General features: G+C 67.7%; 56 protein-coding genes, 1 tRNA gene and 1 pseudogene (1 of these 58 only partly in view). 33 read left to right on the forward strand and 25 right to left on the reverse strand.

Annotated features, from left to right (window positions below; translation table 11 throughout):
- The 4 genes and pseudogenes from ACFXI3_RS25720 to ACFXI3_RS25735 all read left to right on the forward strand — a co-directional run.
- Positions 1–804 (forward strand): annotated as a pseudogene (locus ACFXI3_RS25720) (hypothetical protein); the annotation flags it as partial.
- Positions 805–1,201: 397 nt separating this feature from the next.
- Entirely contained in the window at positions 1,202–1,540 is a 339-nt protein-coding gene (locus tag ACFXI3_RS25725) for a WhiB family transcriptional regulator (protein ID WP_378402752.1), read from the forward strand.
- A gap of 51 nt (positions 1,541–1,591) precedes the next feature.
- Entirely contained in the window at positions 1,592–1,780 is a 189-nt protein-coding gene (locus ACFXI3_RS25730) for a helix-turn-helix transcriptional regulator (protein ID WP_378402754.1), read from the forward strand.
- The gene (locus tag ACFXI3_RS25735; RefSeq protein ID WP_378402756.1) at positions 1,777–3,219 is read left to right on the forward strand and encodes a tyrosine-type recombinase/integrase; all 1,443 of its coding nucleotides are present in this window, start codon (positions 1,777–1,779) and stop codon (positions 3,217–3,219) included. The genes ACFXI3_RS25730 and ACFXI3_RS25735 overlap by 4 nt, the downstream gene beginning before the upstream one ends.
- 103 nt (positions 3,220–3,322) lie before the next feature.
- On the opposite strand, the gene ACFXI3_RS25740 is transcribed toward ACFXI3_RS25735, so the two are convergent.
- Positions 3,323–3,395: transfer RNA gene (locus ACFXI3_RS25740), tRNA-Arg, on the reverse strand.
- Positions 3,396–3,411: 16 nt separating this feature from the next.
- Positions 3,412–4,041: a TetR/AcrR family transcriptional regulator gene (locus tag ACFXI3_RS25745; RefSeq protein WP_378402757.1), complete on the reverse strand. Its 630-nt coding sequence runs from the start codon at positions 4,039–4,041 to the stop codon at positions 3,412–3,414.
- Between the two features lie 68 nt (positions 4,042–4,109).
- Between ACFXI3_RS25745 and ACFXI3_RS25750 the strand changes: the two genes are divergently transcribed.
- Complete coding sequence (locus ACFXI3_RS25750) at positions 4,110–4,856, forward strand: ABC transporter ATP-binding protein (RefSeq protein ID WP_378402759.1); 747 nt, start codon at positions 4,110–4,112, stop codon at positions 4,854–4,856.
- A 30-nt stretch (positions 4,857–4,886) separates the two neighbouring features.
- On the opposite strand, the gene ACFXI3_RS25755 is transcribed toward ACFXI3_RS25750, so the two are convergent.
- Positions 4,887–5,741 carry an SDR family oxidoreductase gene (locus tag ACFXI3_RS25755; protein ID WP_378402761.1) on the reverse strand — a complete coding sequence of 285 codons (855 nt, stop codon included), beginning with the start codon at positions 5,739–5,741 and terminating at the stop codon, positions 4,887–4,889.
- A gap of 61 nt (positions 5,742–5,802) precedes the next feature.
- The gene (locus tag ACFXI3_RS25760; protein WP_378402763.1) at positions 5,803–6,318 is read right to left on the reverse strand and encodes a pyridoxamine 5'-phosphate oxidase family protein; all 516 of its coding nucleotides are present in this window, start codon (positions 6,316–6,318) and stop codon (positions 5,803–5,805) included.
- Between the two features lie 420 nt (positions 6,319–6,738).
- On the opposite strand from ACFXI3_RS25760, the gene ACFXI3_RS25765 reads away from it, so the two are divergent.
- From ACFXI3_RS25765 to ACFXI3_RS25785, 5 genes are all read left to right on the forward strand, one after another.
- A complete protein-coding gene (locus ACFXI3_RS25765) occupies positions 6,739–8,361 on the forward strand; it encodes an NRAMP family divalent metal transporter (protein WP_378402765.1) in 1,623 nt (540 codons plus the stop codon).
- Between the two features lie 85 nt (positions 8,362–8,446).
- On the forward strand, positions 8,447–9,688 hold the full coding sequence (locus ACFXI3_RS25770) for an LCP family protein (protein ID WP_378402767.1): 1,242 nt from the start codon (positions 8,447–8,449) through the stop codon (positions 9,686–9,688).
- 138 nt (positions 9,689–9,826) lie between these two features.
- Complete coding sequence (gene ftsW / locus ACFXI3_RS25775; RefSeq protein ID WP_344280940.1) at positions 9,827–11,095, forward strand: putative lipid II flippase FtsW; 1,269 nt, start codon at positions 9,827–9,829, stop codon at positions 11,093–11,095.
- Positions 11,096–11,111: 16 nt separating this feature from the next.
- Positions 11,112–11,894 carry a helix-turn-helix domain-containing protein gene (locus ACFXI3_RS25780; RefSeq protein ID WP_378402769.1) on the forward strand — a complete coding sequence of 261 codons (783 nt, stop codon included), beginning with the start codon at positions 11,112–11,114 and terminating at the stop codon, positions 11,892–11,894.
- 46 nt (positions 11,895–11,940) lie between these two features.
- Complete coding sequence (locus ACFXI3_RS25785) at positions 11,941–12,750, forward strand: SDR family NAD(P)-dependent oxidoreductase (protein WP_378402771.1); 810 nt, start codon at positions 11,941–11,943, stop codon at positions 12,748–12,750.
- Between the two features lie 46 nt (positions 12,751–12,796).
- Here ACFXI3_RS25785 and ACFXI3_RS25790 read toward each other — a convergent pair whose 3' ends face one another.
- Positions 12,797–13,951, reverse strand: coding sequence for an AAA family ATPase (locus tag ACFXI3_RS25790; protein WP_378402773.1), 1,155 nt, complete (start codon positions 13,949–13,951; stop codon positions 12,797–12,799).
- Complete coding sequence (locus ACFXI3_RS25795; protein WP_378402775.1) at positions 13,945–14,913, reverse strand: RNA polymerase subunit sigma-70; 969 nt, start codon at positions 14,911–14,913, stop codon at positions 13,945–13,947. Before ACFXI3_RS25795 ends, ACFXI3_RS25790 begins: the two co-directional genes overlap by 7 nt.
- A 66-nt stretch (positions 14,914–14,979) precedes the next feature.
- On the opposite strand from ACFXI3_RS25795, the gene ACFXI3_RS25800 reads away from it, so the two are divergent.
- A complete protein-coding gene (locus tag ACFXI3_RS25800) occupies positions 14,980–15,540 on the forward strand; it encodes a TIGR03086 family metal-binding protein (RefSeq protein WP_378402777.1) in 561 nt (186 codons plus the stop codon).
- Here ACFXI3_RS25800 and ACFXI3_RS25805 read toward each other — a convergent pair.
- Together ACFXI3_RS25805 and ACFXI3_RS25810 are read right to left on the reverse strand one after the other, a co-directional pair.
- Entirely contained in the window at positions 15,537–16,472 is a 936-nt protein-coding gene (locus ACFXI3_RS25805) for a methyltransferase (RefSeq protein ID WP_378402872.1), read from the reverse strand. The two genes, ACFXI3_RS25800 and ACFXI3_RS25805, sit on opposite strands and share 4 nt — an antisense overlap.
- 140 nt (positions 16,473–16,612) lie before the next feature.
- On the reverse strand, positions 16,613–17,071 hold the full coding sequence (locus ACFXI3_RS25810) for a cupin domain-containing protein (RefSeq protein ID WP_344280955.1): 459 nt from the start codon (positions 17,069–17,071) through the stop codon (positions 16,613–16,615).
- A 126-nt stretch (positions 17,072–17,197) separates the two neighbouring features.
- Here ACFXI3_RS25810 and ACFXI3_RS25815 point away from each other — a divergent pair, with 126 nt between their 5' ends.
- Both ACFXI3_RS25815 and ACFXI3_RS25820 read left to right on the forward strand, forming a co-directional pair.
- Complete coding sequence (locus ACFXI3_RS25815; protein ID WP_378402779.1) at positions 17,198–17,836, forward strand: TetR/AcrR family transcriptional regulator; 639 nt, start codon at positions 17,198–17,200, stop codon at positions 17,834–17,836.
- Between the two features lie 55 nt (positions 17,837–17,891).
- On the forward strand, positions 17,892–18,566 hold the full coding sequence (locus ACFXI3_RS25820) for a TetR/AcrR family transcriptional regulator (protein WP_378402781.1): 675 nt from the start codon (positions 17,892–17,894) through the stop codon (positions 18,564–18,566).
- On the opposite strand, the gene ACFXI3_RS25825 is transcribed toward ACFXI3_RS25820, so the two are convergent.
- Together ACFXI3_RS25825 and ACFXI3_RS25830 are read right to left on the reverse strand one after the other, a co-directional pair.
- The gene (locus tag ACFXI3_RS25825; RefSeq protein ID WP_378402783.1) at positions 18,567–19,880 is read right to left on the reverse strand and encodes an MFS transporter; all 1,314 of its coding nucleotides are present in this window, start codon (positions 19,878–19,880) and stop codon (positions 18,567–18,569) included.
- 32 nt (positions 19,881–19,912) lie between these two features.
- A complete protein-coding gene (locus ACFXI3_RS25830; RefSeq protein ID WP_378402874.1) occupies positions 19,913–20,932 on the reverse strand; it encodes a hypothetical protein in 1,020 nt (339 codons plus the stop codon).
- Between the two features lie 98 nt (positions 20,933–21,030).
- Between ACFXI3_RS25830 and ACFXI3_RS25835 the strand changes: the two genes are divergently transcribed.
- Entirely contained in the window at positions 21,031–21,627 is a 597-nt protein-coding gene (locus tag ACFXI3_RS25835) for a TetR/AcrR family transcriptional regulator (protein WP_378402785.1), read from the forward strand.
- 4 nt (positions 21,628–21,631) lie between these two features.
- Here the strand turns inward: ACFXI3_RS25835 and ACFXI3_RS25840 are convergent, their stop codons facing one another.
- Positions 21,632–21,982, reverse strand: coding sequence for an antibiotic biosynthesis monooxygenase family protein (locus tag ACFXI3_RS25840; protein WP_378402787.1), 351 nt, complete (start codon positions 21,980–21,982; stop codon positions 21,632–21,634).
- Between the two features lie 207 nt (positions 21,983–22,189).
- Between ACFXI3_RS25840 and ACFXI3_RS25845 the strand changes: the two genes are divergently transcribed.
- Together ACFXI3_RS25845 and ACFXI3_RS25850 are read left to right on the forward strand one after the other, a co-directional pair.
- Positions 22,190–23,368, forward strand: a complete 1,179-nt coding sequence (locus tag ACFXI3_RS25845; RefSeq protein ID WP_378402789.1) for a cytochrome P450 — start codon at positions 22,190–22,192, stop codon at positions 23,366–23,368.
- 102 nt (positions 23,369–23,470) lie between these two features.
- Entirely contained in the window at positions 23,471–23,854 is a 384-nt protein-coding gene (locus tag ACFXI3_RS25850) for a hypothetical protein (protein ID WP_378402875.1), read from the forward strand.
- 4 nt (positions 23,855–23,858) lie between these two features.
- Here the strand turns inward: ACFXI3_RS25850 and ACFXI3_RS25855 are convergent, their stop codons facing one another.
- Both ACFXI3_RS25855 and ACFXI3_RS25860 read right to left on the reverse strand, forming a co-directional pair.
- Positions 23,859–24,800, reverse strand: coding sequence for an MBL fold metallo-hydrolase (locus tag ACFXI3_RS25855; RefSeq protein ID WP_378402791.1), 942 nt, complete (start codon positions 24,798–24,800; stop codon positions 23,859–23,861).
- Positions 24,801–24,809: 9 nt separating this feature from the next.
- Positions 24,810–25,799 (reverse strand): fumarylacetoacetate hydrolase family protein, encoded by a 990-nt coding sequence (locus ACFXI3_RS25860; RefSeq protein ID WP_378402793.1) that lies wholly within the window; start codon positions 25,797–25,799, stop codon positions 24,810–24,812.
- Positions 25,800–25,918: 119 nt separating this feature from the next.
- On the opposite strand from ACFXI3_RS25860, the gene ACFXI3_RS25865 reads away from it, so the two are divergent.
- On the forward strand, positions 25,919–26,518 hold the full coding sequence (locus tag ACFXI3_RS25865) for a helix-turn-helix domain-containing protein (RefSeq protein ID WP_344280982.1): 600 nt from the start codon (positions 25,919–25,921) through the stop codon (positions 26,516–26,518).
- An 11-nt stretch (positions 26,519–26,529) separates the two neighbouring features.
- Here the strand turns inward: ACFXI3_RS25865 and ACFXI3_RS25870 are convergent, their stop codons facing one another.
- From ACFXI3_RS25870 to ACFXI3_RS25915, 10 genes are all read right to left on the reverse strand, one after another.
- Positions 26,530–27,048 carry a hypothetical protein gene (locus tag ACFXI3_RS25870; protein WP_378402795.1) on the reverse strand — a complete coding sequence of 173 codons (519 nt, stop codon included), beginning with the start codon at positions 27,046–27,048 and terminating at the stop codon, positions 26,530–26,532.
- Positions 27,048–27,650 (reverse strand): hypothetical protein, encoded by a 603-nt coding sequence (locus tag ACFXI3_RS25875; protein ID WP_378402797.1) that lies wholly within the window; start codon positions 27,648–27,650, stop codon positions 27,048–27,050. Before ACFXI3_RS25875 ends, ACFXI3_RS25870 begins: the two co-directional genes overlap by 1 nt.
- Positions 27,651–27,654: 4 nt before the next feature.
- On the reverse strand, positions 27,655–29,001 hold the full coding sequence (locus ACFXI3_RS25880; RefSeq protein WP_378402799.1) for a putative T7SS-secreted protein: 1,347 nt from the start codon (positions 28,999–29,001) through the stop codon (positions 27,655–27,657).
- The gene (locus ACFXI3_RS25885) at positions 28,998–29,330 is read right to left on the reverse strand and encodes a hypothetical protein (protein WP_378402800.1); all 333 of its coding nucleotides are present in this window, start codon (positions 29,328–29,330) and stop codon (positions 28,998–29,000) included. Before ACFXI3_RS25885 ends, ACFXI3_RS25880 begins: the two co-directional genes overlap by 4 nt.
- Positions 29,331–29,878: 548 nt before the next feature.
- Positions 29,879–30,757: a hypothetical protein gene (locus ACFXI3_RS25890; protein ID WP_378402802.1), complete on the reverse strand. Its 879-nt coding sequence runs from the start codon at positions 30,755–30,757 to the stop codon at positions 29,879–29,881.
- Position 30,758: 1 nt separating this feature from the next.
- Positions 30,759–32,240 (reverse strand): CoA transferase, encoded by a 1,482-nt coding sequence (locus ACFXI3_RS25895; RefSeq protein ID WP_378402804.1) that lies wholly within the window; start codon positions 32,238–32,240, stop codon positions 30,759–30,761.
- Positions 32,237–33,094: a 3-hydroxyacyl-CoA dehydrogenase NAD-binding domain-containing protein gene (locus ACFXI3_RS25900; protein WP_378402806.1), complete on the reverse strand. Its 858-nt coding sequence runs from the start codon at positions 33,092–33,094 to the stop codon at positions 32,237–32,239. Before ACFXI3_RS25900 ends, ACFXI3_RS25895 begins: the two co-directional genes overlap by 4 nt.
- A 14-nt stretch (positions 33,095–33,108) precedes the next feature.
- Positions 33,109–34,272 (reverse strand): acyl-CoA dehydrogenase family protein, encoded by a 1,164-nt coding sequence (locus ACFXI3_RS25905; protein ID WP_378402808.1) that lies wholly within the window; start codon positions 34,270–34,272, stop codon positions 33,109–33,111.
- Between the two features lie 13 nt (positions 34,273–34,285).
- On the reverse strand, positions 34,286–35,458 hold the full coding sequence (locus tag ACFXI3_RS25910) for an acyl-CoA dehydrogenase family protein (RefSeq protein WP_344280995.1): 1,173 nt from the start codon (positions 35,456–35,458) through the stop codon (positions 34,286–34,288).
- A 3-nt stretch (positions 35,459–35,461) separates the two neighbouring features.
- A complete protein-coding gene (locus ACFXI3_RS25915) occupies positions 35,462–36,628 on the reverse strand; it encodes a CaiB/BaiF CoA transferase family protein (protein ID WP_378402810.1) in 1,167 nt (388 codons plus the stop codon).
- A 111-nt stretch (positions 36,629–36,739) separates the two neighbouring features.
- Between ACFXI3_RS25915 and ACFXI3_RS25920 the strand changes: the two genes are divergently transcribed.
- The 13 genes from ACFXI3_RS25920 (at position 36,740) to ACFXI3_RS25980 (ending at position 51,581) form a co-directional block, all read left to right on the forward strand.
- Complete coding sequence (locus ACFXI3_RS25920) at positions 36,740–37,630, forward strand: LysR family transcriptional regulator (RefSeq protein ID WP_344281001.1); 891 nt, start codon at positions 36,740–36,742, stop codon at positions 37,628–37,630.
- 45 nt (positions 37,631–37,675) lie between these two features.
- Entirely contained in the window at positions 37,676–38,911 is a 1,236-nt protein-coding gene (locus tag ACFXI3_RS25925; protein ID WP_378402812.1) for a TIGR02679 family protein, read from the forward strand.
- A gap of 50 nt (positions 38,912–38,961) precedes the next feature.
- Complete coding sequence (locus ACFXI3_RS25930; RefSeq protein WP_378402814.1) at positions 38,962–40,500, forward strand: TIGR02677 family protein; 1,539 nt, start codon at positions 38,962–38,964, stop codon at positions 40,498–40,500.
- Positions 40,497–41,738: a TIGR02678 family protein gene (locus ACFXI3_RS25935; RefSeq protein ID WP_378402816.1), complete on the forward strand. Its 1,242-nt coding sequence runs from the start codon at positions 40,497–40,499 to the stop codon at positions 41,736–41,738. Before ACFXI3_RS25930 ends, ACFXI3_RS25935 begins: the two co-directional genes overlap by 4 nt.
- Entirely contained in the window at positions 41,735–45,787 is a 4,053-nt protein-coding gene (locus ACFXI3_RS25940) for a TIGR02680 family protein (protein WP_378402818.1), read from the forward strand. Before ACFXI3_RS25935 ends, ACFXI3_RS25940 begins: the two co-directional genes overlap by 4 nt.
- Before the next feature lie 416 nt (positions 45,788–46,203).
- Positions 46,204–47,604 carry a fatty acid desaturase gene (locus ACFXI3_RS25945; protein WP_378402820.1) on the forward strand — a complete coding sequence of 467 codons (1,401 nt, stop codon included), beginning with the start codon at positions 46,204–46,206 and terminating at the stop codon, positions 47,602–47,604.
- Complete coding sequence (locus ACFXI3_RS25950) at positions 47,604–47,795, forward strand: ferredoxin (protein ID WP_067576490.1); 192 nt, start codon at positions 47,604–47,606, stop codon at positions 47,793–47,795. The genes ACFXI3_RS25945 and ACFXI3_RS25950 overlap by 1 nt, the downstream gene beginning before the upstream one ends.
- Positions 47,792–48,994 carry an NAD(P)/FAD-dependent oxidoreductase gene (locus ACFXI3_RS25955; RefSeq protein ID WP_378402822.1) on the forward strand — a complete coding sequence of 401 codons (1,203 nt, stop codon included), beginning with the start codon at positions 47,792–47,794 and terminating at the stop codon, positions 48,992–48,994. Before ACFXI3_RS25950 ends, ACFXI3_RS25955 begins: the two co-directional genes overlap by 4 nt.
- A gap of 1 nt (position 48,995) precedes the next feature.
- Entirely contained in the window at positions 48,996–49,619 is a 624-nt protein-coding gene (locus tag ACFXI3_RS25960; RefSeq protein ID WP_378402824.1) for a TetR family transcriptional regulator, read from the forward strand.
- 42 nt (positions 49,620–49,661) lie between these two features.
- Positions 49,662–50,390, forward strand: coding sequence for an SAM-dependent methyltransferase (locus tag ACFXI3_RS25965; RefSeq protein ID WP_378402826.1), 729 nt, complete (start codon positions 49,662–49,664; stop codon positions 50,388–50,390).
- A 59-nt stretch (positions 50,391–50,449) separates the two neighbouring features.
- Positions 50,450–50,845 (forward strand): VOC family protein, encoded by a 396-nt coding sequence (locus ACFXI3_RS25970; RefSeq protein WP_344281028.1) that lies wholly within the window; start codon positions 50,450–50,452, stop codon positions 50,843–50,845.
- Positions 50,846–50,871: 26 nt separating this feature from the next.
- The gene (locus ACFXI3_RS25975; RefSeq protein WP_378402828.1) at positions 50,872–51,309 is read left to right on the forward strand and encodes a nucleotidyltransferase domain-containing protein; all 438 of its coding nucleotides are present in this window, start codon (positions 50,872–50,874) and stop codon (positions 51,307–51,309) included.
- Positions 51,310–51,353: 44 nt separating this feature from the next.
- Positions 51,354–51,581 carry a hypothetical protein gene (locus tag ACFXI3_RS25980; protein ID WP_378402830.1) on the forward strand — a complete coding sequence of 76 codons (228 nt, stop codon included), beginning with the start codon at positions 51,354–51,356 and terminating at the stop codon, positions 51,579–51,581.
- Between the two features lie 386 nt (positions 51,582–51,967).
- Here the strand turns inward: ACFXI3_RS25980 and ACFXI3_RS25985 are convergent, their stop codons facing one another.
- Positions 51,968–52,684, reverse strand: coding sequence for a CDP-alcohol phosphatidyltransferase family protein (locus ACFXI3_RS25985; RefSeq protein WP_378402832.1), 717 nt, complete (start codon positions 52,682–52,684; stop codon positions 51,968–51,970).
- Between the two features lie 33 nt (positions 52,685–52,717).
- On the opposite strand from ACFXI3_RS25985, the gene ACFXI3_RS25990 reads away from it, so the two are divergent.
- Genes ACFXI3_RS25990 through ACFXI3_RS26000 form a run of 3 tightly spaced genes read left to right on the forward strand, consistent with a single transcriptional unit; the run spans position 52,718 to position 54,836 of the window.
- Positions 52,718–53,692, forward strand: coding sequence for a zinc-binding alcohol dehydrogenase (locus ACFXI3_RS25990; RefSeq protein WP_378402834.1), 975 nt, complete (start codon positions 52,718–52,720; stop codon positions 53,690–53,692).
- Positions 53,693–53,703: 11 nt separating this feature from the next.
- Entirely contained in the window at positions 53,704–54,102 is a 399-nt protein-coding gene (locus ACFXI3_RS25995) for a 6-pyruvoyl tetrahydropterin synthase family protein (protein ID WP_378402836.1), read from the forward strand.
- Positions 54,099–54,836 carry a class I SAM-dependent methyltransferase gene (locus ACFXI3_RS26000; RefSeq protein WP_378402838.1) on the forward strand — a complete coding sequence of 246 codons (738 nt, stop codon included), beginning with the start codon at positions 54,099–54,101 and terminating at the stop codon, positions 54,834–54,836. Before ACFXI3_RS25995 ends, ACFXI3_RS26000 begins: the two co-directional genes overlap by 4 nt.
- On the opposite strand, the gene ACFXI3_RS26005 is transcribed toward ACFXI3_RS26000, so the two are convergent.
- Positions 54,819–55,116, reverse strand: partial view of a DNA polymerase domain-containing protein gene (locus ACFXI3_RS26005; protein WP_378402840.1) — the 3' portion only. 668 nt of this gene lie beyond the right edge of the window; only the last 298 of its 966 coding nucleotides appear in the window; its start codon lies beyond the right edge, outside the window — the gene reads right to left on this strand; the stop codon is at positions 54,819–54,821. The two genes, ACFXI3_RS26000 and ACFXI3_RS26005, sit on opposite strands and share 18 nt — an antisense overlap.

Below are 55,116 nucleotides of genomic sequence, written 5' to 3' on the forward strand. Positions count from 1 at the left end.
AAGTCGATCACCACGGTGCTGGGCGACTCGGTCGGAGTCGTGGTGTTCGACAACCTCACCGAAGGCGAAGTGGTCAACAGCGCCGTGCTCGCGCGGCTGGTGACCGAACGCACCTGGACCGACCGGAAACTCGGCTCGAACACCGCGGCCAACTTCCCCAACGACAGGGTATGGCTGGCCACCGGCAACAACCTGCGCACCGGCGGCGACATGGCCTCGCGGACGGTGTGGGTGCGGCTCAATCCCGACTGCCCACGCCCGGAAGCCCGGACCGGGTTCACCATCCCGCACCTGGACAGCTGGATCCTCGACCCGCGCAACCGCGCCGAGGTGCTGCGCCACGTGCTGACGCTGGTGCTGGACTGGACCGCGAACGGAGCGCCGATCGCCACCGACGTCCCGCAGATGCGGCAGTTCACCCGCTGGGCCCAGTACCTCGGCGGGTTCCTCGCCCACCACGGCATCGACGGGTTTCTCGGCAACGCCGACGCCGGCCGCGACCTGGACGACGACCACGCCGAGTGGTACGCGTTCCTGTCCACCTGGCACCACCTCTACGCCGAAGAACCCCAAACCGCGCAACAACTCCGCGCCGGGGCCGAACCCGAGTACGGCGCACCGGACCAGTGGAAGGGAACGTTCCCGGCCACGATCACCGGCAAGCCCCTCTCGGCCAAGGCGCTGGGAAAGAGGCTGGCAGGGCAGGTGGACCGGTGGCGCGGCGACAAAGTGTTACGCAGCGCCACCGACAGCCACAGCAAAATCAACGTCTACCGCGTCGAACACCGGGCCGATTCGAGCTGACCTCGGAAACAAACCCCGCAAACCCCGCAAACCCCGCAGAGTCCCAGAGAAACAGGTTCTGAACTGCGGAAACGACACGGCGGAGTCTGCGGGGTTTGCTCAACCCACTCCCTTCACCAAACCCCGCAAACCCCGCAACTTGCGGGGTTTGCGGGGTTTGCAGTCTGGTCCCTCCACTCCATACCCCGCAGAAAGATCCCCAGCTCCAGACCAATTTTGCGGGGTTTGCGGGGTTGCGGGGTTTGGTTTCGCCCTCCCTCGCTCACCACCCCGCCCCCCTCCTGCCAGCCCACCCGCAACCCAATACGCGCCGTAACCATCGAGCCCTGTCCGTCCCGACGACGAGCGACCCGCCGGACACGCTCGCTCCGCACCTGAACCGGAGGCCGGATACGCCATGCCCTCACGCCGCACCCGACTCTCGGCCGTGCTCGACGCCGCCCGCCTGGCCGATCTGCACGCACGCTTCGGCGACGACACTCCCGCCTGCGCCGGAGAAGACCCGGAACTGTTCTGGCCCGTGTCCCCGAACGACACCGAACGAGCCAGCCATGCCAAACGAATCTGCGCCCGCTGCCCCGTCGCGACAGCCTGCCTCGACTGGGCGATCCGCCACGAAAACGACGGAACCTGGGGCGGGCACACCGCCGCCGAACGCGGCCCCGCCCGCCACCGCCACGCAACCCGCGAACGCCACACCTCGCCATGGCGAAACAACGGCCACCACACCGCATAAACCGCGGCGATCGACGCGGGCCCGACCGCCGTCAAAGCGAAAGGACTTCTGATGAGCACCTCGCGCAAGCACCTCACCATCGCCGACATATGCCTTGATCTTGACATCTCACGCCGGACCTTCCACGAATGGCGCATGAAAGGACGTGCGCCGCGCTGCTTGAAGTTGCCCAATGGCGACATTCGCATCCGCGCCGCCGAATACGCCCGGTGGCTCGACGAACACGAGGAGGCGGCTTGAGCTACTCGGAAACAACGTTCGACGTCCGAATCTGGGGCATCGACATCTACAAGGGCAAGCGCAAGACCACCTACTGGGTGCGATGGAAGGTCGCCAAGCTTCCGCCGTTCAAGGAGCCGTTCACGCACGTCGGCCTTGCAAAAAGTTTCCGGTCCGACCTGCAATCTGCAGCGAGCAAAGGCGAGGCGTTCCGCCTGTCGGACGGCCTACCTGTGTCGATGGTTCGCATTGCGAATTCCGTTTCTTGGTACGAAGCGGTTGTTCAGTACGTCGACATGAAATGGCCCAAAGCCGCGGCAACCTACCGTCAAACGATCGCCGCGTCGCTGACACCGGCCACCGCCGTGATGCTCGACGAGGAATCAGGGAGGCCCCGAGAAGCACTCATCAGGTCGACACTCAATAACTGGGTGCTCAACAGCAATCGTCGCGAACAAGCCGATAAGCCGGAGGATATCGAGGCGACCCTGCGTTGGATCAAACGCAACGCGCCGCCTCTTGCCAATGTCCTAGAACCTGACGTCGCCCGGAAGCTGCACGATGCAGTCGTTTCCAAGCGCGACGGAAAGCCTCTTGCACGCAGCGTGGCTCGACAGCGCCGCATGATCCTCAACAACTTCCTGAACTACTGCGGGGAAAGAGGTTGGCTTTCGCGGAACCCTGTGGCAGCCATCAAGTGGACCGCTCCCAAACCGTCCCGGGCGATCGATCGGCGACGCGTGGCCAACCCGATTCAAGCGCGAACGCTTCTCCGAGAGATCAAAGGCACGAAACGCAGCGGCCCACGACTGTACGCGTGCTATGCCGCAATGTACTTCGCCGCGCTGCGACCGGAGGAGGCAATCAACCTGAACGTCAAGAACCTCAAGCTTCCCGAGCCGTCCTGGGATGACGAGCACGAGAAGTGGGTTCACGATTGGGGGGAGATCTTCGTCGAGGAAGCCACGCCCCACGCCGGGAGCGCCTGGACGGACAGCGGAAAACCGCGGGACCGTCGAGGACTCAAGCATCGCGAGCAAGGAGAAGGGCGTCCAGTCCCCTGCCCTCCCGAGCTGACGGCCATCCTGCGCGAACACGTCAGCAAGTTCGGGACGGGCCCGGCCGGCGAGCTGTTCGTAGGGGTCAGTGGAAAGGAGGTCCCTGCCATCACCTGGCATCGCGTGTGGCGCAGCGCTCGCAAGGCGACGTTCACAGAGTCCGTTGCTGCGAGCCCGTTGGTTGGCCGTCCATACGATCTCCGGCACGCGGCTGTCTCGACATGGCTCAACGCGGGCATCGACCCGACGGACGTCGCCGAGTGGGCAGGGCACTCAGTCGAGGTGCTTATGCAGGTCTACGCGAAGTGCGTCGACGGCCGAGACCGCGTGTCGAGGGCGAAGATTCAACGAGCCCTCGGGCACGGGCGAGGCGAGGACTTCGGCACAGCCTCGGCACAATGAGCCGCGATCTACCGCTCCGAGGCGCTCTCAACCGCCTATTGCAAGCTTGCCCTTGGCCAGACTTTGCGCTGGCCAAGGGCAAGTTTTCGCTGGTCGCAGAATGTGCCCCCGGCAGGATTCGAACCTGCGACACCGGCTTTAGGAGAGCCGTGCTCTATCCCCTGAGCTACGAGGGCAGTCGCGCGCTGCAGCCTACATCCTAGCGGGGCCTGGAGACGGGGCTGCGGCTGGTGAAGTCAGGTACGCCAGTGCCATTTCCGCCGCCTCTGCTGCCCACGTCTCCCAGGAGCGGTCGTCCGGCCAGAATCTGCTGGTCGCGGCGCGGTGGACGCAGGCGCCGATGATCGTTCGGGCCGCCATTCTCGCCTCGCTGGACTCGGTCAATGAAGACACGGCTTCCAGCAGGGCGTCCTGGATCGCGGACAGGGCGGCGAGGCCGCGGTCCCGGCCGTCGGAGCGTTGGGCGTCCAGGAGTTCCGGGAAGATCCGGTCGTGTTCCTGGAACGTACGCGCCAGAGCAGCCACGAAGGCGTCGAAGATCGAGCGAAGGTCGGGTGGCGCTGAGCGGAGGGCGTCTCGGACGGCCACCTCCAGTTGGCTCAGCAGCTGGTCCTTGACGGCGTACAGCAGCTGTTCCTTGCCCTCGAAGCGGCGGTAGATCGCGCCGACCGACATCCCGGCTTGGGTGGCCACCGCGGCGACGGTGAACGACTCCAAGCCCTGCACGGCCAGCACCTTCTCGGCGGCGGCCAGGACTTTCTGCAGCGAAGCTCGGCTGCGCGCTTGTTGCGGCGGGCGGAAGCCCTCGCTGATCTCGCTCACCCGGGGCACCTTACCTGGCCACCGGCCAGATGCGAATGGTAGTTTCCATTCGCATCTGGGGAGGGATCATGGTCAGCATCGAGGTACGCAACGCCTACGTCGACTTTCCGATCTTCGACGCCAAGACTCGGTCGTTGAAGAAGCGCGTGCTCGGGAAAGTCGGTGGGAGGATCGGCACCGAGGCGAAGGTGCCGGTGATCGAGGCGTTGCAGGACGTGTCGTTCCGGCTCGGCGAGGGCGATCGCGTCGGGCTGGTGGGGCACAACGGGGCCGGGAAGTCCACGTTGTTGCGGTTGCTGTCCGGGATTTACGAGCCGACCCGCGGCGTCCGAAAAGTGAGCGGGCGGGTCGCGCCGGTGTTCGATCTGGGGGTCGGGCTGGATCCGGGCGAGTCTGGCCGGGAGAACATCCTGGTCCAGGGGTTGTTTCTGGGGATGAGCCGACGGCAGATGCTGAAGCGGGTCGAGGACATCGCGGAGTTCACCGAGCTTGGCGACTACCTGCAGCTGCCGTTGCGCACGTACTCGGCCGGCATGCGGGTGCGGCTCGCGCTCGGCGTGGTGACCACGATCGACCCGGAGATTCTGCTGCTCGACGAGGGGCTGGGCGCGGTCGACGCGGCGTTTCTCGCCAAGGCGCGCGATCGGCTCCGGGACCTGGTGAAGCGGTCGGGGATTCTGGTGTTCGCGAATCACTCCGAGGAGATGCTCGCGGAGTTCTGCGACACCGCACTGTGGATGGACGAGGGACAGGTGAGGCAGCACGGTTCGTTGCCCGAGGTTCTCAACGCTTACAGCGGGAAGGCCGCCGTTTAGCAGAGTCCACAATGGACAACCGCCCGGTGCTTACTCGAAGCACTGCCGATGCGCCGTCACGAACTCGCGGAGACTCCGCGGCCTCCGACCGGTGACCTTCTCGACCGTCGACGTTACGGTCTCCGCGCCGCCGTCCAGATACGTATTGCACACCTCGACCAGAGCCTTGGCATGAAACGACGACATCCCAGACTCAGCCAACGCCGAAAGCGCTTGCTCGTTCGACATTCCGCGGTACGCGATCGGACGGCCCAGCACTTCCGACAGCACAGCCGCGGCCTCGTCGTACGTCAGTGCCTCGGGGCCGCTGAGGGCGTACGCCTTGCCTGCGTGACCATCCTCGGTCAGGGCGCGAAAAGCAACGCGGGCGATGTCTTCGGCGTCCACGAATGCGATCGGGCCGCGAATAAGGGGGCTGGCGAAGAAGTTTCCGGACCGGATGGTTCCGGACCAGTTTCCCGAGAATGCTTGCAGGTAGAAGTTCGCCCGGAGAAAGGTCCACGACAGCGGAGACGTCTCCAGCATCCGTTCGACCGGACGGTGCAAGCGGGCGATCGGCGTGAGTTCCTCATCGGCCCGCCACAACGATTGTTTCACCACGTGCGTGACCCCGGCGGACACCGCGGCTTCGACCACATTGGACTCATTGCCGGTCTGTCCTGGGCTCATCGCGCCGAGCAGGAACACCTTCGACACTCCGGCCAGCGCTGGTTGCACGGTGGCCGGATCGGACATTTCGACGGTGATCGCGTCGATTCCGGCGGCGGCGGCTTTCCTTGCCTTTTCCGGGGAATGATAGGCGGCGCGGAACGGCACCTCGGCCGCGCGCAGTTGCGCGACCAGCGCTGATCCCACATTGCCGCTCGCACCCGTCACCAGGATCATGCGCTCCGCCTTCGCGCGTGGAGGGAATCACGTTCGCGTGTAGGCGATTCAGTGTAGTGGATCAGCCGGTGACGGCGGGGCTTTCCGAGTCGGCAGCCCGGCGTCGCACCAACTCCTCGACCGCGGACGGCAGCGTGGTCTCGAAGTCGATGAGCTTCGCCCAGGTCGGGGTGACGACGATGCGGACCATGCCCTCCGCGTACAGGGAGCGGATCTCGGCTTCCCATTCGACGCGCTGCTCGGGCGTGATCTCGTAGGAACCGTTCATTTCCAGGAACTCGTCCGGGATCCCGTCGGTGTAGTCCAGTTCGGCGCGGCCCCGCAGGAGCAGGATCTTCGGCGGGTGCACTTCGGTGTCGATGGTCAGCGCGACCATCGGGTTCGCCCGCAGCGCGTGCAGTTTCGCGGAGTTTTTGGTGGTGCACAGGACAATCTCGGTACCGTTCCAGCTGAACGAGATCGGGATGCTGCGCGGCGTGCCGTCCTTCGCGACGTAGGCCAGCCGGGTCAGGTCGCGGGCGAGCAGTTCGCGGCTGAGCGGGCGGTTCAGGACCTCGGCGACTTCCTGCGGTTCCATGGCGGTCTCCTTCTCGTCGGGCAGCCGCGTCGTGCGGCCAGGTGCTGCGGGGACGGAGCCGCGGCGGGGTTCTCGACATTACCTCGACAGTGACCTGGGTCACATTGATGACTACAACACTTGTACAAGTGCTTGACAGTTATCCGGCGGATGGCGTTGAGTGGTTCCAGGGCGGGATGTCCCTGCCCAGAAAACCGGAAGCCGGACGCGAGCCACGGGGAGGTGAGGGCGATGAGCGATACGAGCCCGGGGCGAAGTACGCCCCCGGACCCCGGATTGTCCCCACCTTCCGGCATCCCCGGCTGATCCCGGTTTCCCCGCCCGTCCGGCCCGCGCCGGACGGGGTCGTCATCGTGCGCGGAAACCGGCGGTCGCGGGTGCCCTGATCGGCCTGGAAGAGGGCCGAAGGGAGTGCTCGTCATGACCACCGACACCACCGTAAGCATCGACCGGCGCACCTCCGCCGTCCTCGACGAGCAGCACGTCGGCGACATCCGCGGCGCGCTCGGCACCATCAAAGCGGGCGATTCCGCGCCCCGGACCGGCCTGTCCGCCAAGCTCAAGACCCTGCTCGCGATCGTCGGGCCGGGGTTGATCGTGCTGGTCGGCGACAACGACGCCGGCGCGTTCGCGACCTACGGCCAGGCCGGGCAGAACTACGGCCCGAAACTGCTCTGGACCCTCCTGCTGCTCGTCCCGGTGCTGTACGTGAACCAGGAAATGGTGCTGCGCCTCGGCGCGGTCACCGGCGTCGGGCACGCCCGGCTGATCCTCGAACGCTTCGGCAAGTTCTGGGGCGCGTTCTCGGTGATCGACCTGTTCCTGCTCAACGCGCTGACGCTGGTCACCGAGTTCATCGGCATCACCATGGCGACGCGCTACCTCGGTCTGCCGACAGTTCCGTCGGTGGTGCTGGCCGCGGTCGTCATCATCGGGGCCGCGTTCACCGGCAGCTTCCGGCGGTTCGAGCGGATCGCGATCTTCTTCTGCCTCGGTTCGCTGACGCTGATCCCGGTGTACGTGTTCGCGCACCCGGCGCCGGCGGAAATGCTCGGCGGGCTGGTGCCCACGATGCCCGCCGGACCTGGCGGGATGGCCGAGCTGATGCTGCTGATCATCGCGATCGTCGGCACCACGGTCGCGCCGTGGCAGCTGTTCTTCCAGCAGTCCTACGTGATCGACAAGCGCATCACGCCGCGGTTCATGCGGTACGAGAAGGCGGACCTGTGGATCGGCCTGGTCGTGGTGATGGTCGGCGCGGCCGCGATCATGGGCATCGCGTCGGCGGCCTTCGCCGGTGCCGGCACGTCCTTCACGGACACGGCTGGCGTCACGGACGGCATCGAGGCTTACGCGGGACGTACAGCAGGCGCGCTGTTCGCAGTCGCGCTGCTGGACGCTTCGATCGTCGGGGCGTTCGCTGTGTCGCTCTCGAGCGCGTACGCGATCGGTGACGTCTTCGGGATGAAGCACTCGCTGCATCGCGGGGCGCGGCACGCGAAGGGCTTCTACGCGGTGTACGCCGGTCTCGTCGCGCTGTCGGCCACCATCGTGCTCATCCCGGGCTCGCCGCTCGGCCTGCTCACCACCGGAGTGCAGACGCTCGCCGGAGTGCTGCTGCCGTCGGCGACGGTGTTCCTGTTGCTGCTCTGCAACGACAAAGCGGTGCTAGGGCCGTGGGTCAACGGACGGCTCACCAACCTGTTCACCTCCGTGGTGGTCGGGGTGCTCGTGGTGCTGTCGGTGATCCTCACCGCGGCGGTGCTGTTCCCGGACATCAGCGCGGACCAGATTTTCCTGATCATGGCGGTCAGTGGCGGGATCGGCGTGCTGACAGCCGGGTACGCGCTGCTTCGCCGCCGCCGGAACGCCGCGCCGATCGATCGCACCGGGCGCGCGGAGTGGCGGATGCCGCCGCTGCAGTACTTGCCGCCGCCGGAGATGTCGACCGGGCGCAAGATCGGGCTGACCGCGCTGCGCACGTATCTGCTCCTGGCGATGGCGCTCGTCATCGTGAAGCTCGTCCAACTGGCTCTGGGTTAACTCTGCGTGAGACTACTTCTCAGCGTGTACACAGCGAGTGTGCACAACAGTGGGTAACCGTGACGCCCCGGCACCGGAAGGCCTGATGACCGACCCCAACGACAGACGCGCCGCCGCATCCCGAGGTGCGGCGGCACGCGGTGTCGCCGCTCGCGCCGCGGCTCGGCGACGGCGGATCACCGGCCGGGTCGCGCTGTCGCTCGCGGCCGCGCTGACGCTTTCGCTGACCGGCTACGGCTGGGCGGCCTACAACGGCATCGTGTCCGGGCTGCAGGTGTCCGACGTGCTCGACGGGCAGTCGACCTCCAGCGGCGGCGACACCAACATCCTCATCATGGGCCTCGATTCACGGCTCGACGAGAACGGCAACCCGCTGCCGAAGAACATCTACGACTCGCTGCACGCCGGCGATCAGCAGGACGGCGGCTACAACGCCAATGTGCTGATGCTGCTGCACGTCCCCGGCAACGGCGGCAAGGCGACGTCGATCTCGATTCCGCGCGACGATTACGTTCCGCTGGCGGGCTGCCCGGACAACGTGTGCAAGGGCAAGATCAAACAGGCCTACGGGCTGGCGTTCGACGAAAAGGCCAAACAGCTCGTCCAGCAGAACGTCACCGACAAATCCCAGCGCGAGCAGCAGGCGCGGGACGCGGGCCGGCGCGCGGAAATCGACACCGTCCGGAAATTCCTCGGCGACGTCCCGATCGACCATTTCGTCGAGGTCACCCTGGTCGCGTTCTTCGAGATCGCCCAGGTCGTGCAGCCGATCACGGTGTGCCTCAACGAGGACACCCAGGACAGCTACTCGGGCGCGAACTTCCACGCCGGCCAGCAGGAAATCAGCGCCGAGCAGGCCGTCGAGTTCGTCCGGCAGCGCCGGGACTACGTGCATCCGTCGCTCAATTTCACCGACCTCGACCGCGAACGCAGGCAGCAGGCGTTCATCTCCTCGCTCGCGTATCAGCTCAAACAGGGCGGGACCTTCACGAATCCGGCGAAACTCCAGGGAATTCTGGACGTCGCGAAGCAGAACACCGCGGTCGACAGTTCACTGGACCTGCTCGCGCTCGCGAAACAGGCGTCCAGCCTGACCGGTGGAAATGTCAGTTTCGTGACCCTTCCGGTGGACCATTTCGGCAAGAGCCCGTCCGGTGAAGACGTCAACTTCGTCAATACCGCGCAAATCCAGTCCCTGGTCGCGCAACTGCTCAGCGGAGCGCCGGTGCCGAGCCCGGCCGCGTACGTCACCCCGCTGGCGCACGGAAACACCACCCCCGCTCCCCCTCCGGCGTTGAGCGGAGGCGGAATCCCGTGCGTGAAATAACTCGTGAAATAGCTTCAGCACCGCGAATGAGACCACGGACACTCCGCGCGCCTCAATGTCCTTTCAGGACAGAGCAGGCATAATCGGCCCGGCGCGTTCTTTCCCGCGCCGAAAGAATCGGCGGACGGCGGTGCTCGGGTGGCTACGACACGGAACAGACGAAGCCGGGTTCCGGTCGCGATCGTCGGCTGGCTGTCCCGGCCGCTGGCGTCGTTCCACCTCGTGCTCGCGCTGTGCGGCCTGCTCACGCTGCTCGGCGTCATCATGGTGCTGTCGGCGTCCTCCGCGCAGCCGGGCGGCGTGTACAGCACCTTCCAGAAGCACATCATCTTCGTCCTCATCGGCCTGGTCGCGCTGTGGGCGGGGCTGCGGATTCCGTTGCGGCGGATCAGGTCCCTCTCGCCGATGCTGATGCTGGTCACGCTGGCGATGCTCGCGCTGGTGCTCACCCCGCTCGGCGCGAAGGTGAACGGCGCGCAGCGGTGGTTCACGCTCGGTCCGCTGACGCTGCAACCGGTCGAGCTCGCGAAAGTCGCGTTGACCTTGTGGGGCGCGCACATTCTCGTGGTGAAGGCCCGGCTGCTGCACCACTGGCGGCATTTGCTGGTGCCGTTGGTTCCGGTCGCGCTGCTGATGTTTGCGCTGGTCATGGCGCAGCCGAATCTCAGCGGGACGATCTCGCTCGGCATCGTGCTGCTGTCGCTGCTGTGGTTCTCCGGCGCGCCGGGACGGTTGTTCGCCGCGCTGCTGGCCGGCGGCGTCGGCGGGTTCGTGGTGCTCGCGCTGGTCGCGGACTACCGGCTCGCGCGCGTGCTGTCGTTCCTCTCCCCCGACGCGGACACCTCCGGCGCCGGATACCAGGCGGTGCAGGCGCAGTACGCGCTCGCCGAGGGCGGGCTGTTCGGCGTCGGGCTCGGACAGGGCGCGTCGAAGTGGAAGTACCTGCCGAACGTGCAGAACGACTTCATTTTCGCGCTGATCGGCGAAGAACTCGGGTTCCTCGGCTGCGCGGTGGTGCTGCTGCTGTTCGGCGGGCTCGCGCTGGTCGGCCTGCGGATCGCGACGCGCAACCTCGACCCGTGGATCCGCATCGTCGCCGCGACGATCACCGTGCTGCTGGTGGCGCAGGCGGCGGTCAACATCGGGTACGTCGTGAACGCGCTGCCGGTGACCGGGGTGACGCTGCCGCTGGTGTCGTACGGCGGGACGTCGCTGATCGTGACGATGTTCCTGTTCGGGGTGCTCGCCAGTTGCGCACGGCACGAGCCCGCCGCGGTGGCGGACCTGAATCACCTCGGGCCGGGCAAGATCGGGCGGATTCTGCGGCTGCCGGTGCCGGAGCCGTATCGGCCGGTCCGGGCGTCGGCGAAGCCGGCTCGCGCACGACGGCCGGTGCGGCCTCGCTGACTCTTACACTGCGGTAGTGGAGAGCGCCGCCTGGGACGTCGCGCGACCCGGTCGCGCGGGTCCGTTGTCCCTGGGCGGATTCCGCCACCGGACGGGCGGGACGGTCGATCTGCGAGTGGTGCCGCATCCGGCGATCACCGTGGTGCTGGAGTTCGGCGACGGCAAACTTCTCGTGGACGACGGTGCTCAGCACGGCAGCTTCGTCGCCGGGCTAGCGCCGCGCGGGGTGCGGCTGCGCGGGGAAAGCCTCGAATGCGTCGAGGTGCGGTTGCCGCCGTTGGCCGCTTGTGGATTGGGCGCTGGACCTGCGGAGCTGGACCGGACGGTCGGGCTGGCCGAGTTGTGGGGCCGGGACGCGGACCGGCTTCGGGACCAGCTGAGCGAAGCCGATTCGTGGGACGCTCGGTTCGAGCTGGTGGAGAATGCTTTCGCCCGGCGGCTCTCGGTGGTTCCGGCGACGGATCCGGAGGTGGCCTGGGCTTGGCGGCGGATCGTCCGGAGCCGCGGCCAGGTGCGGGTCGAGTCGCTGGCGGCCGATTGCGGGTGGAGCAGGCGGCGGTTGTGGGACCGGTTCCGCGCGCAGGTCGGGTTGCCGCCGAAGCGAGCGGCGAAGCTGGTGCGCTTCGATCATGCTGCTCGGCGGCTGGCGGCAGGGGCTAGTGCGGCCGATGTCGCGGCTGCGTGCGGGTATACCGACCAGTCGCATCTGCACCGGGATGTCGTGGCGTTCGCCGGGGTGACGCCGGGTGGTCTGGCAGCCGACGCGGGGTTCGCGGCGGATCGCAGCGCGTTCGCCTGAACATTTGTGCAATACCCGAAGGTCCCGCGCGCGCCACACTGCGGGCATGGCGAAATTGTCCACTGTGGAATTGCGGGGCGCGAAGACCTTGCTGACTGGAGCGACCGGCGGGATCGGTCGGACGCTCGCCCGAACGTTGGCCGCACACGGTGCCGACCTGGTGCTCACCGGGCGTCGGGCGGAGTTGCTCGAACCGCTGGCCGCCGAGGTGGGTGGCCGCGCGGTTCCGGCGGACCTCACCGAGCGGGACGCGGTCGAGGAACTTCTTGCGGGGGCAGGGGAAATCGACCTCGTCGTCGCCAATGCGGCCCTTCCTGCGACGGGGCTGCTGGCCGACTATTCGCTCGATGAGGTCGATCGCGCGCTTGAGGTCAACCTGCGGGTGCCGGTCGTGATGGCGAAGCTGGTCGCCGAGCAGATGATGGCTCGGCGGCGTGGGCATCTCGTCTTCATCTCGTCGCTGTCCGGGAAGACTGCGTCTGGGCAGGCTTCGCTGTATAACGCGACGAAGTTCGGCTTGCGCGGGTTTGCTCTTGCGCTCCGTGAGGATCTGCGGGCGTTCAATGTTGGTGTGTCGTCGGTGTTTCCTGGCTATATCAGCGATGCGGGCATGTTCGCCGATTCGGGGGCGACGTTGCCGTTCGGCGTTGGAACCCGGACGCCGGACGAGGTCGCGCGGGCGACGGTGCGGGCGATCGAACACAACCTCGCGGAGATCGACGTGGCACCGTTCGGGTTGCGGATGACGGCGTTGCTCGGCGGGATCGCTCCGGGCTTGGCGGCGGCTGTGCAACGGCGTCTTGGCGCGGAGGCGATCACCGAGCAGTTGGCGGAGGGGCAACGGGCTAAGCGGTAGAGCCGTGCGGAAGCCTCTTCAGCGGCCAGCCCAGCGACTCCAGGTTTCACCGTTTCGGCCAATGCCACGACGGTTGGTCGAGCCTCCCCTGCCCAGCCACCACGGTCGCGCCGAATTCCTTCTCCAGTTCCAGCACCGAAGCGTCCTCCAGAAACCGCACCAGCAGCTGGGAATGCGAAACCACTAGCAGTTGCGTCTTCTTCGCCGCCGCAGTGATCAACGCGGCCAACGCTGGCAACAGGTCCGGGTGCAGGCTGGTTTCCGGCTCGTTCAATACCAGCAGTTCCGGCGGGCGCGGGCTCAGCAACGCCGCGGCCCACAGCAGGTAACGCAGGGTTCCGTCGGAGAGTTCGGCGGCGCTCAGGGGGCGCAGCAGGCCGTGTTGGTGGAAGCGGAGGTCGAATCGGCCGTCGGCAGCGACTACCTCCACGGACGAGCCCGGGAAGGCGTCGTCGATCGCGGTGGCTAGGGCGTCGGCGTCGATGGATTCTTGGATGGTGCGCAAGGCCGCGGCCAGGTCGCCGCCGTCGTGGTTCAGGGCCCAGGTGCGGGTGCCGATGCGGCTTTGCCTGGCGGGAGCGTCGGCGTCGGTGCGGAAATGGTCGTAGAACCGCCACGCGCGGACTCGGTCTCGTACGATCAGGAGTTCCGGGCACCGGCGAGGGTCGGCGAACTCGCTCAGCATGCTGTCGGTGAGGGCGATCGAGCGGCCGCTCTCGGCCCAGCGACCGGAGTCGTCGCGGATGCGGACTCTCGTGCCGGAGCGGTCGGCCAGCAACGCGGACGGGCGCAGAACTGGGCCGTGCCAGACGCATTCGCGTTTGTACTCGGGGTCCAGGTTGAAGGCGGTCTCGGCGGGGACGGGGAGGCCGAAGTCCAAGGCGTAGCCGAATTCATCGCCGGAGTAGCCCAGACGCAGGCCGACTGCTTTGGTTCGCTGCAACGGTTGTACCGGCGTCCGGCCTTCGCGCACGGATCGGCTGATCGTCTCCGGACCGGCCCACAGCGTCGACGGCAGGCCGCCCTCACCGGCTAGGGCGGCGACCGCACCGTTACGTCCGGCGTCGGCGAGCAGGCGCAGCGCGCGGTACAGGCTGGATTTTCCGGTGCCGTTCGCGCCGACGATCACGGTGAGCTGCGACAACGGCAGCACCAGGTCGCGCAGCGAGCGGTAGTTCTGGATGGCCAGGGTGGTCAGCACGCCGATACCTCCGAGGGGAGGCCAAAGCGCGGGAACAGCTCAGGTTCGAGAAACCAGGTGACGGTGCGGATTCGGTCGCCCCATGGTGTGAGGACGAGGATTCCGGCGGGATGCGCGGCAGTCCCACCGGATTCCGTGAGGTAGCAGCCGAAGGCTGGGTGGGTGTTGGCGCGCGTCGGAAGCAACCGGAATCGTCGGGTGCCGCGCCATTCGCCGAACATGGTGAGGAATGCGGCGACTGCTTCCCGGCCGACGTACTCGTGCGGCGCGGGCGGCATGGCGAGCCAGCCGTCGTCGGTGAGAAGTGCGACTACGCCCTCGACGTCGCCCTCGCTGAACGCGTCCGCGAAGCGTTGCGCGATCTCCCGTTCCCGGGGCGCTGGCGGAGCGGGTTCGACGGTCTGGCGCAACTGAGCCCGCGCGCGTTGCAGAGCGCCTTTGACCGCGGTGGGGCTGGCATCCAGCATCTCCGCGACCTCGGCGGTGGAGTAGTCGAGCACGTCCCGGAGCACGAGGACGGCGGCCTGGCGCGGCGGGAGTTTCTGCAGGGCCGCGACGAACGCCAGCTCGAAGGTTTCCTTGGCGCTGTAGTGCGCGGCGGGGTCGTCCGGCGCGGGCTGCAGCCACGTCACCTCGGTGCGACGCGTGGGTTCGGTCGGGGTGAACGGCGGCGACGGTTCGGCCGGGACGCGGCGGCCGGCGTCGCGGATAGCGTTGAGACAGCGGTTGGTGGCGATGCGGTACAGCCAGGCGCGCACCGAGGCTCGACCGGCGTACCCGTCCAGGCCGCGCCAGGCGGCGAGGAGCGTCTCTTGCAGCAAGTCCTCGGCGTCGGTGAGCGAACCGAGGAGGCGGTAGCAGTGGACCTGCAACTCATGCCGATAGGGCTCGACCAGCTCGCGGAAGGCGTGCGCGTCTCCGGCGCGTGCGCGATCGAGGATGTCCTGGCCCACCCTTCGCATCCTGCCACCGTTCCGTTTCCGGGGCGGGCGGTGTCTCTACTGGCGACCCCTGAGAAAGGCGAAACGATGAACCCTGTCGACGATCTGGCCGCCGTCCTCGAGTCCACCGACGAGCTGGTCGCCGACGTGTCTCGCTGGGACGCGCCGACGCCGTGCCCGGAGTGGACCGTCCGCGAACTGGTGAACCATCTGGTTCTCGGGCACCGGCTGTTCACGGCCGTCCTGCGCGGCGAGGCGGGCGGCTCGCTGGACCCGCGTGCTTCCGACGCGCTCGGCGACGATCCGGTCGCGGCCTATCGGGAGGCGGTGGCCGGGCTGCTTTCAGCGTTCCGGCAGCCGGGGGTGCTGGAGCAGGTTGTCGAGGTCCCGGCCGGGACGGTTCCGGGGGTCGCCGCGGCGCATCTGCGGATTGTCGAGGAACTCGTGCACGGCTGGGACCTCGCTCGCGCCACCGGCCAGGAGGCGAAGTTCGAGGATGCCTTGGTGGAGCGGGAAATCGCGTTCAGTGCGGCACAGCTGGCCGAGCTTCCGGCGGAGCGGAGTCCGTTCGCTCCGCCGGTGCCTATCGAGGACGACGCGCCGCCGCTGGATCGGCTGGCCGCATTGCTCGGCCGGTCGCCGAATTAGCCGGCGCGGAAGGTCAGCAGACCCCGCTGGTCGGTCAGCGGGGCTGCTGACTCCAGCGTTAAGCCGGCGGAATCGGCGAGAGTACGGAATTCCTCGACGCGTCGTTCGCGCCCGCCGAAATGGACCAGCATGACCAGGTCCATTTCGGTGCGTGCACGAATTCCGCTGACCGCTTCGATCGCGAGGATTCGACCGGACGGGCCCGCCGCTTCCGCGCACCGTCGCAGGATGCGCCGGGCGTTCTCGTCGTCCCAGTTGTGCAGGATGTCCACCAGTACATAGGCATCCGCTCCGGGCGGGAGCGGGTCGAAGAAGCTGCCGCCTCGCACCTCGGCTCGGTCGGCGAGGCCGCGCGCGGCGAAGGCGGCGCGGGTCTCGCTCGCGGTGGGTTCGAGGTCGATCAAATGGGCGCGCAGTTTCGGCTGAGCTTCGAGAATCGCGGCAAGCAAATCTCCTCGGCCGCCGCCGACGTCGACTACCGTGCCGAATGCGGACCAGTCGATTCCGGCGACCACTTGCGGGATCTCGGTACGGAACCGGTTGGTCATCTGCTGGTCGAAGGATTGCCGCAGGTGCGGTTGTTCGGCGAGATCGGTCCAGAAATCCTTGCCGTACCGACGGGAGTAAGCAGCCTCGCCGGTACGGAGGCTGTGCGCCAGCTCGACGAAAGCGAGTTCGGCACGACCGGCGGCGCGGTCCAGGTGCAGCAGGTTGGCCACGCCGTTTTCCTTGTCCGCGCACAAATTCTCGCCGTACGAGGTGGTCAGGTAGCCGTCGTCGGTGTGCTCGACCACGCCGAGCGTGACCAGGTGGCCGAGCAGGACTTCGAGCGCGATCGGCGAGAGATCCAGGTCGGCGGCGAGGTCGTCGACAGTTCCGGGGGTGCGCAGCCGGTCGGGCAGGCCCAGCGTTACCGCGACCCGCAATGCCATCGGGGTGGCCAGGCTGGCGGCGCGGAGGAGGTGGTTCGCGTCATCACTCACGTGGCTCCACTTTGCCAGCCCGGTCAACCGGTTTTCCAGGCTGCGCCAACACTTTCACGCTCAGCGGCCTTCAAACGCCGCGAACACCGTCACAAAAGCTCGGTGTGATACTTCGCCGCCAACGACTGCGCCCGCTGGCCTTGCTCGGCCTTCTCCGCACTTGCCACTTGCCGGAAGAATTCCTCCTGTCCGGCCGGGGAGCACATGCAGTACATCCGCGCGGGCCGGTCGGAGATGTTGCGGAAGAAGTGCGGCGCGTTGGCCGGGATGTTCACCGTCTCGCCCGCGTGCACGATCGTTTCCTCGCCGCGGAAGGTGAACCGAAGCTCGCCTTCGAGCAGGGTGAACATCTCCTCGAAGTCGTGCCGGTGCGGCGGCGGGCCGCCGCCGGGCGGGACGCGCATGTCGATCAGGCAGTAGCGGCCGTTGGTCTGGTCGCCGGACACCAGGATCGTGTAGCTGTCGCCGACGAGCTCGATGCTCGGCAGGTCGTTCGGGCGCGCGACGGTGAGCTTGCGTCGCGGATCGTCCGGGGGAAGAGAGGTCATCGATTCTCCCTGCGAGGCAACGGAATCCGAAGACGGACGAGTCGGCAGAAAATCCGGAATATTTCGTCCGCTTATTCAGATTAGCCTAAACTGACGGGCAGTGTCCAGGCACCGCAAGGAGACCCGATGTCCCGCCCGCGCAAGGTCCGCAAGGACGCCGAGGCCAACCGCGAACGGCTGCTCGCCTCGGCTGCCGCTGCGGTGCTCCGCGAAGGCCGGCACGTTCCGTTGGCCACTATCGCCGCCGAGGCCGGTCTCGGGATCGGCACGCTCTACCGCAGCTACGCCGACCGCGATGCGTTGCTGCAGGCGCTGGAACACCGCGCGTACGGCCTGCTCAACAGCCTGCTCGACCAGATCGAAGCCGACGAAGACAGCACTGGCCTCGACGCGGTCGCCCGCTATCTCGAAGGCACCGTAGACCTCGCCGACCAGCTGGTGCTGCCGCTGCACGGCGCGCCTCCGCTCGTCACCCCGGAGGCCGTCGCGGCGCGAAAGTCGATTTACCGACGGCTCGGTTTCTTCCTCGCGACCGGGCGTGCGGACGGCAGCATCCGCGGCCAGGTCAACGCCACCGATCTCATCGCGTTCAGCACCCTGCTCACGCAGCCGAAAGCCGCCGTCCTCGACTGGACCCACCTGGCGAGACGGCAGATCGCGCACTTCCTCAACGGCATCGCGACCGCGGGGCCGAGGGAAGTGCCTGGTCCCGCCGTCGAACGCGAGGAAGTCGAGCAGGCCTTCGAGAGCAGGGCGAAGAGTTAGAAGGTCTTCCGAACGATCGGCCATGTTACCGTCGGGCGTCGTCAAGGAGGTGGGGATGCCCGCAGCAGGCACCCGCAAGCCGATGCGCGAACGGTTCCGCGAGCAGGTGCGCGAGGAGGTCAAATTCGTCGCGCTCAACCAGCTCGCGGCCGGCGGTGCGCAGGCGATCTCCATCAACGCCATCGCCAAGCAGCTCGGCGTTTCCGGGCCTGCGTTGTACCGCTACTTCTCGAGCCGCGACGAGCTGCTGACCGTCCTGGTCATCGACGCGTACCACGATCTCCGCGAGGCCATGGCGAACGCCCTCGACACTGACGCACCCGACGCCGAAGCGCGGGTCCGGCTGCTGGCCGCCGCGTATCGGGATTGGGCGCGGGAAGAACCGCACCGGTACGAGCTGCTGTTCAAGGCGCCGTTCCCCGGATACGACGCACACGCCAAGCCGCTCGCCGAAGCGGCCCGGTCGCTGATGGGCGTGGTGCTCGGGGTGTTGCACCACCTCGATTCCGCCACCGTCGAGAAGCCGACGGCGTACGAGAACGAGGAAGTGCTCGACGCCCGGCGCGCGAACACCGAGAACCACCAGCTCGCAGTCGCGCTGTGGTCGCGGCTGCACGGCTTCGTCAGCCTCGAAATCGGCGGCGGCTTCACCGCGATGGGACTCGACGCCGACGCCTTGTTCGAGACCGAAGTACGAGTGCTGACCGACCGAGTACGCCGCGCCTCCTGATCACCGGCGAGACGCGCGAGGCTTCGCCCCCAACGCCACCGCCAGCACGGCCCCGGCCACCATGCACGCGCCGACCACCCACAAACCAGTCCGCTGCGTACCGGTCAGATCGCGCAGCCAACCCGTCATATACGGCGCGACGAACCCGCTCAGGTTGCCCAGTGCGTTGATCAGCGCGATCCCGCCGGCAGCCGCCGCGCCGGACAGGAAGTTCGACGGCAGTGCCCAGAACGTCGGCAGCGCCGCGCACACGCCCATCGCGCAGATGGTCACCGCGGTCATTGTGGCGTAAGGGTTTCCGAGATACAGCGCGACCGGGATCGCCGCGCCGCCGACAAGCATCGGCAGCGCGACGTGCCACGTTCGTTCGCCGGTGCGGTCGCCGTGGCGCGCCCACGGGACCATCACCAACGCACCCGCGACGTACGGGATCGCGTTCACCAAACCGGCCTGCAGCACAGTCAGTTTGGTGCCGAACTCCTCGCCGAACCCGGCGATGATCGTCGGCAGGAAGAAGCCCAGCGCGTACAGGCCGTAGACGACCGCGAAGTACACGAACGCCAGCCCGAGGATCCGCGGATGGGTGAGCGCTTTCCGCAGCGGCCAGTGGTGTTCGGCTTCGGTGGCGCGGCGTTCGGTGTCGAGTTCGTTGGTGAGCCAGTCGCGTTCTTCCGCCGACAGCCACTTCGCGGTTTCCGGCCGGTCGCTCAGGCAGAACCACGTGACGACCGCGAGCAGGATCGCCGGAACGCCTTCGACCAGGAACATGAACCGCCAGCCGGACAGGCCGAAGATGCCGTGCCCGCCGCTGATCAGCAGGCTGGAGACGGTCGAGCCGATCGCGCTCGACACCGGCACCGCGCACATGAACAGCGCGACCGCCTTCGCCCGCTGCGCCGCCGGGAACCAGTACGTCAGATACAGAATGATGCCGGGAAAGAACCCCGCCTCGGCGACGCCGAGCACGAATCGCAGCACCACCAGCGTCGTGGTGTTCGGCACGAACGCCATCGCGACGGCCACCGCGCCCCAGGTGATCATGATCCGCGCGATCCAGCGGCGCGCGCCGAACCGGTGCAGTGCGAGGTTGCTCGGCACCTCGAGGATCAGGTAGCCGATGAAGAAGATCCCCGACGCGAGCCCGAACGCCGTCGCGGTGAGGCCGAGTTCTTTGTTCATCCCGTTCGGACCGGCGAACCCGATGTTGACCCGGTCCAGGTAGTTGACGAAGTACAGCAGCATCAGCAGCGGCATGATCCGCACCGCCGCCTTGGCCATGACCCGGTTGCCCAGTGCGCTCGTCTTCGTCGACATGTCCGGATCTCACCCGCCCGGACCCTGCCGCGTCAAGGTTTTGCGTAATGCTCGGCGACCGCGGCGAACGCCTCCTTCGGTTCCCAGTTCAGCCCCGGGTACGCCGTGCCCGAGCGGTCCTCCAGGACCTTCACCAGGCCGAAGCTGGCGAGGTCGAGATCGTTGCCGCCGGGCCGGTGCGGATAGTTGTAGAGCGCGAACAGGAACACGAACGCACTGTCCACTCCCTCCTCGTCGAAGACCTCCAGCAGTTCGCGCAGATACCCCGCCTGCCCGGCTTCGTCGCGCTCGTACTCGCCGTCGATGCGGAGCGGATCGCCGGTTTCCTTGTCGTACTCGACGATCTCCATGCTCCGCGGCGCGACGTCGCCGGAGCCGTGCCAGGTCGCCGTCCCGAAGCCGGTGATCGCGACCGGCTTCCCTTGCGCCACCAGGGTTCGCACGCCGTCCTGGAAGATCGGCGCGACCTCGGCGGAGCGGATGAGTTCCACCGTGACGAAGTCGAACCGGCTCCAGTCCACCTGCTCGAACTGGATGCACGCGTAGGTGACCGGGCCGTGGAACCGCTCCCGCACCAGCTTGACGGCGATGTCGAGGAACGGGTCGAGCCGCTTGCCCACCGCGGCCAGCCGCTCGGCGCGGCCCTCGGGTTCGGCGAGCAGCAAACTGACCCGTTCCGCGACGTCCTCGCCGGGCAGGAAGCCGTGGTTCATCACGCTCAACTCGACGCCGGTCACGAACACGACGTCCGCTCCGGTGGCGCGCAGCCGTTCCGCACGGGTGGCGCAGTCGGCGAAGAGGGCGAGCATCTCTTCGTGGGTCTGCTCCAGCGGATACGGCGAGAACCAGACCTCCAGCCCCAGGTCGGCCGCCCACTGCGCGGCCCGCTCCAGCCGCTCCGGATCGCCGCCGACGAGATGCACCGCGGTGCAGTGCAGGTCGTCGCGGATGATCGCCAGTTCGCGTTTCACCACCTCCGGTTCGAAGCTCTCCCGCGACGACCGTCCATTGCGGACGAATCCGGTCTCGTACGTCATTCCCTTGCCGCGCATGGCGGTTTCCTCTCGTTCGGGGACGCCGCTCACCCTACGCACGAAACTTGCGTGCACGCAAGTTTGCGCAGGCGCACGAACACTGCGAGACTGGGCACGTGACCGGATTGCGCGAACGGAAGAAGGAGGCCACCCGCGTCGCACTGCGCGAAGCAGCGCTGCGGCTGGCGCTCGAACACGGGCCGGCGAACGTCCGCGTCGACGACATCGCCGAGGCGGCCGGAGTCTCGCCGCGGACCTACAACAACTACTTCTCCAGCCGCGAGGAAGCGATCGTCGCCGCGGTCACCGCGGACCGCGAAAGCCGGATCGCCGCCGCCGTCGCCGAGCGCCTCCCGAAGACCCGGCTGGCCGCGGCGATCATCGACGCGATCGCCGAGCAGTACACCGACCCCGGCGAGCAGAGCCGCGACGCGCTGCTGCTGATCACCACGAATCCCGGGCTGCGTACGGCATTCCTCGACGCTCCGGCCGCGCTGGAAGACCCGCTGGAGGAAGTGATCGCGACCCGGATCGGCGACCCGCAGACCGCGCGCGTGCTGGCCGCGTCCGTCGCGGCGGCGGTGCGGGTCGCGTTGGAGCAGTGGACGCAACCGGCAGGCAACGGCCTGGTCGTGGTGTCCGGGTCACTGCCAGACCTGATGCGGCGCATGCTCGAACCGCTCGTTCCGGCCCTCGACGCCGCAGAGGCCTGAGGGCTCAGACGTCGACCTGCTCGAAGATGTGCGGGTACGACTCGATGTCGTCGGAAGTCTCGGCCGCCAGGCGCTGGAATTCCGGACTGCCGAACGCGGCCGCGAGCGCCCCGGTCGATTCCCAGACCGCGACGTTCATCAGCAGCTGACTGCCCGCCGTTCCGCGGTGCATCTGGAGCGAGACGAATCCGGGCTGAGCCTTCATGTACTCGGCCTGCTTCTTGAAAATGGCCAGGAACTCTTCAGTCTTCCCCTCCGGGACTACGAAGGTGTTGGCCAGGACGATCGGTCCGGTCTTCTCCTTGAACTGAGCGAACATCGGCGTGCGCGGGTCGAGGCTCTGCAACTTGGCCATTTCGGTACTTCTCCTTGCTGGTGACTGAATCTAGCGTTGCTAGCTGTTGAGGCAACGCTAGCACTGCTGCCGCTCGGTTGTCTAGCAGCGCTAGCGCTAGGCCAGGCCGGTGAATCCCCGCCCGCCCCGCATTCAGCTTGGACATTCTCTTCACAAATTTGTGAAAGCTGTGTACCTTCTGAACTATTCAGAGGGGAAGGAGCGACGATGACCCGTCAGGCAGGACTCCCGCTCGAAAGGGGCGCGTGTCCGTTCGATCCGGCGCCGGCCCAGCGCACCCAGGCTCCGGTCGAGCCGCTGACGTATCCGGACGGCGGTCAAGGCTGGCTCGTCACCGGATATCAGGAGGTGCGGGCAGTCCTCTCGGACAAGCGGATGTCCGCGCGAGTGGAGCTGTCGAAGATCCCGCTCGACTTCGGCCCGTTGCCGGAACCGAAACCAGCGGATCCGGGGGTGTTCAGCGGAATGGACGACCCGGACCACCACCGCTACCGCAAGCTGCTCACCGGGGCGTTCACCGTGCACCGGATGCGGAAGCTGGAGGACCGCGTCGCCGAGATCGTCGACGACCACCTCGACGCGATGGCCGCCGCGGACGGTCCGGTCGACCTGGTGGAAGCGTTTGCGCGACCGGTTCCGTCACTGGTGATCTGCGAACTGCTCGGCGCGCCGTACGAGCGCCGCGCCGAATTCGACAGGTTCACCACCACGATGTTCTCCAAGGACGTCCCGATCGCCGAGCGGATCGACGCCACCCAGGGCGTCGTCGCGTTCATCGCCGGGCAGATCGAGGAGAAGCGGGCGGCGCCGAGCGACGATCTGCTGTCCGACCTGGTCCGCGGCGGCGAGCTGACCGACGAGGAACTCGCCAACATCGGCATGATGCTGCTGGTCGCCGGGTTCGAGACGACCCGCAACATGATCGCGCTCGGCACGCTGGCGCTGCTGGAAAACCCGGAGCAGCTGGCGAAGTTCAAGGCCGACCCGGAGCTCACCGCGGGCACGGTCGAGGAACTGCTGCGCTACCTCAGCGTGATCCACATCGGCCCGATCCGCACCGCGCTGGAGGACGTCGAACTCGGCGGCGTGGCGATCAAGGCGGGCGACCCGATCGTCGTGTCGCTGCCGGTGGCCAACCGGAATCCGGAGAAGTTCCCGGACCCGGACGAGCTGGACGTCACCCGGAAAGCGGCCGGGCAGCTGGCTTTTGGGCACGGCGTGCACCAATGCCTCGGGCAGCAGCTGGCCAGGGTCGAGATGCGGACCGCGCTGTTCCGGCTGTTCGCGCGGTTCCCCGGCCTGCGGCTCGCGGTGCCGTTCGCCGAGGTTGACTTGCCGCACGATGCGTCGATTTACGGTCCGGTGCGGCTGCCGGTGACCTGGTAGCGGGAGTAGCCTGGCAGCGGCGGATCGAACACCGGAATCGAGGTTTTCCGCGCTGTGCATGGGATTGCGTTGATCGGCGCCTTCACGTTCGTCTGGTTCGGGATGGTGCTCGCCATCTCGTTCCTGGAAGCCCCGCTGAAGTTCCGCGCGCCGGGGGTGACCATCCCGATCGGCCTCGGCATCGGCCGGTTGGTGTTCCGGGCCTTGAACCTCGCCGAGATTGTGCTCGCGGCGGGGGTGGTGGTCTCCGTGGTGGTCGGGCAGCCGGGGGCCGCCGTGACAGTGCTGGCGGCGGTGGCTGTCGTGGTGCTGATCGGGCAACTGGGAGCGGTCCGTCCGGCGTTGAACCGGCGGACGGACCGCGTCCTCGCCGCCCCGGAAGGCGTGGAGCTGCCGCGGTCTCGGGCGCATTTCGTTTACATCGCAACGGAAACCGTGAAGGTTCTCGTACTGCTGGCGCTCGGAATCCTGACCGTGGCCGGTTAGCGGATCACGCGAACCCTTCCAGTTCGGCGATGCGGCGGAACACCTCACGCGTGTCCACCCGCTCCATCTCCGGGTCGAGTTCGTAGTACACCGCAAGCACATTCTGCGCGAGACGGCCGTGCTCGTCGAGGTCCGCGAACCGGCCAAGCGAGATGTCGCGCATCGCCTCCTCCGGGGTCATCCCCCGGCGGTGGCGGTCGGCGGCCTCGGCTTGCACCCACTGCAGGTAGTCGAGGACCGAGCGGATGCCGTCGGCGTCGGTGACCGGGCCGTGGCCGGGGACGACGAACTCGGCGTCCATCGCCAGCATCGCGTCGCAGGCGGCGATCCAGTTCGACACCGGGCCTGCCCAGGTGATCGGGGTGCCGCCGATGAACAACAGGTCGCCGGCGTACAGCACGCCCTCGTCCGGAACCAGCACGACGCTGTCGCCCTCGGTGTGCGCGGGGCCGAGACAGCGGATTTCCACTGCCACACCGCCGATGTCGAGCTTCAGCTGTTCGGCGAACGTCCGGGTCGCGTAGGTCGCGGTGATGGAGTCGAAGTCGAACGGGTGGAGGATGTGCTGGGCGAACCGGCCGAGCGGACCTTCCTGATGCACCAGGCCGCGCATGAGGTCGGGGCCATTGGTGCGCATTTCTTCCGCCGTGGCCTCGGACGCGACGATGGAGGCGTCGGCGACCAGTTCGTTTCCGAACCAGTGGTCCCCGTTGGCGTGTGTGTTCACGACTGTCTTGATTGGACTGTCTACTGTGGTTTCGTGCAGACCGGTCAGCATTTCCCGGGTCATCGGCACGTCGAAGAGAGTGTCGACGAGAAGGGATTCGCCGGCCCCGGCGATCAGCCCGGCATTGCTCCAGCCCCACGTTCCGTCCGGGACCAGCCAAGCCGAGCAGTGTTCGGTGAGCCGGTGATGTCCTTTGGTGTAGGGAATTTCTTTGGGCATGGCTACCTCCTAGTGAACGTGCACCTCGGGTGCACCGTGATATGAAGCCAATCCCGCGCCTTCCGGCGGGATCTGCCGTTGCCCCACCGGGTTTCGCAGCACCCCGACGCCAGAGGCGGCAAGTTCCACCACGTCGCCCGGCTGGATCCAGCGGTCCAATTCCAGCCCGCACCCGCCGCCGACGGTGCCGAGCCCGAAAAACTCCCCCGGATAGACGTCTTCGTCCAGCGACGCCCACGCGAGCACCTCGGCGAAGGAGAACTGCCGGTCCTTTGTGGACCCGGAAGCCCAGACCTCGCCGTTGACCGTCGCCGACATTTGCACCGCCCATTCGTCGACCTCGTCCATGGTGAGCACGCACGGGCCCATCGCGGTGCAGAAGTCTTTTCCTTTGGAGGGCCCGATCGTCATGCTCATCTCGAACAGCTGGATGTCGCGGGCGCTGACGTCGTTGAAAATCGTGACGCCGGCGATGCGTCCGGCAGCCTCGGCCGGAGTGAGGTTTTTGCCGCCGCCAGAGGTGAAGAAACCGAGTTCGAGCTCGAAATCGAGCTGCTCGGTGTAGGACGGCCACAGCAACGGCTCCTCCGGGCCGATCACCGTCTCGACGTTGGCCTTGTAGCAAATCGGCATCGCCGCGAAGGCAGGCGGAACAGCGAGGCCGGAGCCGGAGGCATGCTGGGTGTAGGTGAGATAGTCGCGAATCCGGCGCGGCCTCGGCACCGGGGCGAGCAGCCGGACTTCCTCCTGCGGAAGCACTGCCGGATGACCTTCGTCGATCAACAAGTCGCCTTTTTCCGCCGCGGCGTCTGCCAGCTGAAGCGCCTGCTCAGCCCTGGCGCGCGCCTCGGCCCCGCCCTCGAAGAAGGCAACCATCTCGGCCGGGACTTCGGCTCCGGCCTTCGCCGCCCGCAAGACGCGCGCCGGATCCACCACGACGTCGCCGTGCAGCACACCGAGCCGGGCCGTACCCGCGGATTCGTAGGTGACCAACCACATCGCCGCCTCCTTGAACTGGAGTATAAGTTTGGACTTGAGTCCAACTTATGCCGCGACGTAAGTAGCGTCAAGGGGTCGTTCAGCAGGCGCCGGGAGGAAATGATGGTTGACTGCCAGACATGACGGCAGAAGCGACGGGCGACCGGCGAACCAGGCAGCGACACGAACGCCGGGACCGGCTGTTCCAGGCGGCCGTGGAGCTGTTCGTGGAGCGCGGCTACGACAACACCACGATGGAGGACATCGCCGAACGCGCCGACACCGCGCGCGCCACCGTGTTCAACCACTTCCAGCGCAAGACCGCGTTCCTGGACGAGTGGAGCCTCCGGCGGCGGGAACGCGCGATGACCGCGGTGCGCGCCGAGAACCTGGAGGACCGGCCGCTGCGCGAGGTGCTCAGCCGGTACCTGATCGAACTGGCGCGCAACAGCCTCGACTCCCGAGCGGAGACGATCGCCTGCATGGGCGCGGCGATCCACTCGACCAACGTGTTCGGCAACCCGGAACTGGCCCGCGAGTTCGGCACGTTCGTCGCACGGGCGCAGGAGGCTGGCGAGATCCGCGCGGACATTGATCCGGCGCAGGCTGGGTTGTTGCTGGCTACGTCTTATTTCGGGACGCTGAGCTCGTGGATCGAGAGCGAGGCTGCTCCGTTTGATCTGCAGGAGCATTTGCTGAACATGGTGGAGATGATCCTGCGCGGGATCGCGGTTCGGTAGCTGCTCGCGAGTCAGGTCGCGGGGAGCATCAGCATCGAGCCGTCTTCCCAGTACAAGCTCGCCGGAGAAGGGCTCCACCGCGGGCGATCGGGGCCTCGGCCGCTCCATACGATGGTCGGTTCCGCGTCGGGGCCGGTCAGTTCGGCGATCGCCAGCTGGGTTTGCCCTCGGACTATGGCGATTTCACCGGAGTGCGGTTTCAGTGCTTCGGCGACCCGGTAAGCCTGTCCGGCCGCCGGGCCGCTCGGTATCGCGGCATGTCGTTTCGGGCCTTGCCGGGTGAAAAGCCGGGTCAATCCCCAGATCGCGACAAAGGGCCAGGTGATGGCGGAGAACACTTCGACGAAGAACTCCCCGATCTCCGCGAGGCAACCGCCCGGGCCGTTCCCTCGCGCAGCACCGCGTTCCCGCTTTCCGCGACGGTCCCGTCGCGAACCGACCGTTACCCGGCCCATCCCGAAGACCTGCACCGGCTCGCGCCAGGCGGCTTCGAAGTGCTGCTGTGCCTGCGTGATCAGGTGTTCGTCCATCAGCCCACCCATGAGACGGTGTCAAAGATGTCGAGCGCCAGCACGGCGACGTGTTCCCAATCCTGCCAGTTGTTCGAGCACACAGCCACCATGGCGATCGAAGTGCCTCTCGGGTCTGGTATCCAGGCTGCCACCTGTCGTTGCAGGACAGGCACCTTCACGCTGTCCACATCGTCGCGCAGGATGGTCTTCTCCTCCTGAACGGTGACGACAGCTTTCCCGGCGGGAAGATCGACCAGTCGTGTCGATCGGCCCTCGGACGTCGCGTGCATGCCCAGCAGCCCTTCGATGGCGACGTCGACCGACTCATGGTCGGATGGAATGCACGAGCTCGCCAGCACCGGCATGATCGGCCGGTCTGCAGCGTCTGGCGAACGGTAGATCGCTATCGCCGCGTAGCCGATACCCTGCGATCCCATGGTTTCGCCGTAGAGGGCGTAGGTGTTGGCGAGCATGGCCGCGCTGGGATCGTCGGCGGCCAGACCGAACGCGCCGGCGACCCGGGCGTCGAGGTCGTGCTTCTCAACCCCGTCGACGTCGATGTCGTCTACCGGAAGTTCCACGAAGCCGTCCGGAACGCTGAAGGTGAATTCACGAGTCACAAGGTCACCTTCCCGTCGCGACACGGTCGAAGATCTGGCCAGCGGACTGTGTCAGCTGCCCGTTCACCACGTCGCCGACGAAGTCCTTCGCGGAATCCTCGGCTCGCTCGATATAGGGCTCAGCGACCCACTTGCCGCCCATGATGGCGCCCTTTTCCACCGCACCCCATGCCGCTGCTCCTGCGGCTCCCGCGCTGTGTTCCATCTTGAGAATCGGGCCGCCTACCCATTTGTCGAACTTGGTGCCCCAGCCAAGGGCAGTCTGGATAAGGCCTTCGTCGTGCAAGACGTTGCGCGCTGCGCCCGCGCCTTTGGCGATGGCTTGGCCCACGCCCTTGGCTTCTTTGGCCGCGCTGGTCACACCCTTGATGACCTTAGGACCGACTTTGGCCGCGCCAATCGCACCCTTTGCCGTACCGCCGCCCGGAATCATGCCGACCGCATCGAACGCGATGCTGGACCAGCTGACGTTCGCCCCGGCCGCTTTGGCCAGCGCGTGCGTTGCCATCGCACCGGCGCTGAACCCGATCGCAGCCGCGGCGACGACCTCTCCGACGATCGGGATGGCGGCAGTGAAGGGCGCGATAGTGCTGAGGACCGTGCCGATGGTCGACAGGACGTCGCCGATCTTAGCGATGACGTCCGCGTGGTCCTTGACCCAGTTCCACACCTTCCCCGCGAGATTCTTGATGCCGTCGGCGATCTTTCCGATGGCGTCGCCGATCTTGTCGAGGAGGCCGGGTTCTTCCGGTGCCTCGTCCTTGGCTTTGCGCAGCGCTGCGGCGACCTGGCCGGCTAAGTCCAGATGCTGCGAGTGCAAGCGCTTGGCGTGCTCCCGGATCGCGTCCAGCTCCTGCTGCGCCTCGTCGAGCTTCTGCTGGGCATGCCCGAGCGCTTCCTGCGCCTGCTGGAATTGCGCCGGGTCGGTGAACGTCTGCCCGGCCAGCCCGAGATGGGGATTCGACCGAGCTGAAACAACCTGCGTTTGAGCTGCTTGGGCCTGCTGCTCCAGGTCGGCGGCCTGGCTCTGCATCGTGCGCAGGTCGTCAGCCCAATTGCTCAATGTTCCTGACGCGCCGGAGAGCGACCGGTGCGCTTTGTCCAGATAGTCGGGAACTTCTCCGACAGTCTTCTGGAAAGCCTGAGCGCCATCGCCTTCCCAAAAACTGTCCGATTTCCCGAGCTTGGTGAGATCCTCGTATGCCTGTCCCATCTCGGCCGCGACTTTGCCCAAGGTAGCGGCAACGTCCGAGACGGTAGCGATCGTGCCCGGCGCGGGATCGAACCCGAGAGCAGGATAGTTCCCCGTTTGCACGGGTGAGGCAGCGTCGGCGATACGGTCCCAGTTCATGCCCTCCGCCCCTCGAGCCGATCGTTGATAGCCGACGGCGCGGCGGGCGGTGCTGCCGGAATGCCTTGGCCGCCTGCTTTTCCGAGTGTCTCAGTCACCTTGTGTTCCATGTCCGCGTAAACCTGCTTGGCTTTCGACAGACCTTCGGCGACGACACCCGAGAACTCGGCGATCTTGCCGATTCCGTACTCCCACCGATCCTGGAACTCCCCGCCTGCGGAGTCGATATCACGACTTCCCATGTCGGCGGGAGAGGAGTTCTTGAGCGCGTTGTTCGCGTTCGTCATGCGCTCTTTCGCCTGCTGCAGCGTCGTGATGAGCGTGCTCATCTGCTCCAGATTGACCCGATAGCCTTGACTCGACATCTACGTCTCCCCACGTTGGCGTCGAACGTCAGGTGAACCTATTCCCTCAATTCACACGACAGAAAGCCACGAAATGACCATGGTTCCGTTTGGTCCGGGTGCTCGCACGCTGCCGGCCGGGACCAGCGGCACTGGCGGCCAGCCTGTCGAGATAGCCGGCCTGACGCGGTCCAAACCGCTCTGCACGTCCGGAATGACGAAGCCCCCTCTCAGTGCCCGGCCGCCCTGCCATCCGAGCAGTCCCGGCACGCCCCCTGCCTGCGGTTCGCTTTATCCCCTCTACGGTACGACAGTGCGTAGTCGCGCTGTCACTCTAACTTCGAGAGGACGCAGTTGTCAGCAAAACTCGCAACTGCTGTCGCCGATATCGGCTTGACCAGCTGATCTCCCGACGTCGAACCCGGGTGAATCCTACCGCGCGCAGGCAGCGCCGCATGGTGGTCGAGGCAAGCAGAAGCACGATGGCAGCAGGTGGATCGAACTGGTTCGCGAATGCGACTTGAGCCGAGATACTAACGCCGAACCCCTGCGATCCCGGACAGCAACTCGCCCATGTCCACCACCACGCGCGATTCGCCGCCGTCCAACGGCACCGCAGTGATCCGGCCGCCTAAGTCGGACACGTAAGCGACTTCGTCATCCACCGCCAGCCCGATCGCCTCGGTGAAACCGCTCGCCAAAATCTCCGGTTCGGCGCCCTTCTCTCCCGGGCCGGGGAGCGGCGCGCGGTTCAGTGTGTTTCCCTTCGGAGCCGCGCCACGGTCGGTCCAGTACAGGTACCCGCCATGGATTTCCAGGTCGATCGGCTCTGGCAGGTGGTCCCACAGGGTCTCGACATCGGACCGGTCGCGAGCGGTCTCGCCTGAAGGAATCTCCAGCCCAGCACGGAAAATTCGGCCGACGCCGCCCTTGGCCGGGCCCTTCTGGGTCCAATAAAGATGCGTCGAGTCCACAGTGACGCCGACGCATTCCTGCATCCCGCTGTCGTCCGGCTCGTTCACGATCAGATCCGTGAGCCCGGTGCCATCCGGACGCACCCGGGTGATTCGGTAGCCTTCCCGGTCACCCCAGTATAGAGAACCGTTGTACGCCAACTGTTTCCCGGTAGTCAGAGTTCCATTCGGGACCACATCGCGCGCACCGGTGCCATCGAAGGACACCGCGTGCAGGCCGCCATTGCGGGCCGAGTAGTCGAGGCCAGCTTCGCCCGGCACCGAAGGGTCGCGCGTAGGCATCCCCATTGTGGTCCAATAAACAGTGCCATCGGCGACGACAACTCCGTCCGGCGAGACACCGGCTTCTTTGTACAGCGGGGTAACCTGCCCGTCGGGAAGTCCGACGCGGTAAATCGTCCCGGTGCGAATGCCCAGCACCACTAGCTCGCTGAACATGTCACCTCCACTCTGGACGGTGCGATCCCCTCGGGATCAAAGGATTCGTGTAATAGCCCGGAGTCTCCGACATCCGGATCTGCTCGGTGACGCCGCGATAGCGACCGAGCGGGGTGTCCGCGGTGAACGTCTCGGGGTCGAAGTATTCGTGTCCGGGAGCGACACCGGCGACTTCAGCGGCGTAACCCTTGTCGAAGATTCCCAGGCTCAGCAACCACAAAGCGACGCGGGTCAGCGAAACCTGCACCCGATAAGAACCGCCCCATTCCGCGCGGAGCATGAGGGCGCGCAGGATTCCCAGCTGCAGGAACCATGAAGTGATGTAGTCGTTCACCACCGGCACCGCGGGCAGCGACGGGACGCCGCCCTCGCCTTCCAGCAGCATGACGCCTGCCAGGCAACCGGCGGTCTGGTCGAAGCCGACGCGGCCGGACCACGGGCCGCTGCTGCCGTTGAGCGTCACTTCGGCGTGGATGATCCCGGGGCGGATCTCGGCGGCGGTTTCCGCGTCTAACCCATGGCGCGCAAGATATCCCGGGCGGCGGTTGGCGTAGAAGATGTCGGCACCGGTGAGCAGCCAGTGCATTCGCTCCTGGTCGGCCGGGCGGCGAAAGTCGAGGCGGGTGGAGCGAACGCCCACATTGGACGTCGCATAGAGCAGCGGGAGTTCGTATTCGCCGGGATCCCAGACGTTCAGGACGTCCGCGCCATGCAAAGCCAGCGCACGGCCACAGCCAGCACCTGCGATGATGTGTGCTCGGCCCAGGGCGCGAATTCCTTCTAGCGGCGTGGAAGGGTTGGGATGCAACGGTTCCGGCGGGCTGTCGCCGATCCGCTCGACGATTACCGGCGGCATCGTCGACAGCACCGACTGGTACTGCTCGGTCGCCATCAGCTCTTCGGTCGTGCGCACCACCGGCATGATGACGCCCGCGGCCTCGGAGGCGTCCTCCAGTTCGAACGAGTTCCACTGCGAGATCGCTTGCCGCACCACGGCATCCCGTTCGGGGACGCCGAGCAGCGCGGCCGCGTCGTTGCGCAGCTTCGGGTACGGGCTGATCGGGTGCACCCAGCGTCCGTCCGAAGTGGAGTAGAACCGATCCGTGCCGAAGGCGGGATCGACGCGTGCCGGATCGCCTTGCGGGTAGCCGTCGAGCAGTTCCCATTTCTTGTCGTAGAACGGGCACAGCCGGTGCGGCGCGGTTCGCAGGTCCATCGAAATGTCCTGCCCGCGTCCGCCGCGCAGCTGCCAGATTTTCGCCACCGCAACGGATTTCGCCGCCAGCGCGATGGACGTCGCCCCGGCCAGCCGCAGTGCGCCCGGCAGGATCGGGTCGGCTCCGGTGAATTCGATCCGGCCGCCGGCGTCGGATTCTTGCAAGCCGACTGAGCCGAGGAGGTCCGCCAGCGGTTGGTGCAGGTCGTACTCGTCGGTGGTGGCTGGCTTGGCGAGCGCGGCTTCGAGGTGCTCGGTGAGAGTCATTCCTTCTCCAGCGCGTCCAGCAGCGCGCGGGTACGGCTGTCTCGCGCTTCGACCCTCGACGTGTACGTGTCCGCGGTGCCGTAGGTCTGCTCGACCTCGTCGATCACCGCGTCGAGGTGTTCCCGGTCCGGGCGGCCGATCTCGAACTTCATCTGCGAGCCGACGTGGCCCACCAGGTGCCGGATCCCGTCCGGGCCGCCGCCGAGGTGCATGCTCTCGAACGGCCCGATGGTCGCCCACCGCGGCCCGAGCGAGGCCTTGACCAGCTCGTCCAGGTCCGCCGCGGAAATCACGCCCTGCTGCACGAGGTACATCGCCTGGTCGTTGAAGACCTTCTGCAGCCGGTTCCCGACGAAGCCGGGCACTTCCTTCTTCAGCGTGATCGGCTTCTTGCCCAGGCCCCGGTAGACCTCGACAGCCTTCGCCACGGTCTCCGAAGAGGTCGAAACTCCGGGCACCACCTCGACCAGCGGCATCAGTTCGGGCGGGTTGAACGGGTGCCCGATCACGATCCGCGAGGCCGCTGCGTTGCCCTCGGCGATCACCGAGGGCAACAGCGACGACGAGGAGGACGCCAGTACTACGTCGTCGCGCGTGGCGGCGGCGAGCGTCGCGAACATTTCCCGCTTCAGCTCGATCCGCTCCGGGCCCGACTCCTGGACGAAGTCGGCGCCGTCAGCGGCTTCCGCGAGGTCCGCGACTGCCGTGGCGGGCAGCCCGGCGAGGTCTCGAGCGACGATCTCCCGCAGGTCCGGGCGCGGATCGGTGACTCGCACCGTCCAGCCCGCCTCGGCGAACAGCCGAGCCCACGACACTCCGATGACCCCAGCGCCGACGATCGCGACGACCGGCATGGCGCACTCCTTTCTCAGGCGGTGACCGCGTCCGCGTTGTTGAGCAGCGCGCTCGGCGGCGTCAGCAACGCGTCCGACGCTAGCGCGCGGCGACGGGCCGCGCTCACTCCGCCGTAACTCTCCGTAATGGCAACCAGTCGCGCCGCGTGGTGCGCGACCTCTGATTCGTAAGTCATTCCGATCCCGCCGTGCAGCTGGACAATCTCCTCGGCGGTCGCGGTCGCCGCGTCGGACACGAACACGAACGCGTCGTCAGCCACGGCGTCGAGGTCCACTGTGGACGCACCCTTGTCGTATGCCTCGACCGTCGCGGTGGCCCACAGCGCCAGCGAACGAGCCAGCTCGACCTTCGCGTACAGGTCGGCGGCACGGTGCACGAGCGCCTGGAACGCCGACAGCGGAACGCCGAACTGCTTGCGGGTCTTGAGGTATTCGACGGTCATCGCGAGCCCGGTCTCCATCAGGCCGATCGCCTCACCGGTCACCGCGATCCGCGCCCGCGAGAACGCGCGACGCAACGCAGCCGGTGCGTCGGAGTCCGCGGTGCCGAGCAGAACCGCTGGCGTACCAGCGAATTCGACCTGCGACGTGTGGCCCCAGTCCGCGGCCCGGCCGTCGACCCGAGTGATGCCTTCCGCGGTCGCCTCGACCAGGTACACCCCGGTCCGGCCGTTCTCGTCGACCGCGGTGACCAGGAACTTGTCGGCCTGATCGGCGTTGCGCACCGGCGACTTCACGCCAGTCAGCGCGGAACCGGCCGCCGACACCGACGGCGCGACGCCCCACGGACGTCCCGGCTCGGCGTGCGCGACCGCGATCGTGGTGCCACCGGCGGCGAGCACCGGCAGCAGCGCCTTGACCTGGTCGTCAGTACCCAGCTCGGTGATGATCCACGACGGCAGGAACACGCCGTCGAGCAGCGGTTCGGCCGCCGCGTGCTTGCCCATCGCCTCCAGCGACGCGTAGACCTCGACCGGGCCGGCGTCGGCGCCGTCGTGGTCGCCGGAGATCGGGAGGCCGGCGAGACCCAGCTCGCCGAGGGTGTTCCAGACCTGGTCGTTCCAGCCGAGTTCGCTGCTCGTCGCGGCCGCGCGGCCGCCTGCCGGGTAGCCGCGGCCGACCGCCGTGTCGACGGTCTCGAACAGCAGCTTCTGGTCTTCGTTGAATTCGAGGTTCATGAGTCGCCGTCCCTTACAGACCGAGGATCGTCTTCGCGATGACGCCGCGCTGGATTTCGTTGGAGCCGCCGAAAATCGACAGCTTCCGCTGGTTCAGGTACTGCGCCGCGGCCACCACCGCGGCCTCGTCGGCCTTCACCGGGGATTCGGTGTCCAGCAGCATGCCGTCGGAACCGGCCGCGCGCATGCGCAGCTTCGTGAGCGCCTGCAGGGCCTGCGTGCCCTCCATCTTGAGCAGCGACGACACCGGGCTCGGCTGGCCGTTTTCCGACGCAGCGGTCACCCGCATCTGGGTCGCTTCGAGCGCGAGCAGCGTGGTCTTCGCGGTGTGCATCGCCGCGCGGAACTCCGCGTCGTCAGCGAGCGGACCGTCCTCGGTGGGCAGATCGGCGGCCGCGGCGGCGAGGTCGGCGAAGATCCGCTGTCCGGTGCCGACCTGGGCGATGCCGTTGCGCTCGTTGCCGAGCAGGAACTTCGCGTACGTCCAGCCCTTGTTCTCCTCGCCGACGAGGTTCTCCGCCGGGATCACCACGTTGTCGAAGAAGAACTCGTTGACCTCGGCGGACCCGTCGACCAGCTTGATCGGACGGCGCTCGATGCCCGGCGTGTTCAGGTCCAGCAGCAGGAAGGACAGGCCCTGCTGCTTGCGCGGCGCGTCCGGGTTGGTCCGCGCGAGCACGAACATCCAGTCGCCGTACTGGCCGAGGGTGGTCCAGGTCTTCTGTCCATTGAGGACGTAGTGATCGCCCTCAAGACGGGCGGTGGTGCGCAGCCCGGCGAGGTCCGAACCGGCCTCCGGCTCGGAGAAGCCCTGCGACCACCAGATGTCGAGATTCGCGGTGGCCGGGAGGAACTTCTGCTTCTGCTCCTCGCTGCCGAACTCGGCGATGATCGGGCCGACCATGCTCGCGTTGAAGGCGAGCGGCTGCGGCACCGCGTTGCGCTGCAGTTCGGAGGCGTAGATGTGGGACTGCGTCGGGGTCCAGTCCTGGCCGCCCCATTGCGTCGGCCAGTGCGGCACCGCGAGACCGTGCTCGTTCAGGATCCGCTGGCTGGTGACGATGTCGTCGCGCGTGATCAGGCCGAGTGCGCTGCGCTTGCGGATTTCCTCCGGAATCGCGCCGAGGAACACCTCCCGCAATCCGTCGCGGAACGCGAGGTCCTCTTTCGACAGTTCGAGATCCATGGATCAAACCCCTTCAGTGGTGCGTACGGCTCCGACGACTTCGGCGGTGCTCGCTCCGGCGCGTTCGGCGTGCCTGCGGAACCCGGCCGGGGTCCGCGAGAAATGCAGCGGGCTCTCCACTACGCGGATCGTCCCCTCGGTCGGGTGTTCCCGCTCGGTGATCAGCCCGACTTCCTGCACGTACGGGTCGGTCGGCAGGTCGGCGATGTCGACGACGACCGCGTACGGAACGTCGTGGGCGGTCAGGTACTCCTCCCACTCCGCGGTGGTGCGGCCGGCGGAGTTGGCCAAGACCTTCTCCACCCCCGCGGTGAAAATCTCCCGGTCGATCACCGGGGAGTCCCAGGCCGGATCGGCCGCGGCGTCATCGAGGCCGGCGCCGATCAGCAGCGTCCGCACGGCGTCGTTGGTGTAAGGCACCGCGGCGATCGCGCCGCCGTCGGCCGTGCGCATCGCGGCGTGCGTGTCGCTGAGCGAAAGCGGGTTGCCGACGTCGCCGGCGGCCGGGACGAAGACGTCGCCGGCCAGGTGCTCGACGAGGTTGACCGCGATCATCGCGTCGGCCATCGCCAATTCGACCTGTTGGCCCTTGCCGGTGCGCTGCTGGTCGAAGAGCGCGGCGAGCACGCCGTTGAGCAGGTACAGCGCGGCGGTCTTGTCGGCGATGAAGGTCGGGACGAACTGCAGCGTGCCGCCCGCCCGGTCCTGCAGGCTGACCAGGCCGGACGTAGCCTGGATGACCTCGTCGTAGGCGGGCCGGTTGGCGCGCGACGAGCCGGGCGCGAAGCCCTGCGCGTGGGCGTAGACGAGGCGGGGGAAGCGTTCGCGCAGCTGCTCGTAGCCGAGGCCGAGCCGGTCGAGGGCGGCGGCGCGCATGTTGGTGACGAGGACGTCGGCGTCAGCGAGCAGGGCGAAGAGGTCTTCGCGGCCGGCCGGGTCCTTGAGGTCGAGTTCGATGCTGCGTTTGTTCTGGTTGACCTGCATGTACAGCGGGGCCATCCCGGGCGTGCGGCCGGTGTTGGCCGGCGAGTGCCGGGCGACGTCGCGCAGCGGTTCGACCCGGATCACGTCGGCGCCGAAGTCGCCGAGGATCTGCGTGGCGTACGGGCCCATCACCGCGGACGACAGGTCGAGCACCTTAACCCCGGAAAGCGGTCCGGTGGCATCCATCTTCGCGGTCCTCCCGTTGACGATCTTTGCTTCACCACTGACGCTAAGCGCTTGCTCACTAGAAGGGAATGACCGAGTGCATCAGATCGGTATGACCACGGTGATAACACCGTGGGTACGCTGCTGGTCGTGGAGATTCACCACCTGCGGTACTTCCTCGCGGTCGCGCGCGAGCTGAACTTCACCCGCGCCGCGCGGTCGCTCAACATGTCCGTGCCGCCGCTCAGCCAGCGCATCCGCGACCTCGAACGCGAGCTGGGCGAGCCGCTGTTCGACCGCTCCACCCATCACACCCGGCTGTCCGAGGCGGGCGAAGCGCTGCTGCCGCTCGCCGAATCGGTCGTTTCGGGCTTCGACGCCATCCCGGCCCGAATGCGCACCCGCGACCAGCGCGCCGACATCCGCCTCGCCATCCCCGACGTGCTCAATCCCGCGCACCGCCGCCAGCTCAGCGAATCGATCCGCGCGCTGGACGGCTCCTACCGGTTCACGCTGCGGCAGATGCCGTCGCTCGGGATGGAATCCGCACTGCTCAGCAACTCGCTCGACCTCGCTGTGTCCCACCTGGGCACTTCCGACGACCGGCTGTCCACCATCGTCCTTTACCGCGAACCGCTCGGCGCTGTGGTGGACGCGTCGCGATTCCCCGGCCGGACCTCGCTCACTCTCGCCGACCTGCGCGGATTCCAGTACCTGCAGGGTCCGCGGCACTGGGATCTCGGCTCCCGGCGCGCCGAGCAGCTCGCCGCCAAGGGCGTGCTGGTCGATCCGGAAGCGCAGTTCTCCGACGTCAGCGGACTGTTGATCTTCTTGCGCAGCACCAAAAGCTTCACTCTCGTGCCGATCGAATCCGCGACCGTGCTGGCACTGGACCCGAACGAATGCGCGGTCCTGCCGATCGACGATCTGGTCGCCACGCTGACCACCTTCCTGATCCGGCGGACGGCCGACACTCGGCTGGACCCGGTGGTCGAGGTGCTGCGGCACGCCCGCGTCTCGTGAGCGCCTGAACCGGTATTGCCGCTCACGACCCCTACACTCGCCACAGTGGACCCTGTCGGCCAGCTTCCCGCGGCACTGGCTCCGGTGTGGCAAGCGGTGCACGCCAGGCTCTCGTCCGGACTTCCGGTCAGCCGCGTCCGGGTCGGCCCGCTCGATTCCGAGCAGCAAACGGCCGTCGCCGACCTGCTCGGCTTGGCACAGTTTCCCGGCGAGTACACGAACATCGCCCTTGCCCGGCTGGACGAGACCCTTCGCGAGGCCGTCGGAGCCGGGGCGCGCGAAGTCGTCGCGAGGCTGGTCGGCCCGATCGGCAACCGCGCCGAGGATCGCCGGACGGCCGCTGAAGCCCGCGCGGGTCTGTGGGATTGGCTGGACGGCCATCCCGTGGTCGCCGCGCAACCGGCCTTGCGGTCCTGGACGGCGGGCATTCGCCGGGCGGGCTTGATCGAGAGCTCGATCGAACGCACCCGGCTCGAACTCGAGCGGGCGCTGCGCGTGCTTTCCGAACTGCCGGCCACGGGGGTGCCGCTGCCGGTATTCGCCGATTCCGTGCTCGACGCGACTCATGCGCTGGACGACGGCACCCGCACCGCGAATCTCGTCCTCAAAGCCCTGACCGCGATCTACGACGTGCCGCCGCCGGCGGACGCGCCGGAACGCCGAGCGCTGTGGGAACGAGCGGGCGTCTCCGACGACGAACTGTCGTCAACCGTGCTCGCGGCCGGGCTCCGGCTCCCCGGCGACCACGTCGTCGGCCGGATCCTCGACGCGTGCCGCGACGCGGGAACCGCGGCGGTCTTGACGTCGCAGCAACTCCGCGGCAGCAGGCTGACCGCCGCGCCGAGCGCGGTCTGGGTGTTCGAGAATCCCAGCGTGCTGGCCCTCGCGCTGGCTCGCTTCGGCACTTCCTGTCCTCCGCTGGTGTGCACCTCCGGCTGGCCGAGCAGCGCCGGAGTCGCCTTGTTGAAGCAGCTGGCGAAAATCGGAACAACTCTTTACTACCACGGTGATTTCGATGGCGACGGGCTGCGAATAGCCGCGAATGTCGTAGCCCGAACCGGTGCGAGGCCCTGGCGGATGACGAGCGCCGATTACCTCGCCGCGGTCGCCGACGGCCCTCCGACGGGACGGGCGACCCCGGTTCCCTGGGATCCGGAACTGGCGAATCACCTGGCTGAGCAAGGAAAAACGGTGCCGGAAGAGCGCGTCGCCGACAGCCTTTTGGACGAGATCATCGAGCACCCGATCTCGCAGCCGGGTGCGCCGCGGCCAAACCGCTGAAGTGTCGGTGCCCTCCCGTACCGTTGCCGGTGACGATGGCAGGAGGACGCATGGACCCGATCCGTGTCCCGCCTGAGATGTTCCGCTTCACCAGCGGAGACCTGGCCGGGCTGTACGTGTCGGTGCTGCACGCTTTCGGCGAGGCGAACGAGCGGCTGGAGACTTCCCTCGGATTGGACGACGTCCGGGCCCGCCTGCGTTCGGTCGGCTGGCTCGACGCGCTCGAAGACGAGGAACTCCGGCGCGCGCTGGAACAGCTTCACGCGTGGCACCTCGTCGACATCGTCCAAAACCATTCGGAGAACTACCGCTCGGCCGCCGAGTACGAGCGGCGCAACCTGCAGTATTCCCTGACGCGGCAAGGCGAAGCCGCGTTCGCCGGCGTCGTGCACGCGATGAGCGTGCTCGCGTCGGCCGGAGCGCTGCAGACAGCGGTTCTCGACGCGATCGCCGACCGGCTCGCCGACCTGGCGCGCGAACTGGACGCGGGTTCGGATCGCCGGGTGTTCACCGCGCTGACCGAACTGGAAAGCCATCTCGAAGCATTGCGCGCCAACACCAAGCAGTTCAACGGCGAACTGCAGCGGCTGCTGCGTTCGGAAGGAACCACCCTCGCCACCTTCCACGAGGTCAAGGCGTCCACCGTGGCCTATCTCGAGGAATTCCTGACCGATCTGGAGCAGCGGAGGCACACGATCGGCGTCCGGATCCAGCGGGTCGAAGACCGCGGGGCCGGGCTGATGCACCAGCGCGCGCTGGCCGGGGCGGATCTCCCCCGGCTGTCGGGAGCCGATCCCGGTCCTGAATGGCTGGCGCGTCGCCGGGCTCGATGGGACGGACTTCGCGCTTGGTTCCTGCCGTCGGACGGGTCGACGCCCCGGGCCGAGCACCTGCATGTCGTCGCCCGGCGCGCGATCATCACGCTGCTGCAAGTCCTCGACCGGATCACCGAGTCACGACGCCGGGCCAGCAGCGCGGCGGCCGATTTCCGCGAGCTGGCCAGGTGGTTCGCCGTCGTCCCCGCGCAGGGCGACCTGCACCGGTTGTGGTCGACGGTCTTCGGGCTCAGCCCGGCTCGGCACGCGCATCTCGCCCATCCCGATCCCGAGCTGATCAGTTCGAGCACGTCATGGGAAGAAGCTCCGCCGGTCGAGGTCTCCCCATTGCTGCGCACCTCGGGGAAAACCGAACGGTTCAGCCGCACTGGCAAGGTCCGCGACGTCGCCGCGATCAAGGCAGCGAGGGCGGAACAGGCCCGTGCGGAGCGAGCCGAGCTGGAAGCCGCCTGGGACTTGCTCGACACCGGCGGTCCGATCCGGCTCTCCGCCTTCGGCAGACTCGACCACGCCGTGTTCGAAAGGCTGCTCGACCTGCTCGGCCGCGCCCTCGGAACCGCCCCGGGGCGAGGCGGTGTCCGCCAGAGCACGACTTCGGACGGCCGGATCGAGATTCTGCTTCGACCGTCGGCCGACGGAGGCGTGGCAAGGCTTTCCACTCCGCGCGGGCTCTTCCACGGACCCGACTACGAGATCGAGATCCGCACCGCGGGCAGCAGCCAGGCCCGCCGGGCGAGCGGAGGCGGCTCATGAGCCAGTTGGCGAATCAACTGGCCGCGGCCGAGCGCGAGGAGGTCTCGCTGGGAATCCGTCAGCTCCTCGCCGCCCCGCTGATCACCGAGCGCGGCAAGCCGGACGCGTTCGACCTGATCCGGCGGCGCGGCGAACCGATCCGGCAATGGTTCGACTACTACTGCGGCTGGGCCTTGACGATCGAGCCGAGGCTCGGTTACGCGCGCCTGGCCAAGGTGCGGGTAGCCGACGACCCGCGTCGACCGCTGCGCCGGCTCCGCTCCGGCAAAGCTCCGTTCGACCGGCGCCGTTACGTGCTGTTGTGCGTTACCGCGGCGGAGCTGCTCGCGACGCCGGTGACCACCATCGGGCTGCTCGCGAAGCGAGTGGTTCAAGCCACCGCCGCCGACGAAGCGATCACGACGCTGGACACCGCCAGCCGCGAAGAACGAAGGGCATTGGTCGACGTCCTCCGGCTGCTGGAGCACTACGGCGTCCTCGACGCGGTCGACGGCTCGACCGAAGCGTTCGTCGAATCGGCCGAAGCCAAGGTGCTGTACCAGATCGACGGCACGCTGGTGCTGCGATTGCTGTCCGCGCCGATCGGGCCTTCTCGCCTCGAGGTGCCGCTTGACGAAGTCGCACTTCGCTTCGAGGAGCTCCTCGCCGCGGTTTCCCGCGAACGTCGTTACGGCGTCTCCAGCGCGCACAGCGATCGCCCCGGGCAATCGGAGGTGCAGCGCAATCTGTGGCTCCGGCACTCGGTTTTCCGCCGGCTGGTCGACGATCCCGTGCTCTACTTCGACGACCTGAGCGACGCCGAACGCGCGTACCTCGCCTCGCCCACCGGACGGCAGCTGCTCCGCCGGGCCGCCGAACAAGGCGGCTTTGTCCTGGAAGAGCGCGCGGAGGGCGTGCTGCTGGTGGACGTCGAGAGCGTCGCGACGGATTCCCGGTTCCCCGACGACGCGGGCAACGCGAAAGTGGCCGCACTTCTCTTGCTGGAAACGCTCACCGGTCCGGTCGCTGTCGAGCAGCTGCGGATCCAGGCGGGCGAACTGCTCAGCCGCTTTCCCCGATGGGCCGAGGGATATCGCGGTCCGGACGGCGCCGAGCGGCTGGCCGCCGACGCGATCGAGGTGCTGATGGCCTTCGGTTTGGCGCAGCTGTCTTCCGGAATCGTCCGGCCGCTTCCGGCGGCGGCGCGCTACACCGTCCGCGAGGCCCGGACCGCCGATTCCGAAGGAGCGTCAGGATGACGGTCACCGAACTCCCCCGGCATGCCGAGGACTCGTTCTCCCGTCCGGCGGACCGCTGGCAACCGGCGCGCGCCGGGATCCTGAACATCTGGCGGTACTACGACGAGGTCTTCGAATTCCACCACGGCCGGCTCCTGCTCCGGGGCCCGAACGGCAGCGGCAAGTCGAAAGCGCTCGAGTTGCTCCTTCCGTTCCTCTTCGACGCGAGTCTCCGCGCGAACAGGTTGTCCACGTTCGGCACCGGCGAGCGCACGATGCACTGGAACCTCATGGGCGAAGGCGCGACCGGCGTGACCCGGGTCGGATACGTCTGGCTGGAGTTCTGTTTCCCGGGAACCCCCGAGAGGCGGTTCACCTGCGGCGCTCGGCTTCAGGCCAGTTCCCGCACCTCGGCCGTGCACCCGGACTATTTCACGACGTCCCAGCGAATCGGGGTCCCCGGCGGCCTCAGCCTGGTCAACGATTCCGGTCAGCCGCTGACCCGGCAGGTGCTCGAACAACGGCTCGGCGCCGACGGCACGCTCCACGGGAACGCGACCGACTACCGGGCCGAAGTCCGCACCACGCTTTTCCCCGGGCTGAGCGAACAGCGGTTCGACGCGTTGATCCTCGCGCTGCTCCAGCTGCGCATGCCGAAGCTGTCGCAGCGGCTGGACCCGGGCATGCTGTCCGATCTGCTTTCCAAGGCGCTCCCGCCGCTGGGCCAGCAAGAAATCGCCGACCTCGCCGAAGGCTTCGAAAGGCTGGACAAACATCACGAGCGGCTGAAAGAGCTGGAGGAGCTGGTCGAATCGACCCGCGCGCTGGCCGCCCGGCAACGGACGTACGCCCAGCGAGTGCTGCGCGCCGGCGCGGGCGCGCTCACCTCAGCCACCACCGAGATGGAGAAGCGAGCCTCGACAGCGCACGAGTCAGCGGCCCGGTACGAAACCGCGACGCGGGAAAAGGAAGCCGCCGAGCAGCAGATCGAAGAACTGGCCAAGCAGATCCGCACCTCGTCGGCTCGCAAGACCGGACTGATCGAGAGCGAGGCATACCAGCGCGGGTCCGAACTGGACCTTCTTCGCAGGCGAACGGGCGAAGCCAAGTCCCGGGCGGAGCGGCTGCTGACCGAGTCCAGCCGGAGGAAAAAGGAAGCGGAGGAAGACGAGCGAGACAGGAGCATCGCGGAACAAGACGTCCGCCGCCGGACGGAGCACGTACGGAACCTGGCCGACGAAACCCGGCAGGCCGCCGTACGCGCCGGGATGCCCAGCGGGCACGGCGAGATCGCGGCGCAGCTGGACGGCGACAACCCGGCCAAGGCCCGGCCGTTGCTGCGCGCCGCCGTGCAAAGCCGGGAGGAGCAGCTGCGGGCCGTCGAGGAAGGGCTGGACGGCCACGAGCGCGCCGTCGAGCGACGAGGCCAGGCGGAGGAGGAACTGGAGCAAGCGAGGTCGGCGTTCTCCGCGGCGAAGGAAGAACTGGATCTTGCCGCGGAGCAGCGGACAGCCGCGTTGGAACAGCTGCGAACCGATGTGCTCGCGTGGGCAAGTGCCTGCCGGGAACTGCCGTTTCCCGAGCCTGACCTGCTGCTGGACCTCCTCGAATCAGAGCGGGCGTTGAACGCCGAGGCGGAGCGCGCGGTCAACACGGCGTTGGAGGACATCACCCGGCAGGAAGCTTCCCGCGAAGCGCGGGCGGCCGAACTGCGGCGGCGACGGGACGACTGCGGCGCGGAGATCGCCCGGCTCCACTCCGAGAAAGACCTTCCCCCGCCCGCACCGCCGACCCGCACCGCTGATCGGACGCGGATGACCGGTGCGCCGTTGTGGCGGCTTGTCGACTTCTCCGCCGCCAGTCCGGAGAGCGACCGTGCCGGAATCGAAGCCGCTCTCGAAGGCGCGGGACTGCTGGACGCTTGGGTCGGCTCGCGCGGAGAGGTCCAGGGACACGACGTATTCGCCGACCCGGACTCCTTGCCCGCGGCGGCCGGACGTTCGCTCGCGGACGTCCTTTCCCCCGAGCCCGACGGCGAGGTCCCGGCGCCCGTGATGCGCAGGCTGCTCGCTTCGGTGGGTTTCGGCGACGTGCTGCCGGCCGAAGGCCCCGCCGCGATCGGGGCGGACGGATCGTGGCGGCTCGGAAACCTCACCGGCAGCTGGCACAAGGAGCGCCCGGCCTACATCGGCGCGGCTGCCCGCCGACGCGCTCGCGAGCTGCGGATCGAGGAACTGCGGAACGAAATTCTTTTGCTGGACACGGAAATAGCCGGCCTCGAGACGGAACTGTCCGCGCTGTCCCTACGCCGGGGAACCGTGCGCGATGAGCGAGCGAGCCTGCCTCCGCACACTGTCCTCAACGCCGCCGCCAGGCAGTTCGACCGGGCGGAGATCGGACTCGCCTCGGCCGATCGGCTCGTGCGCGAGCGCATCGATCGGGTCGGCAGGCGAGAACGCGAGGTCGCGGATGCCCTGCGGACGCTGACCGCCTGTGCCGCCGAATACGGGATGCCCGCCGAACGGGCCGCGCTGGCGAATCTGGCCTCGGCCACCCGTGCGTTCCGCACCGCGTGCGAGAACTGGCTGGAAAGCCACGACGGACTGCGCTCGGCGCGGCAGGTGCTCTCCTCTTTGGCCACGCAGGCGGACCGATCCGCCGGCGATGCCCGTCAGCGGGCAGAAGAAGCGCGGGAAGCCGAGGAGGAGTACCTGGAGCTAGCCGCGACCCTCGAAGCAGTAGACAGCACCGCCGGCGTCGAGTATCGCGAGGTCGCGGCCAAGATCGAAAAGCTTCGCGGGCACCTCGACGAACTCGAAACCGCGCGGAAGTCCACGCAAAGCCGGCATACCGAGTTGGCGATCGAGGTCGGGGAATGGCGCAACCGCCAGGAGACGGACGCGGCCGAACACGAAAAAGCGGTGGCCGACCGCGATGCGGCGGCGCACCGCTTCCGCAGGCTGGCGTCCGGGGTGTTCCCCGCAGACAGCGGCCTGAACGACCTTGAGCGATTCGAGAGCTTCCTCGACTCAAGCGACGGCGTGCGCGCCGCTTTGGATGCCGCTCGGCTGGTAACCGCTGCCTGGCCGAGTGTCCCGCACTCCCAGAGCAACATCGGCGACGCGCTGCACCGGCTGTCCGAGTCCATGCACACGTGCCGGGACGTCCTCCACACCCGCGCCGACCTCGACCTCGAAACCGACGAGGACGTGCAGATCTTCACCGCCGTGGTGGACGGGATCCGGGTCGGAGCGGCCGAACTGCTGAAGATCCTGCACGCAGAAGCCGAGGAAAGCCGCCGCGAGATCACCGAGCGGGAACGAGAACTGTTCGACCAGACGCTCACCGGCGACACACGACGGCACCTCGCCGCGCGGATCCGCCAGGCGAACGAACTGGTCGAAAACATGAACAACCGGCTGGAGCAGGTGCGCACCGCGTCGAAGGTCGCGGTCCGGCTGGTCTGGCAGGTCGCCACCGATCTTCCGCCCGGCACGAAAGCGGCCCGCGACCTCCTGCTGAAAGATCCGGTCCGGCTGACCGCGGCCGATCGGGAATCCCTGCACCAGTTCTTCCGCGACCGGATCGAGGAGGCCAAGGCCGACGACACCGCCACCGGCTGGGAGCAGCAGCTGGCCAAGGTCTTCGACTACACCGCTTGGCACCGGTTCGTGGTGAAGGTCGACCGGGCCAACGGCGAGGGCTGGCAGCCGCTGACCCGCAAACTGCACGGCGCGCTGTCCGGCGGGGAGAAGGCCATCGCCCTTCACCTGCCGCTCTTCGCCGCCGTCGCCGCGCATTACCAGGCCGTGCCGGAGGCGCCCCGGGTCATCCTTCTCGACGAGGTCTTCGTCGGCGTCGACACGACGAACCGCGGCCAGGTGTTCGCCCTCTTGTCCGCCTTGGACCTGGATCTCATGCTCACGTCCGACCACGAATGGTGCGTCTACGCGGAACTCAGCGGGATCGGGATCCACCAGCTCATCACCGGCGCCGACGGCGACCACGCGGTCACCACCGCCCGCTTCACCTGGGACGGACACCAGCTCCTGTCGATCGACGCGGAGTGACCGCGGCTCGCTGACCGCTTCCTCGTCGTCCGTGAGGAGAACCTTCGCGGCGGTCAGCATCAATGCGAGGGCGCTGTGAGTGCGATCGGAGTGCTTCTGCCCAGGTCGAAGGGACCGGCACGGCCTTTGGCGGGCCCAGCGCGGGCATCGGGAAACGGGATCGTCGTCACACGCGGTCACATGGGCGTCAATGTGACATTTCGGGAGGCTGCGGTCACGCGGCTCAGGTCTCGGCGCTGGCGGCCGACGTCCGTGAGGGCCACCTTCACGGACTCTGATTCCCCCAGGGTTCCCCTCACGGTCCGCTCCGCCTGCGGATTCACCCAGCCGTGGCAACTTTACATTTCATCGACTCTTGTCAATCGAGGTGTACATGTCTTACTGTCATGTAAAGCCAGCCAACGGAGGAGGGCGCGATGAGCGAGATGACCGGCACGGTGCCGCTGGGGTCGACCGAACGCTGGACCGACAAGAAGCGGTACCTGTGGCTGATCGGGCTGGTCGTGCCGTCGCTCGCGTTCCTCGCGATCGGCCTGCACGCCGCGACCGGCTGGGGCGTCTGGTTCTGGATCGGGCCGATCGTGATCCTGGCAATCGTGCCCGCGATCGACCTGGTCGCCGGCCTCGACCGGAGCAATCCGCCGGACGACGTGATCGAACGGCTCGAACAGGACCGCTACTACCGGTGGATCACCTACCTGTTCCTGCCGATCCAGTACGTCGGGTTCGTCTTCGCGTTCTGGCTGATCGCCCGCGGCGAACTGTCCGTTGTGGACAAGATCGGCCTGGCGATCTCGATCGGCTGCATCGGCGGGATCGGCATCAACACCGCGCACGAACTGGGCCACAAGAAGGAAAGCCACGAGCGCTGGCTGTCGAAAATCGCGCTGGCGCAAAGCTTCTACGGGCACTTCTACATCGAGCACAACCGCGGGCACCACGTGCGTGTCGCGACTCCGGAGGACCCGGCGTCGAGCCGCGTCGGCGAAAGCTTCTACCGGTTCTGGCCGCGCACGGTGTTCGGTTCGCTGAAATCCGCGTGGGGCCTGGAGCGCAAGCGCTACGCCCGCCGCGACAAGCATCCGTTCCGGATCGGCAACGACGTGCTCAACGCGTGGCTGATGTCCGCGGTGCTGTGGGTGGCGATGGTGGCGTGGCTCGGCGTCGGGATCCTGCCGTACCTGGTGATCCAGGCGGTGATCGGGTTCTCGCTGCTGGAAGTCGTGAACTACATGGAGCACTACGGGATGCGGCGGCAGAAGGTCGGCCCGCCGGAGCGCCGCCGGTACGAGCGCGTGGATCCCAGTCACAGCTGGAATTCCAACAACATCGCGACCAACGTCCTGCTGTACCACCTGCAGCGGCACAGCGATCACCACGCCAACCCGACGCGCCGCTACCAGACCCTGCGCGACTTCGCCGAATCTCCGGTGCTGCCGACCGGGTACGCCGGGATGATCGTGCTCGCGCTGTTCCCGCCGCTGTGGCGGCGCGTGATGGACCAGCGGGTGCTCAACCACTTCGAAGGCGACATCAGCCGGGCGAACATCCAGCCGTCGAAGCGGGAGAAAATCCTTGCCCGGTATGGATCTTCTGCTCACGAGACGGTGGCCGTGCCGGACGACGTGCGCGGTGACGCCAGCGAAGGCGGCATGTGCCCCGGCTGCGGATACGTCTACGACGAGCAGCGCGGCGACCCGCGCGAAGGCTTCCCGGCCGGTACGCCGTGGTCGTCCATTCCGGACAGCTGGTGCTGTCCCGACTGCGGCGTAAGGGAAAAGGTCGACTTCGTTGCTCCCGGAAGGATGAGTGTGTGATGCGGATCGAAGCGGATTTGAACAAGTGTGACGGCCTGGGCATGTGCGAGGCGATGGCTCCGGACTTCTTCGAGGTGGGCGACGAGGGCACGGTCGTCGTGCTCGACGGCAACCCCGGCGAGGAGCACCGGACCGACCTCGCCGCGGCGGTCGACGCCTGCCCGGTGCTCGCACTGAAACTGGTGTCATGACGCTCGCGGTGGTCGGCGCCTCGCTGGCGGGATTGCGAGCAGTCGAATCGGCGCGGCGGACGGGATACGACGGCCGGATTGTGCTGATCGGCGCGGAGGATCGCCTGCCGTATGACCGGCCGCCGCTGTCGAAGTCTTTCCTCGCGGCGGACGGACCCGTTGCGGTGGAACCGTTTCTCAGCGCGGACGACCTGCGCGACCTCGGCGTCGACCTCCGGCTGGGAACTCCCGCGACCGGACTCGACCCGATCGCCCGCGAGATCCACACCGGTGACACGACGGTCCCGTACGACGCAGCGGTCATCGCTACCGGAGCCGCCGCCCGAGTTCTTCCGGACACCGAGGGGATCTCCGGCATTCACTCCCTGCGCACCGCGGACGACGCGGTTGCCATTCGATCCGCATTGGACCGTGGCGCTAGGACAGTCGTGATCGGTGCCGGGTTCATCGGTTCGGAAGTCGCTTCAGCCGCGCGCAAACGCGGCCTGCCAGTGTCCATTGTGGAACCGCTGGACACTCCTCTGGTGCGCGCGGTCGGCCCCGAGGTCGGCGAGATTTGCACGGATCTGCATCGCGCGGCAGGCACTGATCTCCGGCTAGGCACCAGGGTCACCGGCTTCGCGTCGCAAGATGGCGCGGTAACCGGCGTGCGGCTGTCCACCGGCGAAACTCTCCCAGCCGACCTCGTCGTCGCGGGAATCGGCGCGGAACCGGCCACCGGCTGGCTGCGCGACAGCGGACTCCTGCTGCACGAACGCGACGGCGGCATCATCTGCGACGGCACCCTCGCCGCCGCGCACGGCGTCTACGCGGCCGGCGACGTCGCGCACGTGGCGAACGCGCTGTTCGACGGCGAGCTGATGCGACTGGAGCACTGGACGAACGCGGCCGAGCAGGGTGCGGCCGCGGCTCGGCACGCGCTGGACCCCGCGAGCGCGCGGGTGTTCAGTGCCGTGCCGTATTTCTGGTCCGATTGGTACTCGCATCGCATTCAGTTCGTCGGGACGCCGCGGGCGGACGAGGTCGTCGTCGCGGTCCCGGCCGAGGACGGCTTCACCGCCCTGTACCGGCGCGGCGACCGGCTCGTCGGTGCGTTCACCGTCGACCGGCCGCGCGACATCATGAAGTACCGCAAGCGGATCGCCGCGCGGGCACCGTGGTCCGAGGCAGTCGCTTTCGCGCTCGAAACGGCCGCATAGAATGACGGCTATGAGCGTGCTTCCGGTGCCCGCGGGCGGCCAGTACCGGCAGCCCATCATCACCGCCGCCATCGAGCTCACCGCGAAATCCGGCTGGTCCGCCGTCACCATGGCGCGGCTGGCCGACCTGGTCGGGGTGAGCAGGCAGACCGTCTACAACGAGATCGGCTCGAAAACCGCGCTCGCCGAGTCGATGATCTCGCACGAGCTGCGCCGCTTCCTCGCGGTCGTGAGCACCGCGTTCGACCGGCATCCGGACGACCTGGTCGAGGCGATCTACGACGCCGTCCGCGCGGTCCTCGAACTGGCCGACGACAACATCCTCTTGCGCGCCATCGCCTCCGCGACGCACGGCACCGACAACGAATTCCTGCCCCTGCTGACCACCCGCGCCGGCACCCTGCTCACCGAAGCGAAAGCCGTCCTGCGCGGCCGGGTCCGCAGCTACGCCCCGCCGTTGGACGACGGCCAGCTCACTGTGGTCATGGACCTCGTCGTGCGCACCGTGCTGAGCCACGTGATGCAGCCGTCCGGCACGCCCGCCGAAACCGCCGACGGCCTGGCCTGGGTCGCCACCCGCGTGCTCGGCACCTCCCCGTCGGCGTCGATGCGCACCCGCTCGTAAACGAGATGCGCGTTGGTGGGCGCGCGTGTCAGCCTGCCGCGCGTGAACCGTGAACGACTTTCCGCACTCGCCCACACCCGGCACCCCATCGCGTCCCCGATCAGCGACGACGAGGTCCAGCGCCTGCTCGACCGCAGCATCCCGCACGAGGACGCGGCTGTTTTGGACCTAGGCTGCGGCGGTGCCGAATGGCTGATCCGCGCGCTCGCCGCGTACCCGAAACTCCGCGCCGTCGGCGTCGACACCTCGGAATTCGCCCTCTCGCGCGCCCGCGCCGCCGCCACTGAACGGGGCGTCTCCGACCGGCTGACCCTCCATCAGCAGCCAGCTACCGAGTTCCCCGCCACCGCCGAATTCGACACCGTCCTGTGCATCGGCTCGACCCACGCCTTCGGCGGATTGACGGACACTCTCACCGCGCTGCGCACCCACGTCCGCCCCGGCGGCCGCGCCCTGATCGGCGACGCCTACTGGGAATCCGAGCCCACCCCCGCCGCGCTCGAAATCTTCGGCGACCTGCCCGACCTGCCCGAGCTCCTCGACCAGGTGATTTCCGCGGGCTGGACGCCGACCCACGGCCACACCAGCACCCGCGGCGAACTGGACGCCTACGAATGGTCGTGGACCGGCAGCCTCGCCGAATGGGCACTGGACCACCCGGAAGACCCAGACCAGGCCGAAGCCCTCGCCGCCGCGGCCACCCACCGGGACGAGTGGCTCCGGGATTACCGGCACTCGTTCGGCTTCGCCTGCGTCGTGCTGCGCGCTTGACAAAACTTCTTGTCAATGCCACGTTCGGACCTGACCCCAACCTGCGAAAGGGCGCTCCGATGACCGACCTCGTGCCGTTCCTGATGTTCCAGAAGCGCGACGCCGCCGAGGCGATGGCCTTCTACACCTCGCTGTTCCCCGGCGACTCCGTGCTGTCCGAGCAGCGTTACGGCGCCGACGGCCCCGGCCCGGAGGGAACGATCGTGATGGCCGAGTTCACCGTCGCCGGGCAGCGCGTGCGGTGCAGCGACAGCTTCGTCCAGCACGCCTTCGACTTCACGCCGTCGACGTCGCTGTTCGTCACCGTCGACTCGGCCGACGAACTCAAGCGGATCTACGAAGCCCTCGGCGAAGGCGGCGGAACGCTGATGCCGCTCGACGACTACGGCTTCGGACCATTCGCGTGGGTCAACGACCGGTGGGGTGTGTCTTGGCAGTTGAGCGCCAAGGGCTGAGGCGCTGACGGACGGGGACCGCGGCGTTGGACCTGCGGAGAAGTGAGCCAGTCGCCGCCGCCGGTGAGCTTGCCGGCCGGTTGTTCGCGGACGCCCGGGTCGTGATCGTCGGCGGCAGCGTGCTGACCGACCGGCGCACGCCGACGTCCGATCTCGACCTCGTGGTGATCAGCGAGCCCCGCGACGCCCCGTACCGGCATTCGTTTCGCTGGGAAAACTGGCCAGTGGAAGCGCTGGTGCACGACGAACAGACCTTGCGGGCGTACTGCGCCGACAATCTGGCACGCCGCTGGCCAGGAATCCCACGGCTCATCGCCGAGGGAACGCTCGTGGCCGATCACGACGGCCTCGGCACCCAACTGCAGGCCGAGATGCGCAACGGCTGGCCGAGGGCCCCGCCGCCGCGACGCCGGACGAACTCGACGCTCAGCGGTACGAACTCACCGACCTGCTCGACGACCTGACCGGAGCCAGCGACCCGGCCGAGATCGCCTTCATCGCCGCTCGGGTGCTGACCAAGACCGCGCAGCTGGCCCTGCTAGCCGGACAGCACTGGCAGGGCAGCGGCAAATGGCTGTGGCGCGAACTCCACGACCACGATCCCCGGCTGGCCGAACAACTGGCCGCCGCCGCGCCCGATGCGCCACGGCTCGGCGCGGTCGCCCGTACGGTGCTCGACCGCGCAGGCGGACCGCTGCGGGACGGATACCGGGTCACCGACCCTCGCCTTCCCTGACCGGAGGAGCCAGCAAGATCCTCGTACGGTTTCTTTTTGCGATCGCTAACCACCAGAGATCCGCAGCTCGAGAGCAATTCCCCACACTATTGACTCACCGACAGATACTCGAAAAGGAATACGCGACGGTTAACCACGGACGGGTTAAGCGGAGGTATTCAGGCACCGCTAGAGTGGGCTTTGGGAGGTTGGCAATCAGCCGGAGGGGGGGCCGATACCGCATCCCGGGGCCAGTCGTTCTACCTGCGGTAGTCCGCTGAAGCGGAGCTGCGCGGGGCGAACGGCTGGCCCTTTTCGCGATCCTGCGGAAACAAGAGCCACGACAGTGCGGGAACCACGGTTTCCGATACGTAAACCCCGGCCGTGGAGAATCGCGGCAGTGGAATTCAGGCGGCGCGGTTCCGGTACAGCCACCACACATCCCGGCCGAAAGACCAGCTCAGCGCAACCACCGCAATCCCCGCCAAGACCGCGGGCGCGAGTCCCGCCGCCGCGGCGGTCAGGGCGATTCCTTGCAGGGCCGCGACCGCCTTTCGTGCCCAGCTCGGGCGCAGCGGGGCGCGAAGCCACGGCCACAATCGCGCCGCTGCGACGAAGGCGTATCGCATCAGGCCGATTGCTAGGACCCACGGGCCGACCTTCGTGGCGACCAGGACGCTCAGCACCAGGATCAGGAAAGCGTCCGCCTCCATGTCGAAGCGGGCGCCCAGCGCGGAGACGGTGCCGGTGCGGCGGGCGACATGGCCGTCTAGTGCGTCCAGGGCGAGGGCGACGGCTGCGATGGGGATGATCAGGGCCAGCTGCGGGTGCCCGCCCAGGCGATCGGCTACCAAGGCCGTCACGGTGCCGATCAGGGCCGCTCGGGCGAGGGTCACCTGGTCGGCGGGGCCCAGCCGGTAGACGCGGATCCGCCAGGCGCCCTGGGTGAGCAGCACTAACAGGCCGAGGAGGTAGGCGACGCCGACGGCCCAGCCGGCGAGGCCAAGGCCGGTCGTAACGGTCAGCAAGGTCAGCAGCGCGAGTTGCGCCAGCAGCGCGGGGGCCTGCTGGACGACAGTTGAACCCAGCTCGGCCGGGGTTCGTGTACAGGTGGAGACAGCCATTTCGCCTCGATCCGGCAGCAACGGAGGACAACCTTGACACGGGCGGTGCGGGCTTTCTGGTTCACTTCGGCCGCGGGCGGGGAGGTCCGATCAGCCGAACTGGCTGCTCCGCGAGCCGACGAAGTGCTGGTCCGAACGCGATTTTCGGCGTTGAGCCGCGGTACGGAAAGTCTCGTATTACGCGGCGGCGTGCCCACGAGTCAGCACGACATCATGCGCGCGCCGTATCAGGAGGGCGACTTTCCGTGGCCGGTCAAGTACGGCTACCTGAACGTCGGCGAGGTCCTTTCCGGACCGGCGGAGCTGACTGGCCGCACGGTGTTCTGTCTCTACCCGCATCAGACCGAGTACGTCGTGCCCGCCTCGGCGGTCACGGTGGTGCCGGACGACGTCCCCGCGGCGCGGGCGGTGCTCGCCGGGACTGTCGAGACCGCGGTGAACGCGCTCTGGGACGCGGCGCCGCTGGTCGGCGACCGGATCGCGGTGGTCGGGGCGGGGATGGTCGGCTGCAGCGTCGCGCGGCTGCTGTCGCGGTTTCCCGGCGTGGACGTCCAGCTCGTCGACCCCGATCCGGACCGCGCGGAGGTCGCGGACGCGTTCGGCATCCGTTACGCCACCCCGGAAACCGCGACCGGCGACCTCGACCTCGTGGTGCACGCCAGCGCGACCGACGCCGGTCTCGCGCGTTCGTTGGAGCTGCTCGGCCGCGAGGGCACGGTGGTCGAGCTGAGCTGGTACGGCGACCGTCAGGTGTCGGTGCCGCTCGGCGAGAACTTCCATTCGCGGCGGCTCACCGTGCGCGGCAGCCAGGTCGGCACCGTCTCCCCTGCTCGCGCGGCGCGGCGGAATTACGGCGACCGGATGGCGCTGGCGTTGCGACTGCTCGCGGACCCGGCGTTCGACGTCCTCATCACCGGCGAATCCGCCTTCGCCGAACTGCCGGACGTCGCGGCACGACTGGCGGACGGAACTCTGCGCGGACTGGCGCACCGGATCACCTACCCGTAAAGGAGAACGCGTTGTTCAGTGTCACCGTGCGCGATCACATCATGGTCGCCCACAGTTTCCGCGGCGAGGTTTTCGGCCCGGCGCAACGCTTGCACGGCGCGACGTTCGTGGTCGACGCGACGTTCCAGCGGTCCGAATTGGACTCGGACAACATCGTCGTCGACATCGGTCTCGCCACCCAGCAGCTGGGCACGGTGCTCGCCGACCTGAACTACCGGAACCTCGACGACGAACCCGATTTCGCCGGCATCAACACTTCGACGGAATACCTCGCCAAGGTGATCGCCGACCGGCTCGCGAACCGGATCCACGCCGGAGAACTCGGCGAGAACGCGCGCGGGCTGGCACAGCTTTCGGTGACCCTGCACGAATCCCACGCCGCCTCCGCCGGATACGAGCGTTCCTTGTGACCACAGTGGACTCTTCCGGTTACGCGCCGGAATGGCTGAAGCTCAGAGAGCCCGCCGACACCGCGGCCCGGGCGGCCGACCTGGTCGCCTTGCTCCCGCGCAGTCCGGCGGTCATCCGGGATCTCGGCTGCGGTACCGGGGCGATGGGACGCTGGTTGAGTGGTCGTCTTCCGAAGCCGCAACGGTGGATTCTGCACGACCGGGACCCGCGGCTGCTGGAGATCGCCGCGCGCAGCCTTCCGCCGGGGATCAGCGTCGAGACGCAACAAGCCGACGTGACCCGGCTGGACATCAGCGACACTTCGTTAGTGACGGCTTCCGCGTTGCTGGATCTTCTTGCCAAGGAGGAGATTCAGCGGCTGGTGAAGTCCTGTGTGGACGCTCAATGCCCGGCGTTCCTCACTTTGTCCGTGACGGGATCCGCTCACCTCACCCCCGCGGACGCCGTAGACGAAGCGCTCAACGAGGCCTTCAACAACCACCAACGCCGAGGCGGAAAGCTCGGCCCGGAAGCCGTCGCTTTCACCGCGGCGGAGTTTCAGCGGCACGGCTGGACAGTCCACACCAGACCGTCGCCATGGCGGCTCGGGCCGGAACACCGCGAACTCATCGACACCTGGTACCGCGGATTCGTTGCCGCGGCGCAAGAACAAGACCCGGCGCTGGCAGTGCCCGAGGACCGGCAGATCACCGAGGTCACCGTGCACCACCAGGATCTACTCGCCCTCCCCTGATTCCCGTCGCGCCCGGGCCCGGCGTTTGCCCTCGTGCATCGCCGCGACCCGGGCGACCGGGATCGTATGCCCCTCGGCCACGAGATCCGCCGGAAGCTCCTGCGGCTCCGGCAATTCCTCCGCCCACGGATCGGCGCTCCCCAGCAGCCCCATCGCGGTCTTCACCGTGAAATCCGCCGGTTTGACGTCGTCCGCGTCCGCCCAGCGAACCGGGAACGACACCGGCGCACCCGGCCGGATCCGCGGACTGTAGACCGCCGCCACCGTGGCCCCGCCCGCC

It is taken from the genome of Amycolatopsis sp. NPDC059235, from assembly GCF_042754125.1.
Classification (GTDB): domain Bacteria; phylum Actinomycetota; class Actinomycetes; order Mycobacteriales; family Pseudonocardiaceae; genus Amycolatopsis; species Amycolatopsis albidoflava.

Excerpts from the sequence above, each read along its gene's own strand:
- ACFXI3_RS25930 (WP_378402814.1), top strand. The coding sequence starts at position 38,962 with ATGGACCCGATCCGTGTCCCGCCTGAGATGTTCCGCTTCACCAGCGGA.
- ACFXI3_RS25850 (WP_378402875.1), top strand. The coding sequence starts at position 23,471 with ATGGTGCTCGCCATCTCGTTCCTGGAAGCCCCGCTGAAGTTCCGCGCG.
- ACFXI3_RS25870 (WP_378402795.1), bottom strand. The coding sequence starts at position 27,048 with ATGGACGAACACCTGATCACGCAGGCACAGCAGCACTTCGAAGCCGCC.
- ACFXI3_RS25985 (WP_378402832.1), bottom strand. The coding sequence starts at position 52,684 with ATGGCTGTCTCCACCTGTACACGAACCCCGGCCGAGCTGGGTTCAACT.
- ACFXI3_RS25770 (WP_378402767.1), top strand. The coding sequence starts at position 8,447 with ATGACCGACCCCAACGACAGACGCGCCGCCGCATCCCGAGGTGCGGCG.
- ACFXI3_RS25865 (WP_344280982.1), top strand. The coding sequence starts at position 25,919 with ATGACGGCAGAAGCGACGGGCGACCGGCGAACCAGGCAGCGACACGAA.
- ACFXI3_RS25905 (WP_378402808.1), bottom strand. The coding sequence starts at position 34,272 with ATGAACCTCGAATTCAACGAAGACCAGAAGCTGCTGTTCGAGACCGTC.
- ACFXI3_RS25845 (WP_378402789.1), top strand. The coding sequence starts at position 22,190 with ATGACCCGTCAGGCAGGACTCCCGCTCGAAAGGGGCGCGTGTCCGTTC.
- ACFXI3_RS25730 (WP_378402754.1), top strand. The coding sequence starts at position 1,592 with ATGAGCACCTCGCGCAAGCACCTCACCATCGCCGACATATGCCTTGAT.
- ACFXI3_RS25765 (WP_378402765.1), top strand. The coding sequence starts at position 6,739 with ATGACCACCGACACCACCGTAAGCATCGACCGGCGCACCTCCGCCGTC.
- ACFXI3_RS25910 (WP_344280995.1), bottom strand. The coding sequence starts at position 35,458 with ATGGATCTCGAACTGTCGAAAGAGGACCTCGCGTTCCGCGACGGATTG.
- ACFXI3_RS25880 (WP_378402799.1), bottom strand. The coding sequence starts at position 29,001 with ATGAACTGGGACCGTATCGCCGACGCTGCCTCACCCGTGCAAACGGGG.
- ACFXI3_RS25945 (WP_378402820.1), top strand. The coding sequence starts at position 46,204 with ATGAGCGAGATGACCGGCACGGTGCCGCTGGGGTCGACCGAACGCTGG.
- ACFXI3_RS25895 (WP_378402804.1), bottom strand. The coding sequence starts at position 32,240 with ATGACTCTCACCGAGCACCTCGAAGCCGCGCTCGCCAAGCCAGCCACC.
- ACFXI3_RS25960 (WP_378402824.1), top strand. The coding sequence starts at position 48,996 with ATGACGGCTATGAGCGTGCTTCCGGTGCCCGCGGGCGGCCAGTACCGG.
- ACFXI3_RS25935 (WP_378402816.1), top strand. The coding sequence starts at position 40,497 with ATGAGCCAGTTGGCGAATCAACTGGCCGCGGCCGAGCGCGAGGAGGTC.
- ACFXI3_RS25825 (WP_378402783.1), bottom strand. The coding sequence starts at position 19,880 with ATGTCGACGAAGACGAGCGCACTGGGCAACCGGGTCATGGCCAAGGCG.
- ACFXI3_RS25860 (WP_378402793.1), bottom strand. The coding sequence starts at position 25,799 with ATGTGGTTGGTCACCTACGAATCCGCGGGTACGGCCCGGCTCGGTGTG.
- ACFXI3_RS25810 (WP_344280955.1), bottom strand. The coding sequence starts at position 17,071 with ATGACCTCTCTTCCCCCGGACGATCCGCGACGCAAGCTCACCGTCGCG.
- ACFXI3_RS25840 (WP_378402787.1), bottom strand. The coding sequence starts at position 21,982 with ATGGCCAAGTTGCAGAGCCTCGACCCGCGCACGCCGATGTTCGCTCAG.
- ACFXI3_RS25885 (WP_378402800.1), bottom strand. The coding sequence starts at position 29,330 with ATGAGCACGCTCATCACGACGCTGCAGCAGGCGAAAGAGCGCATGACG.
- ACFXI3_RS25955 (WP_378402822.1), top strand. The coding sequence starts at position 47,792 with ATGACGCTCGCGGTGGTCGGCGCCTCGCTGGCGGGATTGCGAGCAGTC.
- ACFXI3_RS25750 (WP_378402759.1), top strand. The coding sequence starts at position 4,110 with ATGGTCAGCATCGAGGTACGCAACGCCTACGTCGACTTTCCGATCTTC.
- ACFXI3_RS25940 (WP_378402818.1), top strand. The coding sequence starts at position 41,735 with ATGACGGTCACCGAACTCCCCCGGCATGCCGAGGACTCGTTCTCCCGT.
- ACFXI3_RS25890 (WP_378402802.1), bottom strand. The coding sequence starts at position 30,757 with ATGTTCAGCGAGCTAGTGGTGCTGGGCATTCGCACCGGGACGATTTAC.
- ACFXI3_RS25970 (WP_344281028.1), top strand. The coding sequence starts at position 50,450 with ATGACCGACCTCGTGCCGTTCCTGATGTTCCAGAAGCGCGACGCCGCC.
- ACFXI3_RS25795 (WP_378402775.1), bottom strand. The coding sequence starts at position 14,913 with ATGCGAAGGGTGGGCCAGGACATCCTCGATCGCGCACGCGCCGGAGAC.
- ACFXI3_RS25805 (WP_378402872.1), bottom strand. The coding sequence starts at position 16,472 with ATGGCATTGCGGGTCGCGGTAACGCTGGGCCTGCCCGACCGGCTGCGC.
- ACFXI3_RS25755 (WP_378402761.1), bottom strand. The coding sequence starts at position 5,741 with ATGATCCTGGTGACGGGTGCGAGCGGCAATGTGGGATCAGCGCTGGTC.
- ACFXI3_RS25800 (WP_378402777.1), top strand. The coding sequence starts at position 14,980 with ATGAACCCTGTCGACGATCTGGCCGCCGTCCTCGAGTCCACCGACGAG.
- ACFXI3_RS25950 (WP_067576490.1), top strand. The coding sequence starts at position 47,604 with ATGCGGATCGAAGCGGATTTGAACAAGTGTGACGGCCTGGGCATGTGC.
- ACFXI3_RS25915 (WP_378402810.1), bottom strand. The coding sequence starts at position 36,628 with ATGGATGCCACCGGACCGCTTTCCGGGGTTAAGGTGCTCGACCTGTCG.
- ACFXI3_RS25725 (WP_378402752.1), top strand. The coding sequence starts at position 1,202 with ATGCCCTCACGCCGCACCCGACTCTCGGCCGTGCTCGACGCCGCCCGC.
- ACFXI3_RS25900 (WP_378402806.1), bottom strand. The coding sequence starts at position 33,094 with ATGCCGGTCGTCGCGATCGTCGGCGCTGGGGTCATCGGAGTGTCGTGG.
- ACFXI3_RS25855 (WP_378402791.1), bottom strand. The coding sequence starts at position 24,800 with ATGCCCAAAGAAATTCCCTACACCAAAGGACATCACCGGCTCACCGAA.
- ACFXI3_RS25785 (WP_378402771.1), top strand. The coding sequence starts at position 11,941 with ATGGCGAAATTGTCCACTGTGGAATTGCGGGGCGCGAAGACCTTGCTG.
- ACFXI3_RS25830 (WP_378402874.1), bottom strand. The coding sequence starts at position 20,932 with ATGCGCGGCAAGGGAATGACGTACGAGACCGGATTCGTCCGCAATGGA.
- ACFXI3_RS25820 (WP_378402781.1), top strand. The coding sequence starts at position 17,892 with ATGCCCGCAGCAGGCACCCGCAAGCCGATGCGCGAACGGTTCCGCGAG.
- ACFXI3_RS25815 (WP_378402779.1), top strand. The coding sequence starts at position 17,198 with ATGTCCCGCCCGCGCAAGGTCCGCAAGGACGCCGAGGCCAACCGCGAA.
- ACFXI3_RS25760 (WP_378402763.1), bottom strand. The coding sequence starts at position 6,318 with ATGGAACCGCAGGAAGTCGCCGAGGTCCTGAACCGCCCGCTCAGCCGC.